Origin of the sequence: uncultured Algibacter sp. (genome assembly GCF_947495925.1) — a bacterium.
In the GTDB taxonomy this organism is placed as follows: Bacteria; Bacteroidota; Bacteroidia; order Flavobacteriales; family Flavobacteriaceae; genus Algibacter_E.
In genome coordinates this window covers 230,686-288,356 of record NZ_CANMAU010000004.1, presented here as the reverse complement: position 1 = coordinate 288,356, position 57,671 = coordinate 230,686, and the positions used below count along the sequence as shown (strand labels likewise).

The 57,671-nt window shown below is 34.8% G+C and carries 48 protein-coding genes (2 of these 48 only partly in view); 32 read left to right on the top strand and 16 right to left on the bottom strand.

Annotated features, from left to right (window positions below):
• The 7 genes from Q0857_RS10305 to Q0857_RS10275 all read right to left on the bottom strand — a co-directional run.
• Window positions 1-102: the 5' end (the start) of a YHYH protein gene (locus Q0857_RS10305; protein ID WP_298534728.1), read on the bottom strand. Its footprint begins 678 nt before the window's first position; only the first 102 of its 780 coding nucleotides appear in the window; its start codon is at window positions 100-102; its stop codon lies beyond the left edge, outside the window.
• Between the two features lie 13 nt (window positions 103-115).
• On the bottom strand, window positions 116-268 hold the full coding sequence (locus Q0857_RS10300) for a hypothetical protein (RefSeq protein ID WP_298534725.1): 153 nt from the start codon (window positions 266-268) through the stop codon (window positions 116-118).
• Window positions 269-387: 119 nt separating this feature from the next.
• Window positions 388-1,830 carry a CotH kinase family protein gene (locus Q0857_RS10295; protein ID WP_298534722.1) on the bottom strand — a complete coding sequence of 481 codons (1,443 nt, stop codon included), beginning with the start codon at window positions 1,828-1,830 and terminating at the stop codon, window positions 388-390.
• Between the two features lie 21 nt (window positions 1,831-1,851).
• A complete protein-coding gene (locus Q0857_RS10290) occupies window positions 1,852-2,136 on the bottom strand; it encodes an EF-hand domain-containing protein (protein ID WP_298534720.1) in 285 nt (94 codons plus the stop codon).
• Between the two features lie 130 nt (window positions 2,137-2,266).
• A complete protein-coding gene (locus Q0857_RS10285; protein ID WP_298534718.1) occupies window positions 2,267-2,800 on the bottom strand; it encodes a hypothetical protein in 534 nt (177 codons plus the stop codon).
• A 2-nt stretch (window positions 2,801-2,802) separates the two neighbouring features.
• Window positions 2,803-3,129, bottom strand: a complete 327-nt coding sequence (locus Q0857_RS10280) for a hypothetical protein (RefSeq protein ID WP_298534715.1) — start codon at window positions 3,127-3,129, stop codon at window positions 2,803-2,805.
• A gap of 38 nt (window positions 3,130-3,167) precedes the next feature.
• Entirely contained in the window at window positions 3,168-3,746 is a 579-nt protein-coding gene (locus tag Q0857_RS10275; RefSeq protein ID WP_298534713.1) for an RNA polymerase sigma factor, read from the bottom strand.
• A 244-nt stretch (window positions 3,747-3,990) separates the two neighbouring features.
• On the opposite strand from Q0857_RS10275, the gene Q0857_RS10270 reads away from it, so the two are divergent.
• From Q0857_RS10270 to purL, 11 genes are all read left to right on the top strand, one after another.
• Window positions 3,991-5,205 carry a methyltransferase domain-containing protein gene (locus tag Q0857_RS10270; RefSeq protein ID WP_298534711.1) on the top strand — a complete coding sequence of 405 codons (1,215 nt, stop codon included), beginning with the start codon at window positions 3,991-3,993 and terminating at the stop codon, window positions 5,203-5,205.
• A 53-nt stretch (window positions 5,206-5,258) separates the two neighbouring features.
• On the top strand, window positions 5,259-5,804 hold the full coding sequence (locus Q0857_RS10265) for a dihydrofolate reductase family protein (RefSeq protein WP_298534709.1): 546 nt from the start codon (window positions 5,259-5,261) through the stop codon (window positions 5,802-5,804).
• A gap of 3 nt (window positions 5,805-5,807) precedes the next feature.
• Window positions 5,808-6,671: a fructosamine kinase family protein gene (locus tag Q0857_RS10260; protein ID WP_298534708.1), complete on the top strand. Its 864-nt coding sequence runs from the start codon at window positions 5,808-5,810 to the stop codon at window positions 6,669-6,671.
• A 94-nt stretch (window positions 6,672-6,765) separates the two neighbouring features.
• The gene (locus Q0857_RS10255) at window positions 6,766-7,602 is read left to right on the top strand and encodes a hypothetical protein (RefSeq protein WP_298534706.1); all 837 of its coding nucleotides are present in this window, start codon (window positions 6,766-6,768) and stop codon (window positions 7,600-7,602) included.
• Between the two features lie 615 nt (window positions 7,603-8,217).
• Window positions 8,218-8,661 carry a MarR family transcriptional regulator gene (locus tag Q0857_RS10250; RefSeq protein ID WP_298534703.1) on the top strand — a complete coding sequence of 148 codons (444 nt, stop codon included), beginning with the start codon at window positions 8,218-8,220 and terminating at the stop codon, window positions 8,659-8,661.
• A gap of 57 nt (window positions 8,662-8,718) precedes the next feature.
• On the top strand, window positions 8,719-9,867 hold the full coding sequence (locus Q0857_RS10245; protein ID WP_298534701.1) for a DUF1214 domain-containing protein: 1,149 nt from the start codon (window positions 8,719-8,721) through the stop codon (window positions 9,865-9,867).
• Window positions 9,868-9,893: 26 nt separating this feature from the next.
• Window positions 9,894-11,402 (top strand): DUF1254 domain-containing protein, encoded by a 1,509-nt coding sequence (locus tag Q0857_RS10240; protein ID WP_298534699.1) that lies wholly within the window; start codon window positions 9,894-9,896, stop codon window positions 11,400-11,402.
• A 7-nt stretch (window positions 11,403-11,409) separates the two neighbouring features.
• Window positions 11,410-13,047 (top strand): arylsulfatase, encoded by a 1,638-nt coding sequence (locus Q0857_RS10235; protein WP_298534697.1) that lies wholly within the window; start codon window positions 11,410-11,412, stop codon window positions 13,045-13,047.
• Between the two features lie 332 nt (window positions 13,048-13,379).
• Entirely contained in the window at window positions 13,380-13,889 is a 510-nt protein-coding gene (locus Q0857_RS10230; protein WP_298534695.1) for a lactoylglutathione lyase family protein, read from the top strand.
• A 130-nt stretch (window positions 13,890-14,019) separates the two neighbouring features.
• On the top strand, window positions 14,020-14,535 hold the full coding sequence (locus tag Q0857_RS10225; protein ID WP_298534693.1) for an FISUMP domain-containing protein: 516 nt from the start codon (window positions 14,020-14,022) through the stop codon (window positions 14,533-14,535).
• Between the two features lie 259 nt (window positions 14,536-14,794).
• Window positions 14,795-18,451, top strand: coding sequence for a phosphoribosylformylglycinamidine synthase (gene purL, locus Q0857_RS10220; RefSeq protein WP_298534690.1), 3,657 nt, complete (start codon window positions 14,795-14,797; stop codon window positions 18,449-18,451).
• 192 nt (window positions 18,452-18,643) lie between these two features.
• On the opposite strand, the gene Q0857_RS10215 is transcribed toward purL, so the two are convergent.
• The 3 genes from Q0857_RS10215 to pflB all read right to left on the bottom strand — a co-directional run bounded on the left by Q0857_RS10215 (window position 18,644) and on the right by pflB (window position 22,994).
• Window positions 18,644-19,903: an OFA family MFS transporter gene (locus Q0857_RS10215; RefSeq protein ID WP_298534688.1), complete on the bottom strand. Its 1,260-nt coding sequence runs from the start codon at window positions 19,901-19,903 to the stop codon at window positions 18,644-18,646.
• Window positions 19,904-19,941: 38 nt separating this feature from the next.
• The gene (gene pflA / locus Q0857_RS10210; RefSeq protein WP_298534685.1) at window positions 19,942-20,664 is read right to left on the bottom strand and encodes a pyruvate formate-lyase-activating protein; all 723 of its coding nucleotides are present in this window, start codon (window positions 20,662-20,664) and stop codon (window positions 19,942-19,944) included.
• 104 nt (window positions 20,665-20,768) lie between these two features.
• The gene (gene pflB, locus Q0857_RS10205; protein ID WP_298534682.1) at window positions 20,769-22,994 is read right to left on the bottom strand and encodes a formate C-acetyltransferase; all 2,226 of its coding nucleotides are present in this window, start codon (window positions 22,992-22,994) and stop codon (window positions 20,769-20,771) included.
• Window positions 22,995-23,435: 441 nt separating this feature from the next.
• Here pflB and Q0857_RS10200 point away from each other — a divergent pair, with 441 nt between their 5' ends.
• The 8 genes from Q0857_RS10200 to Q0857_RS10165 all read left to right on the top strand — a co-directional run bounded on the left by Q0857_RS10200 (window position 23,436) and on the right by Q0857_RS10165 (window position 34,893).
• A complete protein-coding gene (locus Q0857_RS10200; protein ID WP_298534680.1) occupies window positions 23,436-25,205 on the top strand; it encodes a long-chain fatty acid--CoA ligase in 1,770 nt (589 codons plus the stop codon).
• A 119-nt stretch (window positions 25,206-25,324) separates the two neighbouring features.
• Window positions 25,325-25,768, top strand: a complete 444-nt coding sequence (locus Q0857_RS10195; RefSeq protein WP_298534677.1) for a MarR family transcriptional regulator — start codon at window positions 25,325-25,327, stop codon at window positions 25,766-25,768.
• 12 nt (window positions 25,769-25,780) lie between these two features.
• A complete protein-coding gene (locus Q0857_RS10190) occupies window positions 25,781-28,189 on the top strand; it encodes a 3-hydroxyacyl-CoA dehydrogenase/enoyl-CoA hydratase family protein (protein ID WP_298534675.1) in 2,409 nt (802 codons plus the stop codon).
• Between the two features lie 3 nt (window positions 28,190-28,192).
• Entirely contained in the window at window positions 28,193-29,383 is a 1,191-nt protein-coding gene (locus Q0857_RS10185; protein WP_298534672.1) for an acetyl-CoA C-acyltransferase, read from the top strand.
• Between the two features lie 17 nt (window positions 29,384-29,400).
• The gene (locus tag Q0857_RS10180) at window positions 29,401-31,203 is read left to right on the top strand and encodes an acyl-CoA dehydrogenase family protein (protein ID WP_298534669.1); all 1,803 of its coding nucleotides are present in this window, start codon (window positions 29,401-29,403) and stop codon (window positions 31,201-31,203) included.
• Window positions 31,204-31,305: 102 nt separating this feature from the next.
• A complete protein-coding gene (locus Q0857_RS10175) occupies window positions 31,306-32,640 on the top strand; it encodes a M28 family peptidase (protein ID WP_298534667.1) in 1,335 nt (444 codons plus the stop codon).
• Between the two features lie 33 nt (window positions 32,641-32,673).
• On the top strand, window positions 32,674-34,314 hold the full coding sequence (locus Q0857_RS10170; RefSeq protein ID WP_298534664.1) for a M1 family metallopeptidase: 1,641 nt from the start codon (window positions 32,674-32,676) through the stop codon (window positions 34,312-34,314).
• A gap of 3 nt (window positions 34,315-34,317) precedes the next feature.
• Window positions 34,318-34,893 carry a YdeI family protein gene (locus Q0857_RS10165; protein ID WP_298534661.1) on the top strand — a complete coding sequence of 192 codons (576 nt, stop codon included), beginning with the start codon at window positions 34,318-34,320 and terminating at the stop codon, window positions 34,891-34,893.
• Here Q0857_RS10165 and Q0857_RS10160 read toward each other — a convergent pair whose 3' ends face one another.
• Together Q0857_RS10160 and Q0857_RS10155 are read right to left on the bottom strand one after the other, a co-directional pair.
• Window positions 34,894-36,360 (bottom strand): magnesium chelatase, encoded by a 1,467-nt coding sequence (locus Q0857_RS10160; RefSeq protein ID WP_298534659.1) that lies wholly within the window; start codon window positions 36,358-36,360, stop codon window positions 34,894-34,896. It abuts the gene before it with no gap.
• A 2-nt stretch (window positions 36,361-36,362) separates the two neighbouring features.
• Window positions 36,363-37,490 carry a VWA domain-containing protein gene (locus Q0857_RS10155; protein ID WP_298534657.1) on the bottom strand — a complete coding sequence of 376 codons (1,128 nt, stop codon included), beginning with the start codon at window positions 37,488-37,490 and terminating at the stop codon, window positions 36,363-36,365.
• Between the two features lie 106 nt (window positions 37,491-37,596).
• Between Q0857_RS10155 and Q0857_RS10150 the strand changes: the two genes are divergently transcribed.
• Window positions 37,597-40,761: a hypothetical protein gene (locus Q0857_RS10150; protein WP_298534655.1), complete on the top strand. Its 3,165-nt coding sequence runs from the start codon at window positions 37,597-37,599 to the stop codon at window positions 40,759-40,761.
• 30 nt (window positions 40,762-40,791) lie between these two features.
• Here Q0857_RS10150 and Q0857_RS10145 read toward each other — a convergent pair whose 3' ends face one another.
• On the bottom strand, window positions 40,792-41,469 hold the full coding sequence (locus Q0857_RS10145) for a Crp/Fnr family transcriptional regulator (RefSeq protein WP_298534653.1): 678 nt from the start codon (window positions 41,467-41,469) through the stop codon (window positions 40,792-40,794).
• 106 nt (window positions 41,470-41,575) lie between these two features.
• Here Q0857_RS10145 and Q0857_RS10140 point away from each other — a divergent pair, with 106 nt between their 5' ends.
• The 8 genes from Q0857_RS10140 (at window position 41,576) to Q0857_RS10105 (ending at window position 50,461) form a co-directional block, all read left to right on the top strand.
• Window positions 41,576-43,960 carry a heavy metal translocating P-type ATPase metal-binding domain-containing protein gene (locus tag Q0857_RS10140; protein ID WP_298534651.1) on the top strand — a complete coding sequence of 795 codons (2,385 nt, stop codon included), beginning with the start codon at window positions 41,576-41,578 and terminating at the stop codon, window positions 43,958-43,960.
• Between the two features lie 67 nt (window positions 43,961-44,027).
• The gene (gene ccoS, locus Q0857_RS10135) at window positions 44,028-44,219 is read left to right on the top strand and encodes a cbb3-type cytochrome oxidase assembly protein CcoS (protein WP_298534648.1); all 192 of its coding nucleotides are present in this window, start codon (window positions 44,028-44,030) and stop codon (window positions 44,217-44,219) included.
• Between the two features lie 2 nt (window positions 44,220-44,221).
• Window positions 44,222-46,411, top strand: coding sequence for a cytochrome-c oxidase, cbb3-type subunit I (ccoN, locus tag Q0857_RS10130; protein ID WP_298534646.1), 2,190 nt, complete (start codon window positions 44,222-44,224; stop codon window positions 46,409-46,411).
• Between the two features lie 18 nt (window positions 46,412-46,429).
• The gene (locus Q0857_RS10125; RefSeq protein WP_298534642.1) at window positions 46,430-46,618 is read left to right on the top strand and encodes a CcoQ/FixQ family Cbb3-type cytochrome c oxidase assembly chaperone; all 189 of its coding nucleotides are present in this window, start codon (window positions 46,430-46,432) and stop codon (window positions 46,616-46,618) included.
• Window positions 46,615-47,574 carry a cbb3-type cytochrome c oxidase N-terminal domain-containing protein gene (locus Q0857_RS10120; RefSeq protein WP_298534640.1) on the top strand — a complete coding sequence of 320 codons (960 nt, stop codon included), beginning with the start codon at window positions 46,615-46,617 and terminating at the stop codon, window positions 47,572-47,574. Before Q0857_RS10125 ends, Q0857_RS10120 begins: the two co-directional genes overlap by 4 nt.
• Window positions 47,575-47,630: 56 nt before the next feature.
• Window positions 47,631-49,055 (top strand): cytochrome c oxidase accessory protein CcoG, encoded by a 1,425-nt coding sequence (gene ccoG, locus Q0857_RS10115; RefSeq protein ID WP_298534638.1) that lies wholly within the window; start codon window positions 47,631-47,633, stop codon window positions 49,053-49,055.
• Window positions 49,056-49,311: 256 nt separating this feature from the next.
• Window positions 49,312-49,758, top strand: coding sequence for a FixH family protein (locus Q0857_RS10110; protein WP_298535087.1), 447 nt, complete (start codon window positions 49,312-49,314; stop codon window positions 49,756-49,758).
• Between the two features lies 1 nt (window position 49,759).
• Complete coding sequence (locus tag Q0857_RS10105) at window positions 49,760-50,461, top strand: sulfite exporter TauE/SafE family protein (RefSeq protein ID WP_298534635.1); 702 nt, start codon at window positions 49,760-49,762, stop codon at window positions 50,459-50,461.
• A gap of 1 nt (window position 50,462) precedes the next feature.
• Here Q0857_RS10105 and Q0857_RS10100 read toward each other — a convergent pair whose 3' ends face one another.
• Genes Q0857_RS10100 through Q0857_RS10090 form a run of 3 tightly spaced genes read right to left on the bottom strand, consistent with a single transcriptional unit; the run spans window position 50,463 to window position 53,212 of the window.
• The gene (locus Q0857_RS10100) at window positions 50,463-51,326 is read right to left on the bottom strand and encodes an AraC family transcriptional regulator (protein WP_298534633.1); all 864 of its coding nucleotides are present in this window, start codon (window positions 51,324-51,326) and stop codon (window positions 50,463-50,465) included.
• A 36-nt stretch (window positions 51,327-51,362) separates the two neighbouring features.
• The gene (locus Q0857_RS10095; RefSeq protein WP_298534630.1) at window positions 51,363-52,409 is read right to left on the bottom strand and encodes an FAD-dependent oxidoreductase; all 1,047 of its coding nucleotides are present in this window, start codon (window positions 52,407-52,409) and stop codon (window positions 51,363-51,365) included.
• A 53-nt stretch (window positions 52,410-52,462) separates the two neighbouring features.
• On the bottom strand, window positions 52,463-53,212 hold the full coding sequence (locus Q0857_RS10090; protein ID WP_298534627.1) for an SDR family NAD(P)-dependent oxidoreductase: 750 nt from the start codon (window positions 53,210-53,212) through the stop codon (window positions 52,463-52,465).
• Window positions 53,213-53,390: 178 nt separating this feature from the next.
• Here Q0857_RS10090 and Q0857_RS10085 point away from each other — a divergent pair, with 178 nt between their 5' ends.
• The 4 genes in view from Q0857_RS10085 to Q0857_RS10070 are tightly spaced (at most 3 nt apart) and all read left to right on the top strand, a layout consistent with a single transcriptional unit that may run on beyond the window.
• Window positions 53,391-54,065 carry a TetR/AcrR family transcriptional regulator gene (locus Q0857_RS10085; protein ID WP_298534624.1) on the top strand — a complete coding sequence of 225 codons (675 nt, stop codon included), beginning with the start codon at window positions 53,391-53,393 and terminating at the stop codon, window positions 54,063-54,065.
• A 2-nt stretch (window positions 54,066-54,067) separates the two neighbouring features.
• Window positions 54,068-55,732, top strand: a complete 1,665-nt coding sequence (locus Q0857_RS10080; RefSeq protein WP_298534620.1) for a peptidase domain-containing ABC transporter — start codon at window positions 54,068-54,070, stop codon at window positions 55,730-55,732.
• 3 nt (window positions 55,733-55,735) lie between these two features.
• On the top strand, window positions 55,736-57,094 hold the full coding sequence (locus Q0857_RS10075) for an HlyD family secretion protein (protein WP_298534618.1): 1,359 nt from the start codon (window positions 55,736-55,738) through the stop codon (window positions 57,092-57,094).
• Window positions 57,091-57,671, top strand: the 5' end (the start) of a protein-coding gene (locus tag Q0857_RS10070) for a TolC family protein (RefSeq protein WP_298534616.1). It continues 838 nt past the right edge of the window; only the first 581 of its 1,419 coding nucleotides appear in the window; it begins with the start codon at window positions 57,091-57,093; its stop codon lies beyond the right edge, outside the window. Before Q0857_RS10075 ends, Q0857_RS10070 begins: the two co-directional genes overlap by 4 nt.

The following is a 57,671-nucleotide window of genomic DNA, read 5'->3' as shown; positions in this document are numbered from 1 at the left end:
TTCCTCTTGTGCAACTTCTAAAGTATCATCTCCGCTTGAACATGCAACAAAAATGAAAAGCATACATAAAGCCACTATAGCAAAGTCTTTTATTTTTCTCATAGTTAATCTCTGTTTATTTTAGTTTTCTTAGTACTAATTCTGTTGTAGCCTTTTTCTGATCTTCATCAGCACCAAATAAATTAAATATCATATAAATATTTAAAATGAGTAATACTATAATTGAAATAGCTAGTACAATCATGAATTTACTTCGGTTAAATTGCATTATTTTGGGTTTGTTTATTCTTTTAGATGCAGCTTCTAGAAAAAACTTGTGGTTTATTAAAAAAAGCTTCACCATGGTGCGAAGCTCTTTTCAAAAAACTAACAAACCAAACTAACTCTTTATTTATTTAAGTAACTATTCACAGCAGAATTTCGTGATGCTACATGATTTTTTAATTGACTAACAGCCGTTTGAAAATCAGAACTCGAATTCAAAAAGGTGAACCCATCGAGTTCTGATGTTGCATATTGTTCTATTAAAGTGGCATACGAACTGTATAATACTTGCATGTTACTTGTATTAAAAGCCTCGTCTACAACCTCTTGAAGATAGGTTTCATATTTAGCTCGATACATTTCATCTTGATACATATAACCAATTATTGGCCACTCTGAAGTATTCAAATCGGAAAAATCTAATGCCAATGAACCCCCTCTTTTTCCATCCTGGAGTGCTTCATTATTATCCCATGGAATCCAGGTTAATTTACCCATATCTGGATTATTGTAAAGAAAATAATTATGGGTCATACGCCCATAAGTATCCCAATTTTGAACTATGGTATTAACGGCTAAGTATTTTAAAAACACATCGGTATCAAAAACAGCTTCAAGATTTGTTCTCCATGTTGCGGCATCTGTTTCTCTCAAACCATCATTAATTGTAGTCAATAAAGCTTGAACATCCGAAAAATCGGCCTCATCTTCATTAGTTTTCTTAACGTACTCTTCTTCACTAAAAGTTCCAACGGCAAAACTTGCTGCATCGCCATCTGGCTTGTATAAATTTCCATCATCGTCAGAAAACTGCTCATCTATAACCGTATCGTCAACCTCTTCAACTAAAGTATACAATCCAAAGTATTGAGGTCCATCACCATGATCTACATAGAGGGTGTAAAATGCGGTATGAGAACCAACTAAACCAGCATTTCTAAAGATATCGCCAGCAACTTTTTCACGCAACATGGATTTATCATCAAAATTGTTTTTAAGACTTAATTTTTTAAATCCATAGAACCGTTGATTATCAATTTGCGGATATTCATCTTCAAACTCATCAAAATCCAATTTAAATGATAATTTCAAAATCCCATTTCTCCAACTCGACTGTAAACTAGAATTCCCTTTAAACCGAACGCCAACGCGATACCATTGCTTATTATTATAATATACTTCGGCAGGTACGAAAATGGGGTTTTCATCGGTTTCCATTAAACCGCCACCAGTATTTCCTCCACCAAAAGTTCCATAGGCAGCAGTCATATCATCCAACATACTTTGCCATCGAGCTTCTGTAATAACTATATCCAACCTTTTTACTGTGTTGTCTTCAAAAACCTCATCAAAATTTGGATCGACATCCTTGGTATGCGTTTCTGTTGTCCAATCTATGGCTTCAAAATCTGTATCGTCTATTACAGCATCTTCTTGCTGCTCTTCCTCCCCGTCCGCTATCTCCTGAACCGCGTTGTCATCATTACTACACCCAACAAAGCATAACACAAGTAATACAAAAATTGATGTTTGACTTATTGATTTTATTAAATTTATCGTTTTCATAGCTATAGTTTTAAGTTTTTTCTATTCTCTTTCTTTTCTTTTTGGCTTAGGAGCCTTCTTAAATTCCTCTTCTGTTATAAACCCATCTTCATCTTCATCGACTTTATCAAAATGTTCTTTTAATGGCCCCTTAACTTCTTTCTTCGATAATTTTCCATCTTCATTGGCATCCATCTTTTCTAATAATTGCGCAAAAGTTGGACGTTTCTTCCTTTCTCCTCTATTTTCAGATTGCCCAAAAGAACTTGTAGACACAAAAAGTGTAATTCCAAAAACTAAAACACCTGTTCTCAATACATTTTTCATCTTTTAAAATTTTATTGTTATACACCTTTAGATGCGCTCATGTTTTTAAACTTGTGAATCCATCTGTTAAATAAAACATAAAAAAAGACCTTCAATATTTTGAAGGTCTTTAAAATCTTTCAGTAGTCCTTTAATGAAGAGGTGGTGGTCTATTCCCTTCTCTATCTCTAGGTCTTGGCGGTCTGTCATTTGGCCTTACACCTCTTGGCGGCCTTTGATCTCTGCCTCCCCGTTTAAGCGCATCATGAATTATTTTTCTAAACTTCTCTTTCTGTTGCGCTTTACACAATGCCTCTACTTGTTTAAAGTGCCTAAGAACTTCTAAATCTTTTGCGGCTTCATTTTTGCCAATTAAAGTGGCAATAGAATCTGTATCAGCACCACGGGAAGAAGTATCAGACAATCCACTAAACAACTCATCCTTTAACTGTCTAATCTCATCAGAAATACCACGAATGCGTTGCCTATGTTCTCTAGTTAAAACCCTAAACTCGTCTTTTTGTGAATTACTAAAACCTAATTCATCCATTAAAAAAGCTCCGGGAGGTTTTCGTGCCTCTTGTTGCTGCTCCTTATCAGGATTTCCTAAATAATTATAAAGAAAAAAACCATTCACAATAATTAGAAAAAGAAGCAAAATATATAAGAGTAAATTTCTCTTCATAACTAATTATTTAAAATTGAAATATCATTATCATTAGGAGATAACCCATAAGACTCTGCAAACTCCATAACACTTTCTTCGTAAGTGGCAGTTGCTTCTAATCTTGTAAAAGCAATTACATTTAAGACAACTACACAAACTAAAGCTGCTAACTGTAGTTTAGGTGTAAACCACGACCACAGGTCAGCCTGCTGTACTTCCTCCTTTTCAGAAAAAAGTTTATTCATGGTTTTTTCTTTAAAAAATGGAGACACATTAACGGGTTTTATGCTATCCAAAGCATCAAAAGTATCGTTAATTTTATGCTGTATATTTCTCTCTGTATCCATATCAAATATTTAGATGCAATAAATTTTAAAAACTTGCGTTAACTATTATTTTTATAAAAATTACTTAAAAGCTTCTGTAAATTCTTTTTTGCCCGAAACATGAGCGACTCAACAGATGACACACTTTTCTCTGTAATAGCACTAATCTCTTGGTAACTCTTTCCATCTACTTTATGCAATGTAAATATCACCTTCTGCGCATCAGGAAGTTGATTGATAGCATGGAATAAAACTTCGCTGTTCTCTTTATTTTCTAAAATAATCCCCGGGTGGTTCATCTCTGTAAAATAACTGGTTTTATCTATAGGAATATCATTTCCCATAATAGACTGCAAAAAACCAAACCGCTTTTTTGTATTTCGTTTTCTAATAAACTCCAGGCATTTATTAGTAGTTATTCTATAGATCCAAGTCGATAACTTTGAGTTTCCTTTAAACTTTCCAATACTTTTAAAAACCTCAACAAATACTTCTTGAGCAATATCTTCGGCATCCTCTTTGTTGGGAACAAATGATAAACATGTAGCGAACACTTTCTGCTGAAATTGATCCAACAACTTCCCATAGGCATTCGCATTATGGTTTCGTAATTCTGCTATAAATTCGTTTTCAGACAAATAATAGATGTTAAACTTATATATAAGTTTAGATGCTTAAAAAAAATTAAACTTGCGCGATGTAAAAATGTTTTTTGACTACCAGACCAATCTCTAAAAAAGTCTTTAACTCAATCATACTAGCTCAACAAATCAAAGGTAAACCCAAACGCAATTTAAAAGAATAAAACTAAATATCTTAAACAAATACATCATTACTCAATTACACATTTATAACGTACCTTTGCAGGCTCAATAAAACACCATGCGATTACACAGAAATCTTTGCTTCGCCGTGATAGACGGATTAACACTTATATTTAACGAAGGCAAATACGCCGATAAAGTTATCCAACAATTACTTAAGCGCGATAAACGTTGGGGCGCTCGGGATAGAGGCTTTGTAGCCGAAACCGTTTACGACATAGTACGCTGGAAACGCCTATATGCAGAAATTGCAGAAGTAAAAGAACCTTATGACCGTGATAACCTTTGGCGCATGTTTGCCGTTTGGGCAACCTTAAAAGGCATAAAATTACCCGACTGGAAATATTTTGAAAACACACCTTTACGTAAAATTAAAGGACGTTTTGATGAGCTTTCTAAAATCAGAAAATTTAGAGAATCCATTCCAGATTGGATAGATGCCGTTGGTTTAGAAGAATTAGGCGAAGCTAAGTGGACCAAAGAAATAGCCATGCAAAACGAAAAGGCAGACGTTATTTTAAGAACCAATACTTTAAAAACTACTAAAGAAAATTTACAAAACACATTAGCCGATAATGGTATTGAAACCGAATTTATAAAAGGCTACGACTCTGCTTTAATACTAACCGAACGTGCCAATGTATTTGTAACCGATGCCTTTAAAAAAGGTTATTTTGAAGTACAAGATGCATCCTCGCAATTGGTGGCCGATTTTCTAGATGTGGCACCAGGCATGAAGGTGGTAGACACATGTGCAGGTGCGGGAGGAAAAACATTGCACATCGCTTCTTTAATGCAAAACAAAGGGCAAATTATAGCCATGGACATCTATGAAAGCAAACTTAAAAAGCTTAAAATAAGAGCTCGTAGAAACGGTGTACATAACATAGATTTAAAAGTGATTGATTCTACAAAACCAATCAAAAAACTATACAATAAAGCAGACCGTGTTTTAATAGACGCCCCATGTTCCGGGTTAGGCGTTTTAAGAAGAAACCCTGATGCTAAATGGAAACTAGAACCAGAGTTTTTAGACCGCATAAGAGGGGTACAACAAGACGTATTACAGCAATACTCTAAAATGGTAAAAGAAGGCGGTAAATTAGTTTACGCCACTTGTTCCGTTTTGCCTTCTGAAAACCAAAACCAAGTAAATGCCTTTTTAAAATCTGTAGCTGGCGCTAGTTTTAAATTAGTAAAAGACAAAAAACTATTGGCAAGCACCAGTGGTTTTGATGGGTTTTACATGGCATTGTTGGAGCGTAAAGCGTAATTTCCTGATACACTTAGCTTGTTTCAGAATCTGTTCTTGTTTATCTTGGTTGTATGAAAACCAAAAACATAGTATTTCTAGGAAAAAGTATTGACAATTACATTGCTGGAAAAAACGGCGAACTCGATTGGTTAGATACGATTCCAAATCCAGACCAATTAAGTATGGGCTACCATGAATTGATGAAAGAGATTGATGCTATTATCATGGGAAGCACCTCATTTAAAACGGTTTTAAGTTTTGATATAGAGTGGCCTTATAACAAACCAGTTTTTGTATTAAGCAGGTCCTTAAAAACTATTCCAAAAAATCTTGAAGATCAGGTCACTTTAATTCAAGGAGATGAAAAAAGCATTTTAGAGCGTATTCACAACAAAGGCTTTAAGAATTTATACATTGACGGTGGTAATGTAGTCCAAAACTTTTTAAAGCAAGATTTAATTGATGAACTCAGATTAACTACCATTCCTATAGTTTTAGGTGATGGTATTCCTTTATTCGATGTGCTGCCTAGGTCATTGAAATTTGAACATGTTAAAACCGAGGTGTTTTGTAATCAAATTGTGCAGAGTACTTACCTACGTAAAAGGCAAACATAATAGATGACTGGCAACCTAAAAGATTACCTCTCAAATTATCTAAATGATACCATCACTAAGGTTACACCCGTCTCCGGAGGTGATATCTCCACCGCGTATTGTATTACAACCAAAAACAACCTTTACTTTTTAAAAACCAATGGCGCTCCAAACGCAATGGCCATGTTTCAAAAAGAAACTCACGGACTGAAATATATTGCTAAAACAAACACCATAAAAACGCCACAGGTTATAGCTTGTGATAACTTTGAAAAAGAAGCGTTTCTGTTGATGGAATTTATAGAATCTAAACAAGCTATCAGGGAAGATTATAACGCTCTAGGCGAACAGCTAGCACAATTACATAAATGCTCTGCAGAGCATTTTGGTTTAATTGGAAATAATTTTATTGGCAGTTTGCCTCAAAGTAACACTACACACGCCTCTTGGGTTGACTTTTACACACACGAGCGCTTAGTCCCTCAACTACAATTAGCCAAACAAAAGGGTTTGATTCAAGATAGTGAATGCCCGCCTACAGCGCAAATAAAAGAAAAACTAAACCCCTATTTTGCTAACATAAAACCATCACTACTACATGGTGATTTATGGGGTGGTAATTACCTCATTTCAAAAGCTGGCGACCCTTATTTAATTGATCCCGCGGTTTATTTCGGACATCACGAAGTGGACATTGCCATGACAAAATTGTTTGGTGGCTTTAACACGACCTTCTACGAATCGTACCACACCTATTTTCCTTTAGAAGATAATACATCTCACAGAATTAAGATATACCAATTGTACTATTTGTTGGTGCATTTAAATATGTTTGGAAGTTCTTATTATAGCTCTGTGGCTTCTATTTTGAAAAAGTTCTCTGCTTGATTTTGTAAAAATTTTCAACTACCTTCGTTTGATGTTGGATATAGGTCATTAAAACGACTGATATCCCTAAGTTGGCAAACATAAAAAAATAAAAATGAGGATAGCAAAATTAAAAATATTTCTGCTTTTTTATACAATAATATCTATAGTTTCGTGCTCAAAAGATGATTCTAATACCCCTACAAATGTAGAAACAGAAAAATGGGTCATCAGTGCAAAACATAATGACGGAAGCAGGTATGAGTATTCCTATCATAAAAATCTACTAACGAAAGTTACTAACATAAAACAAGATGGTAGTATCGAAGAGTCTATGGTAATCTATAATGCCAATAATACTATTAATAAATATGGAAATAACAACTATGAATATGATAACAATGGAATTCTTATTGGATATAATCAGTATTCAATAGAAGGATACAAAGGCCCATCAATGAGTAGTCGTGTTAGTGTATACGATAAAAACAGCTCCTATGGAGACCCCGTTATGCATTTACGCTTAAATAATTTAGGCAGAGTAGTCTATAAAGAGGTTCCTAATGATCATTATATTAATTATTTTTACGACGAGAGCGGGAACATTATAAAAGAAGAATATTGGCATCGCCAAGACATCCTATTAAATACTATATATTATGAATATTCTGAAACTCAAAATCCTTTTTATGGGCAATTAGAATCTATTTATATACAGCGTTTCATCAGAATGAATTCACCAGTCGTGTTTTTAAATGGGTACGAATTTCCATATCAAAAAAAAAATATCCGCAAAGTAACTTATTTTAGTGAAATCAATGGAGAACCTGAATATTATGAACATATAGATTATTCTTATACATATAACTCAGATTCAGACCCAATTAGTATTGAAGCAGTATACTCCAATAATTCAAATCCATTCAAACTGGATTTGGAATACAATAAATAAAAAAACGTTTGCCAACACTGTGTAAAAATAATTGCTTGGTTACAGCCTACTCGGAAAATCTTGCAGATTTTCCTTTGGGCTCGTTTCATTTTTGCTAAGTTAGTTGCTTAATCACGCAACTATCCTTACACAAGACCGTTAAACGAATCTCCAAATTACTCAAAAACCACACCTTGCTTTTTCCCAATAACTACTTGTTAAAAACCCTGTTAACATCCATCAACCCGAACCTTAAAAAAGGTGTGCTTTTCACTTTCTTTTAACATACTCAAATTAAGGCCTAAAGACTCATTTCTGGAAACTATGGATGACAAAGCTTTGATATTCAAACACCAAAGTTTTTCTACCGAAATTATTTCAAAATAAACATGGTTATTTGGTAACCAGCCTAAAGCCCTTTTGTTTCCATTTTAAAAGATTTTCTAAATTGACCATATATAATTTTCAGTAACTTTAGTTTAACCTTAGAGATAAGTCATTAAAATGGCTGGTATTCTTTAGTTGTGACGCATTCCCTTTAGGCATTAATTAACTCTCTTTTTATATTAATAAATATACTTTCTAAACCATTATTGTTGTCACATATATTATATTTGTAACTACAAATATAACTGAATGAATAAAGACATCAATCCTAAAGAACCAAATAATAATATTGGCTACTTACTTTGGCAAACCACCATGTTATGGCAAAGACAAATGAACAATGTATTAAGCAAAGTAGAACTCACTCATACCCAATTTGTGATACTGGCATCATTAGGATGGCTATTAAAAAAATCTAATAATGTTACTCAAAAAGAGATTGCCCATTTTAGTAAGACAGACAGAATGATGGTTTCAAAAATACTGCGAACCCTTCAAAAGAATGAGTTGATTGACAGAAAGGAACACGAAACAGATACAAGAGCAAAATGTGTTTTCTTAACCGAAAAAGGTAAAAACACTTTACAAAAAGCTTTTAAAGTAAAAGTTCATGCAAATAATGAGTTTTTTAGCAACCTACCTGACCAAGAACGATTCATGAATGACTTAAAACATATTTTGACACAGCAATAACAAAAAACTAGTACAGAATTATAAACGATTAATAATTACATCACTTAAAAAAAACCAATGAAAACAAACCTAATTTTAGTAATCGTATTGATCTTTTTGTCTTCATCATGCAAAAATACAACGGACAAAAGAAAAGAATTGAGCTTTGATGATAAAGTCAATGATTACATCCAGAAATTCCCCTATCAGGACACCTACAATTATATGGTTGCCTACACTGGAGGTGACCCAAGTAAATTAAATAAACCGACCGAAGGACAGCCTGAGCTAACAAAGGCAGGGGAAGACAAAATTGTCCGCATGAATAATGACACCTATTACACCGGTGGGTTTGTTTATTTAATAAACGGCCCTGTAAAATTAAGTGCTTCATATAGCGACCCAACTCGTTTTTATTCCTTTCAATTGGTTGATGATAAGAATTGTAATTTTCAGAATATCATAAACCCAGAAGGGGATTATTATTTATACTATGACGAAAAACCCAAAGGGGTAAAAGAAGAACAACTCATAAAATCACCTTCTTTAATTGCTGGGGTAATAACACGTGTTGAAGTTAAGGATAAAGACAATGCTCAAGATGTTGAAACAGCAAAGCAAGTTTTTAATGGGGTAAGTATTTCGGGGCCTGAAATAAAAAAATTTCCTAAACTTGATTTATTAAGCGGTTTTGAAGATTCTGTAGCTAATAGAGCTAATCAATTAATGGATTCCGTTTTTGCTAATGTTCCTTTTAAAGCTTTAGTTGCTTCACCAGAACAGGTTCCAAACGAAGTTTCATATCTAAATTTGGCGGCAGGTACAAAAGGAGGCTGGGGAGGTCCTCTAGCGTCACATAGTTCTTACCACATGATGTTTTTTGACAATTTGGGTAATAAACTTGATGGCAATAAAGGAACGTATACCATTACTACTGAAGAACCTAATGTTGATGCTTTTTGGTCTGTCACTGCATATGATACCGAACGTGGTGGCTTCTTTCATCCCAACAAAAACGACCTTTACCACATCAACAATACTACTGCCATACGCAATTCGGATGGAACCATCACTTTTACTTTTAAATCTAATTGTGAAGTTGGAGACCTGAATTGCTTGGAAGTCCCTTCCGGAAAATTTGATTTAGCAGTACGTTATTATTTACCTCAAGAAGATTTAATTTCTGGTAAATGGACTATGCCACTACCTGTTTTGAAAAACAAATGAATTCCTCAACAAACAAAATAAATAATATGAAACTAAAATATTCCTTTACATTCATCTTCGCGTGCTTCTTTTTTCAATTTTCATTTGCTCAAAAGGACGACACTGCCAAATACGCAGCTGATGTTCCAACTTCTTTATTAACTCCAGATAAAGTAGAAACAGATTTATTAGGTACACTAGAATTTATTGATGGTTTACCCAATGAAGGTACTGTAAATAAAACATACGACTTTTTAACGGTATCTAGAGGGGTACAAGCTTTCTTAAACGGTATGCCAGCGGCATCCGTTTATGCTATGTTGGAAGGATTAAAAGGTGCGGGAGTAAAGCCTGGAGATATCGCAACCTTTGAAAATTTAATGGATGCGCGTACTTTGTTTTTAACTGCAAACTCTAGCACCCCCTATATACTTGGTGAAATAGATTTAAAAAATGGACCAGTTGTCGTTGAAATTGCACAACCTGTTTTAGGCTTTGTTAACGATGCTTTTTTTCATCATGTTGCTGACCTAGGCATTACTGGAAAAGATAAAGGTGCTGGTGGAAAATACTTGTTTATTGGTCCCGACTATGAAGGTAAAATACCAACCGGTTATATTACTGTAAGATCTAGAACTTACAGACACTGGATGCTTTTACGATTGGTTTCTAAACCAGAAGAAGCTAAAGTGGTCATGAACAAATTCAAAGAAACATTTAATTGCTACCCGTTATCTGAAGCCATAAATAAACCGAAACAAAAATTTATTGATTTATCAGGTCAGCAAATAAACACTATCCATGCGAATAATTATGAATTTTATAATGAACTCAATGCAGTTATTCAATATGAGCCCGCCAATGCCTTTAATGAAGAGTTAGTAGGTGTTTTCGCCTCTATTGGTATTAAAAAAGGAAATCCATTTGCGCCAGATCAACATACAAAGTCACTACTACAAGAAGCTGTTGCTATAGGTAATGCTTCTGCTAGGTCTTTATGCTATAGACCAAGAGATAAATCCGCCTATTTTTATGAAGATAGACAGTGGTATTCATCGTTTGCCGGTGGCGTACATGATTTCATTAATAATGGAGAAATGGTATTAGATGATCGTATCATGTTTCATTATATGGCAACAGGAATTACACCAGCAATGGCCGCTCCAGCGGTAGGTACAGGTTCGGTTTACGCATTTACGGCTCACGATTCCAAGGCAAACTATTTAGATGGTAGTACAACCTACAAGGTTACCCTTCCTGCTCCTATTCCAGCTAAAGATTTTTGGTCCTTTATTGTTTATTCCAACCAGCATCGTTCTATGTTGGAAACAGATCAAAAATTGGCGGGTATAGATAATTTGAATCCCGATGTTAAAGCCAACAAAGATGGCTCTTATACAATTTGGTTTGGCCCAAAAGCACCAAAAGGCCATGAAAACAATTGGGTACAGACTTTACCAGGTAAAGGATACAGTGTTTTGTTGCGGTTATATGGACCATTGGAAGCTTGGTTTGATAAAAGTTGGAGACCTGGAGATTTTGAAATGGTAAAATAATTCAAGGATGAAAAATTTCACCTATTTACTCATCCTTGGGGTTATATTGACTTCCTGTACATCTAAAACTTCAAATTTATCGGATAACAACCCTAAAAGTCCAAACATTTTATTGGTAATGGTTGACGATATGGGTTGGACTGATATCGGACCTTATGGCGGAGAAATTAACACGCCAACAATAGATAGGTTAACGAAGAATGGCACCCAGTTTACTGACTTTCATACCTCAGTAAGTTGTTCACCTACCCGATCGATGCTCTTAAGTAGTGTTGACAATCATATGGCTGGCCTAGGGAATATGGGAGAATTATTATCTCCGAACCAAATTGGCAAGCCTGGGTACGAAGGGTATTTAAACCAAAATGTTGCAAGTTTAGCAGAGGTTTTAAAAGAAGTAGGTTATCATACCTACATGGGAGGCAAATGGCACTTAGGACATGATAAAAACAGCATTCCGAGTGCACGAGGCTTTGAAAAAACATTCTGCATACTTAATGGTGGTGCAAGTCATTTTCATGACATGACAGCAATTATGGAAGCTGACTCGGTAGAATACGCGCTAAATGGAAAAAAGTTAGATAAGCTACCTAAAGACTTTTATTCATCAAAAAGCTACACTGATTTTCTCATAAATAATATTCGAGAACAAGAAGATGATCAACCGTTTTTTGCTTATCTGGCACTTACCGCTCCACATGACCCGCTTCACGTACCAGAACCATGGTTGAGTAAATACAAAGGGATGTATGATGAAGGTTATGAAATATTACGAGCCAATAGAATAAAACAAGTTAAGGACTTAGGCTTAATAAATGAGGTAGCAAAAACCCCAAAAATGAATCAATTGGTTAAACCATGGCAATCTTTGTCAAAAAGTAAAAAAGCCATTGAATCTAAAAACATGGAAGTCTATGCCGGCATGATTGAAAACCTCGATTACCATATGGGGAGAATGCTTAACTTCCTATCGGATATAAGTGAACTTGAAAACACAATTGTACTGTTTTTATCAGATAATGGTTCAAATCCGTGGAGCAATACTGATTATCCAGGAAATGGAGATGGAGTTTATTTAAGTCAATTTGATAATAGTATTAATAATATTGGTAATCCTACCTCGCATATGGCCTATGGTATTGGCTGGGCTTCCGCAAGTTCAGGACCTTTTGATTATTTCAAAATGACTTCTGGAGAAGGAGGAATTCGAACGCCTCTAATTATGAGTGGACCAGGAGTTTCAAAAAACACTATAAATAAAGAGCTAGTTTATGTTACAGATATTATGCCAACCCTATTAGATATGATTGGTATAGAGCTTATTGATTCTTATAGAGGAAAAAAGGTATTGCCATTGATGGGTAAATCTTTTTCAAAAATGCTAAATGGAGAAAATTCTACACATTATAGTGATAAAGAATATATAGCAGGTGAAATGCAAAATGGTAAATGGATTCGAAAAGGAGATTTTAAAGCTGTATTTATAACAAAACCCTATGGCTCGGACAAATGGGAGCTGTATAATTTAGCTGTAGATCCAGGTGAAACGACTAATTTGGCAGCGCTTGAAAAAGAATTGTTAAAGGATCTAGTGCAGGAATGGGAAAAATATGCGGAAGAAGTTGGAGTTGTTGAATTTGAATAAACATGACAGATACCTGAACCATCAGACGAATCGTCAAAACACTCAAAAATCACACCTTTCTTTTAACATACTCAAAATCAATGACTAAAGACTCATTTTTAAAAACTATGGATAACAAAGCTCTGATATTCAAACACCAAAGTTTTTTCTACCGAAATCATTCCAAAATAAACATGGTTATTTGGTAACCAGCCTAAAACCCTTTTTTTTCTATTTTGAAAGATTCTCAAACTTGACCATATAGTTTTTTTCGGCTACCTTCGTTTAACTTTGGAGATAAGCCATTAAAACGACTGGTATTCTTAAATTGTGTACAATTAAAACCTATAATTATGAAAGAAATAAAATACCCGAAATCCTTTTCACATATTGGAATAACAGTACCCGATATCAACAAGGCTGTAGAATTTTATGAAAGCGTTATGGGATGGTACGTAATAATGTCTCCTGCAACGGTTAAAAAAGAAACAGAAACTGCCATAGGGCAAATGTGTATTGATGTATTTGGAGAGCATTGGGAGGAGTTCGAAATTGCACATATGTCAACTTCTGATGGGATTGGAATTGAATTGTTTTCTTTTCCACACGGCATTAAAGAAGCGCCTGAATTCAATCCATTTAATACAGGGCTTTTCCATTTTTGCGTTCAAGATCCAGATATTGAGAATCTAACCAAAAAAATAGTTGAGGCTGGCGGAAAACAGAGAATGCCAATAAGAGAATATTATCCAAATGAAAAACCTTATAAAATGGTATATGTACAAGACCCATTTGGAATCGTATTTGAAATTTACACTCACAGCTACGAATTAACGTATTCATCAGGAGCATATCAAGAATAAAAAGACCTTAAATATTTACTCATGGTCATAGCCGCTATATTTAATTTGTAAACCTCACAAGTGCATAAGACTATATATTGGAATACTTCTGTTATTATGGGTTACCAGTTGTAAAACTAGTAATGAAACGTTGGTAGACGTTGATGGTAACACCTACAAAACAATAAAAATTCATAATACCTTATGGATGGCCGAAAACTTAAGAGTTGAACATGACACCTCTGGAGAAAAATTGGATTATTTCTTTCCAAATGAAGATTCAACTAATATTAAATCTTATGGCTTATTATATGATTTTGAAAATGCATGCAAATCATGTCCAAAAGGTTGGAGAATTCCTAACAATAAAGAGTGGGAAGCGTTATTTGATTTTACAAAAAACAATATTGCGAGTAACTATAAAGACAATTCGTTTTGGAATGATGAAAGTAATTCTAATAGCACTAAGTTTTCAGCACGCCCTGCTGGTATAGGAAATAGTCAAGAGCACCCTAATAATTTTAATGAAAAGATTTTGTTTTGGTCGAATTCCAAAGAAGAAGAACATTTTATTTGGGCATATATTTTTGAAAAAGGAAAAAACAAAATTAGAAAAGCTTCACAACACCCAACCTATGCTTTTTCAGTAAGATGCATTAAAAACTAAACACAACAACACACATAATTACTTTCATATTTGCCACTTGCAAACCCCTTCAGATTTTCACTAACTGCCTGAATTTTTGTATTTAAACGTGTTAAACATATTGCCAAAACACCCAAAACTGGCCCCCTCCTTTTTATCCAATAACCCCTTGTTAAAAACCCTGTTAACATCCACCTCGCCTTTCCTTAAAAAAGCCATACTAAATCATGAAAAAAGTGTATTTTTGCACTTTCTTTTAACATACACAAATTAAGACCTAATGATTCATTTCTTTGGAAACGTAAATAGCAAAGTTTTTGCTGTTCAAACAACAAAAGAATTATCTACTGAAACCATTTCAAAATTAACATGGTTATTTGGCAACCAGCCTAAAATAGAGCAAGCATCATTAGATGCTTTTTTTGTTGGTCCGCGTGCTGCGATGATTACACCTTGGAGTACAAATGCGGTGGAAATCACCCAAAATATGGGGATTAGCGATATTATTAGAATTGAGGAGTTTGAGGCAGTTGCGGAAGATTTTAAGGAGTTTGACCCGATGATTTCGGAGAAGTTCGATGGCTTGAATCAACAGAGTTTTACTATTAATATTAAGCCTGAACCGATTTTAAATATTGAGGATATTGCAGCTTATAATGTGCAGGAAGGTTTATCGTTAAGTGATGAGGAAGTTGAGTATTTAAAAGGTGTTGCAAAGAAAATAGGAAGACCGCTGACCGACTCGGAAGTATTTGGGTTTTCTCAGGTGAATTCGGAACACTGTCGCCACAAGATTTTTAACGGTACGTTTGTTATCGATGGTGAAGAAAAACCGACCTCCTTATTCAAATTAATCAAAGAAACATCGAAACAACACCCTAACGATATTGTTTCGGCTTATAAGGATAATGTGGCTTTTATTAAAGGCCCAAAAGTGGAACAGTTTGCACCAAAACGTGCCGATGTGCCTGATTATTACACGACTGAAGATTTTAATTCTGTAATTTCTTTGAAAGCAGAAACACATAATTTCCCTACTACTGTTGAGCCTTTTAACGGTGCTGCAACAGGTTCGGGTGGTGAAATTAGAGATAGACTTGCTGGTGGAAAAGGCTCTTTACCTTTAGCGGGAACTGCGGTGTATATGACTTCGTATTCTCGTTTAGAAGAAAACCGCCCTTGGGAACATGGTGTTGCAGAACGTGATTGGTTGTACCAAACGCCAATGGATATTTTGATAAAAGCCTCTAACGGTGCATCGGACTTTGGTAATAAATTTGGGCAACCTTTAATTTGTGGCTCAGTTTTAACTTTTGAACATGAAGAAGATGCTAGAAAACTAGGTTTCGATAAAGTGATTATGCAAGCCGGCGGTATTGGCTACGGAAAAGCAGATCAAGCTTTAAAAGACACACCAAAAACAGGTGATAAAATAGTGATTTTAGGTGGTGAAAATTACCGCATTGGTATGGGTGGTGCTGCAGTATCATCTGCAGATACAGGTGCTTTTGCCTCTGGTATTGAATTAAATGCTGTACAGCGCTCTAACCCTGAAATGCAAAAACGAGCGGCCAATGCGGTACGTGGTATGGTAGAAAGTGATGAAAATTTCATTGTTTCCATTCATGATCATGGTGCTGGTGGGCATTTAAATTGTTTATCTGAATTAGTAGAAGATACTGGTGGCAAAATTGATTTAGATGCGCTTCCTGTTGGTGACCCTACCCTTTCTGATAAAGAAATTATTGGTAACGAATCTCAAGAACGTATGGGGTTGGTTATTGGTGAAGACCATATAGAGACGCTTAATAAAATAGCAGACCGCGAACGTTCACCAATATACACTGTTGGTGATGTAACTGGAGATGATAGATTCACATTTCAGTCTAAAACCAAAGGCAACAAACCTATGGATTTAGCTATGGAAGATATGTTTGGAAGTTCGCCTAAAACGGTAATGACTGACAATACGGTAAAAAGAAACTACGCAGATGTTGCTTATAATTCTGATGAGTTTCATAACTACTTAGATCAGGTATTACAACTTGAAGCTGTAGCTTGTAAAGACTGGTTAACAAATAAAGTAGACCGTTGTGTTGGTGGAAAAGTAGCCAAGCAACAATGTGTTGGGCCATTACAAATTCCTTTGAACAATGTGGGTGTAATGGCATTGGATTATAAAGGGAAAGAAGGTATTGCTACGTCTATTGGACACTCCCCTATTTCTGGATTGATTAATCCTGTGTCTGGAAGTAGAAATTCAATTACTGAATCACTAACCAATATTATTTGGGCCCCTTTAAAAGATGGATTGCACTCTGTTTCTCTTTCTGCAAACTGGATGTGGCCTTGTAAAAATGAAGGTGAAGATGCTCGTTTGTATGAGGCAGTTAAAGGCATTTCAGAATTCTCAATTGATTTAGGTATTAATGTACCTACAGGAAAGGATTCGCTATCCATGAAGCAGAAATATCCTAATGAGGATGTAATTTCTCCTGGTACAGTTATTATTTCGGCAGCAGCCAATTGTAATGATATTTCTAAAGTTGTAGAGCCTGTTTTTAATAAAAACGCTGGAGCTATTTATTATATAAACATCTCACAAGATAATTTTAAATTAGGTGGTAGCTCTTTTGCTCAAGTGCTAAATAAAATTGGAAACGATGCTCCAAGTGTTAAAAATGCATCTTATGTTAAAACGGTTTTCAATACCATTCAAGATTTAATTAGAAATGAACAAATAGTTGCAGGACATGATGTGGCTTCAGGTGGTTTAATAACTACTCTTTTAGAACTATGTTTTGCAGACACTAATTTAGGTGCTGAATTAGACCTCTCTGCTTTAAATGAAAAAGATTCCCTGAAACTATTATTTGCAGAAAATGCAGGTATTGTGATTCAAGCAAAAGACGCTTCGATTGAGAAAGCTTTAACTAATGCCAATATCGATTTCCATAATATTGGTAAAGTAACTGTAAGTGATACGCTAAGTGTAATTAACAACGCTGAAGTATTTACCTTAACGGTTTCAAGATTACGTGATGTTTGGTATAAAACCTCTTTCTTATTAGACCAAAAGCAAACAGCTAATGGTTTAGCAAAAGATAGATTTGAGAATTATAAAAAGCAACCACTTAAATATACATTTCCAAAACATTTTACTGGAAAATTACCTGCCATTGGAAACACTAGACCAAAGGCTGCCATTCTACGTGAAAAAGGATCTAACTCGGAGCGTGAAATGGCAAACGCTATGTATTTAGCTGGTTTTGATGTGAAAGATGTTCACATGACCGATTTAATTTCTGGTCGTGAAACTTTAGAAGATATTCAGTTTTTAGGTGCCGTTGGAGGTTTTTCTAACTCTGATGTTTTGGGTTCGGCTAAAGGTTGGGCAGGTGCTATTAAATACAACGAAAAAGCTAATAAATCGATTAAAAACTTCTTTGATAGAGAAGACACTTTATCTGTTGGTATTTGTAATGGATGTCAATTATTCATGGAATTAGAGGAAATTAATCCAGACCATGAAATTCATGGAAAAATGCATCATAATGAATCTCATAAACATGAGAGCTCATTTACTTCTGTGAAAATTCAAGAGAATAATTCGGTCATGCTTTCTACACTTGCAGGCACAACCTTAGGCGTTTGGATTTCGCATGGTGAGGGTAAATTTAACTTACCATATAGTGAAGATAAATATCATATTGTTGCGAAATACGGTTATGAAGGCTATCCTCATAATCCAAATGGTTCTGATTTTAATACGGCTATGATGAGTGATAAAACAGGACGTCATTTAGTAACTATGCCACATATAGAGCGTTCTATATTCCAATGGAATTGGGCGAATTACCCTTATGGTCGTAAAGATGACGTGTCGCCTTGGCTGGAGGCTTTTGAGAATGCTAGAGTTTGGATTGAGAAACACTAGTAAAAAAACTATTATTAAAAAAAGCCTTTACGCTTGTAAAGGCTTTTTTTATTCTACGATTCGAAACCAATAACGCAAAAGTCACTAAAATTTCTAGCTTAAAACATGTAAAATTTGTTATTCGAAAAACAAAAAAGGTACCCTACAACTCTCTCATCTGTAAAGCACCTTAATTGACTAACCAACGAAGTTTTAGGCGAACTCCAAACCTTTTCCATTTAATATTTTATATGCTCTATTTACAGAGCGTTTCATAAGCAAAGAAATTATGAATGCGATTATAAATAGCCCTGCAAAAACTGTTAAAGTAGCATCTAAAGAACCAGTGGCATTTTTCACCACATCATAAATTGTTGGTCCCACAACACCAGCGAGTCCCCATGCAGCTAGAACCATACCGTGTATAGCTCCTAATTGTTTGGTTCCGAACAAGTCTCCCAAGAATGCTGGCAAAGTCGCAAAACCTCCTCCATACATGGTTATTACAGTGAATAGAACAATTAAGAAACTTAACTCCATAGTCATTTTCGGTAAGAAATAGAACGCCAAAATCTGGAATGCAAAAAATATGATATAAGTATTTGCACGCCCTAAATAATCTGATAAACTAGACCACATAATTCTACCCAAACCATTAAATACCCCAATAAAACCAACTATAGCCGCAGCTTCCATGGGTGTGTAATTAAGCTTTTCCTGCATCATTGGACTTGCAGCCGATATAATAGCAATCCCACATGCAATATTGATAAACATCATAATCCAGATATAATAAAAACGTGGTGTTTTTAAAGCTGCATTAGCATCGATATTAGCCATATCCTTTTTAATAGTCTTCCCTTCTCCTGGTTTAAAGCCATCAGGCAAATACCCCTCTGGTGGTCTTTCAATATAGCGAGCAGAAGATAAAATTAGAATCATATAAATAATCCCTAATACATAGAAGGCGTTAGATACTCCTACGGAGTCAAATAAAGACTGCATAACAGGACCAAATATTAAGGCCGCGAAACCAAATCCCATTATAGCCATTCCAGTAGCTAATCCACGCCTGTCGGGAAACCACTTCACTAAAGTACTTACAGGGGTTATATAGCCTAACCCTAGACCTATACCTCCAATAACACCATAGCATAAATAAAACAACCATAAAGATTCTAACTGAACTGCTAAACCTGATCCTAAAATACCAACACCATAAAATATCCCAGCTGTTGTTCCACTAATTTTTGGGCCTACTTTTTCAACCCAACGTCCTAAAAATGCTGCTGATAATCCGAGTAGTAAAATAGCTATTTTAAAAGCCCATTTTATAACACTACCATCAACATCAAATATATCTTTTACAGGATTAGTCATTACCGAATAGGCATAAACCGACCCAATTGAAATATGGATTCCAACCGCCGAGGCAGCTATCAACCATCTATTCTTAAGTTTTTGTGTTTTCATAATACATAAAGTTCGAGTGTGCTTAATAGCAACATCTCTTAGTTAGTTTTTACTTCCTTGAAATATTTTTCGAGTATAGTTACTGCCGATTTTATTTCATCTGGCGTATTTTCTCGAGCATCTTCCAACTCATATTTCCATCCTAAAGATTTCCATTTATGAACTCCAAGTTTATGGTAAGGTTGCAGTTCAATTTTCTCAATGGTTTTATAATCCTTAAAATATTCACCCAAAGCATGTAATAACTCTGGAGTATTCGTTATTCCAGGTATTAAAACATACCTCAACCACATTTTTTTGCCTGAAGCTTCTCTATGCTTTGCAAAATTAAAAGTGGTTTCCTTATTTTTTTGACCTGTGATATACTCGTAACCGGCTTCCGTCATATGCTTAATATCTAGCATAACCAAGTCGGCATATTCATCTAACAGTTCTTCTGTAAAATGGTTAAGCAGTCTACCGTTTGTATCGATATTCGTATGAATATTAGCCGCTTTAAGCTTTTTAAAAAAAGGGATCAAGGCCTTCGATTGCAATAAAGGTTCGCCACCAGAAACAGTTACTCCACCCTTTTTACCAAAATAAGGTTTCATTTTCGCCGCCATTTCAGCAAGCTCATTAATATGATATGCTTTTCCTCCATGTGTATCAATGGTATCTGGATTATGGCAATACAGACATTTTAATTTGCAACCTTGCAAAAAAACAACCATTCTAACACCTGGTCCGTCATGGGTACCGAACGACTCAATAGAGTGCACGTTTAATATGTTATCTTGAGTTTTGATAAGGCAATCTTTTTAAACAAGCATCCGAAAAAGAAGTATTTCACTCCTTTTTCAGATGCGTCAAAATATTAATAAAACTACATGGATTCGTGGAAAGAACGTGTAATCACCTCCATTTGCTGTTCTTTTGTCAATCTCACAAAATTCACAGCGTAACCTGATACACGAATGGTTAATTGAGGATATTCTTCAGGGTGTTCCATAGCATCAAGAAGCATCTCTCTATCAAGCACATTTACATTTAAATGTTGTGCATTATTAATAAAATATCCATCAATAATAGTTGTTAAATTTTCAATTCTTTCAGCGTTTTCAGCACCTAAAGATTTTGGAACAATCGAAAAGGTGTTCGAAATACCATCTAGTGAATCTTTATACGCAATTTTAGCCACCGAATTTAAAGATGAAATAGCACCATTACAATCGCGACCATGCATTGGGTTTGCACCAGGTGCGAAAGGAATTCCTTTAGCTCTACCATCTGGAGTAGCACCTGTTTTTTTACCGTAGGACACGTTTGACGTAATAGTTAATACAGACATGGTAGGTTCTGCATCTTTATACACAGGTAACTTTTTCAACTCATTATTAAAATCTGCTACGGCATTCGCAGCTAAAACATCCACGCGATCATCATCATTACCATAACAAGGGAATTCACCTTCTACTTTAAAATCGACAGTTAAGCCTTCCTCATTTCTTACTGGTCTTACTTTTGCATACTTAATAGCCGATAACGAGTCTGCAACTATAGATAAACCTGCAATACCATATGCAATATTAATACTTGGATTCGTATCAATCAATGCCATTTGAGCTTTTTCATAATAGTACTTATCATGCATATAGTGAATAATATTCATGGAGTCATTATACACACGAGCGACCTCTTTCATTGCAATTTTGAAATTAGCCATTACTTTATCAAAGTCAAGAACCTCACAATCACATTGTTTAATTCCTTCAACCATAAGTTTACCCGTATTCTCACAACGTCCGCCGTTAACAGCCAATAGCAATGTTTTAGCTAAATTAGTACGAGCTCCAAAGAATTGAATAGATTTACCTAAATCTTGATAAGACACACAACAAGCAATTCCATAATCATCAGAACCACGTTCAGCTCTCATTAAATTATCATTTTCGAATTGAATAGAAGAAGTATCAATTGCAACTTTTGAACAGTAATTTTTAAAATTTTCTGGCAGGTCTTTAGACCATAGCACAGTCATATTAGGCTCTGGCGATGCACCTAAATTGTATAAGGTATTCAAGAAACGAAAAGATGTTTTTGTAACTTTCGTTCTGCCGTCTGCAAACATACCGCCTATGGCTTCAGTTACCCAAGTAGGATCTCCTGCAAATATTTCGTCATAAGCACTCATTCTTAAATGGCGTACCATTCTTAACTTCATCACAAACTGATCAATATACTCTTGTGCTTCCTGCTCTGTAATAAGACCTGATTCTAAATCTTTTTGAATATAAATATCTAAAAATGTCGATGTATTACCTAAGGACATTGCAGCACCATCTTGTTCTTTAACAGCCGCTAAGTACGCCATATAAGTCCATTGTACCGCCTCCTTAGCCGTTTCAGCCGGACGTGTTAAATCTAAATTATAATTCGTACCTAAAGTGATGATATCTTTCAAAGCTCTAATTTGCTCTGAAACTTCCTCACGTAAACGTATAACAGCCTCGGTCATTGGGCCTTCAATATTTGCTAAATCTTTTTGTTTCTCTTCTATTAAGAAATCAATCCCATAAAGTGCTACACGACGGTAATCACCAATAATTCTTCCTCTAGCATAATTATCAGGTAAACCCGTCAAAAACCCTAATGAACGGAACTTTCTAATTTCTGCATTATAAACATCAAAAACGCCATCATTATGTGTTTTCACATATTTTGAAAACAGTTCTGTTAAAGTATCATTAGGTTTCACCCCTTGTTCTGCCAATGCTTTTTGAACAACTTTAAAACCTCCAAAAGGCTTCATAGCTCTTTTCAATAATTCGTCGGTTTGTAAACCTACTATAACTTCATTGTCCTTATCAATATACCCAGCAGCAAATGCGCTAACTGTTGAAATGGTTTCCGTATCTACTGAACGTACACCATTATTTTTTCTTTCCTCTTGGGTGGCTTGCTTACAAACTTCCCATAATTTTTCAGTTTTGTCACTTGGTCCAACTAAAAACTCATGTGTTCCATGGTAAGGCGTAATGTTATTAATTACAAAATCTCTAACATTGACTTCCTTAGTCCAAATTCCGTTTTTAAATTCTTTTACTTCCATTTTACTAAGTATTAATATTTTGAAAAATCCAGTTTGATTTACATATCAAAGATAGATACCGCATGAAATAATAAAGATGATAAATGTCAGTTAAGACCATAAATCATGTCGCCTTTTGATTAAAAAACGTGCGAAAACGTTTGCGTTATAATATTTTGAAAATGAATTATTTAAGCTTTGACCTTATTCTATTAATAAATCTTAGGTTTTGCTTAATTCTTTAGATAATTATGAAACAAAAACTGAAATTCATTTGAAGGATTCATAAAAATCAATAGAAACCACTACCAGTTTTTAATAAATTCTCAGCTATTTGTTCAGCTACAAATAATTCTATAAATTAAAAATCAACACACTATATTCAACTCTTACTTGAGCAATCAATTTGAAAAGACTATTTATTTTCATACTTTGCAGTATCACATGCTATAAAAAGAACTCATGACTAACATAACTAGACTTTTTGATTTTCCTTATCATCAACTAAACACGCACCCTTTAGAAGCTTGTTTGGTGACTAAATATAATGGGCAATGGAAAAAAACTTCAACCCAAGATTATATCAATAAAGCTAATGCGATTAGTAGAGCTCTTTTAAAACTTGGTGTTGAAAAGCACGATAAAATTGCTGTTATTTCTTCTACCAATAGAACAGAATGGAATATTATAGATATTGGTGTGCTTCAAGTAGGCGCGCAAAATATTCCAATATATCCTACCATAAGTGCCGAAGATTATGAATACATCCTTAATCATAGTGAATCTATTTATTGTTTCGTTTCAGATGAAGAGGTTTTAGAAAAACTTAATAAAGTAAAGTCTAAAACTAACCTGAAAGAAGTTTATTCATTTGATAAGATTAAAGGTTGTAAACACTATTCTGAGTTATTAGAATTAGGTAAATCGGATGAAAATCAAAAAGACGTAGAAGATAGAAAAACCAATGTAAAACCTGAAGAATTAGCAACTATAATATATACATCAGGTACTACAGGAAAACCAAAAGGTGTTATGCTATCTCATAATAATATAGTTTCAAATGTATTGGCTGCTGCTAAACGATTTCCGCTACCCCATGGAGACCGCGCCTTAAGTTTTTTACCCATATGTCATATTTTTGAGCGTGTATTTACCTATCTATACCAGTACGCCAGTATTGAAACCTATTTTGCAGAAGCTTTAGACAAGATTGGAGACAATGCTAAAGAAATTAAACCTTCAACTATGACCGTAGTTCCAAGGCTTATTGAAAAAGTTTATGATAAAATTATGGATAAAGGAGCCGACTTAACTGGCTTAAAAAGAAAGTTATTCTTTTGGGCCGTAGATGTGGGTGCCAACTTTAAACCATATAACAAAAATGGAGGATTTTATGAATTTAAACTGTCTATTGCTAGAAAGCTCATATTTAGCAAATGGCAAGAGGCCTTAGGCGGTAATATTGTATTTATGGCTTCGGGGAGCGCTGCCTTACAACCAAGACTGGGTAAAATTTTCGGAGCTGCTAATATGCCGATTATGGAATGTTATGGTCTTACCGAAACCTCTCCAGGTATATCTGCGAGTGACAGACGAAATGGAGGTTGGAAAATTGGACATGTAGGGCGAGTTATTGATGGAGTTGAAGTTAAAATTGCCGAAGACGGTGAAATTTTATGTAAGGGCCCTAATATAATGATGGGCTATTATAAAGATCCTGAAAAAACAGCTAGTGTTATGACTGGCGATTATTTTCATACAGGCGATAAAGGAGCAATTGATAATGATGGGTTTTTAAAAATTACGGGACGTAAAAAAGAAATGTTTAAAACCTCTGGTGGAAAATATATCATTCCAACACTCTTAGAAAATGAATTAAAACAGTCTCGTTTTATTGAACAAATAATGGTTATTGGAGAAGGCGAAAAAATGCCAGCTGCTTTAATTCAACCCAATTTTGAATTTGTACATGAATGGGTTGAACGCAAACACCATCCTATTGAAAACTCTTGTGAAGCCATTGCTAACTCAGAGATTGTTCAGAAAAGAATCCAAAAGGAGATTGATAAGTGCAATAAGAAATTTGGCAAATGGGAACAAATCAAAATTTTTAAATTAACTCCAGAAGTTTGGGCTATTGACTCTGGACACCTTACACCCACCATGAAAATGAAACGGTCTGTTATTAAAGAAAAGTACCATCTACTCGTTGAAAACATCTACAGACCTTAATATTTATTAATGCATTAATTACACTTGTTTTAATAAAATTTCTTAATTCAATTTTTGTCTATTTTATTATGCATGCATAATAAAATTTTCATATATTTGGGCAAACCATCCTAAAGTATATGAAAGACAAAACCATTGATTACGTTTTAAGAACAACATGGTTAACCGTTCAAAAAATGTATAATGAAGAAGCAGGCAAATTTGGAAGTACCATGGCCACAGGGTTTACTTTGTTGAGTATTGATCCTGAAAAAGGCACCCCCTCAACAGCATTAGGCCCAAAAATGGGAATGGAAGCTACTAGCTTATCTAGGATTTTAAAAACCATGGAAACTAAAGGGTTAATTGTACGGAAACCAAACCCAAACGATGGCAGAGGTGTAATCATTTGTTTAACTGAATTTGGTATTGAGAATAGGGACTATTCTAAAGAAAAAGTATTGCTATTTAATGAAGCCATTAGAAAGCATGTTTCTGAAGAACAACTAGATAATTTTTATGAAACCGCTGAAGTCATAAATGATTTAGTTTGTAATAAAAAAATATACAATCAAAACGATTAGTGCGATAAAAATATGAGCAAGAGAAGAATTAAAAAAGTAGCCATTATTGGTTCTGGAATTATGGGAAGCGGCATTGCTTGTCATTTTGCCAATATTGGTGTAGATGTTTTGCTTCTAGATATTATTCCTCGAGAAGTTAACGACAAAGAAAAAGCCAAGGGCTTAACTTTAGAAGACAAAGTAGTAAGAAACAGATTAGTAAACAATGCTTTAACAACGTCATTAAAATCTAAACCTGCTCCTATTTATCATCAAAAATTTGCAAGTAGAATAACAACTGGGAACCTTGAAGATGACATATCAAAAGTGGCAGATGTAGATTGGATTATGGAGGTAGTCGTTGAGCGCCTAGACATTAAAACTCAGGTTTTCGAGAAACTAGAAAAATACAGAACTCCTGGAACACTTATCACATCGAACACCTCAGGTATTCCTATTAAATTTATGAGTGAAGGCAGAAGTGAGGATTTCCAGAAACACTTCTGCGGGACACACTTTTTTAACCCAGCTCGATATTTAAAGCTATTTGAAATAATTCCTGGTCCAAAAACGGATGCTTCTGTTTTGGATTTTTTAAACGGCTATGGTGAACAATTTTTAGGTAAAACTTCCGTAATTGCTAAAGACACACCAGCTTTTATTGGCAATCGGGTAGGTATTTTTAGTATTATGAGTCTTTTCCATACCGTTAAAGACATGGGACTGACCATTGAACAAGTTGATAAGCTAACTGGCCCTGTAATAGGGAGACCAAAATCGGCAACTTTCAGAACCGTTGATGTTGTTGGCTTAGATACTTTAGTACACGTTGCAAATGGTATTGCAGATAATTGTAAAAATGATGAGCGCCTAGAATTATTCAAACTTCCCAGCTTTATTGGAACCATGGTCGAAAATAAATGGTTAGGAAGCAAAACAGGACAAGGTTTTTATAAAAAGCAAGTTTCAACTGAAGGTAAAAAAGAAATTCTTTCCCTAGATTTAAATACTCTAGAGTATAGGGCTTCAATGAAAGCCAAATTTGCCACATTAGAGCTTACTAAGACCATCGATAGAGTTATCGATCGTTTTAAGGTTCTAATTTCAGGTAAGGATAAGGCTGGAGATTTTTACAGAAAAACTTTTGCTGCTTTATTCGCCTATGTTAGTCATAGAATTCCTGAAATATCAGATGAGCTTTATAAAATAGATGATGCCATGAAAGCAGGCTTTGGTTGGGAACATGGCCCTTTTCAAATTTGGGATGCTATCGGTTTAGAAAAAGGATTAGAACTAGTAAAAACTGAAAACCTAGAAGTGGCTTCATGGGTTAATGATATGATGGATTCAGGGAACTTGTCGTTCTACACTGTTAAAGATGGGGCATCCTATTTCTACGATATAACATCTAAATCACAAAAAAAGATACCTGGTCAAGATGCCTTTATTATTTTAGATAACATTCGAAAATCTAATGAAGTATTTAAAAATTCAGGTGTGGTTATTGAAGACTTAGGAGATGGGATTCTTAATTGCGAATTCCAATCTAAAATGAATACCATTGGAGGTGATGTTTTAGCCGGTATAAATAAAGCTATTGATTTAGCCGAACAAAATTTCGAGGGGTTAGTTGTTGGTAACCAAGGCGCCAATTTCTCAGTTGGCGCCAATATAGGCATGATTTTCATGATGGCTGTTGAACAAGAATATGATGAGCTTAATGCAGCCATTAAGTATTTTCAAGATACCATGATGCGCATGCGCTATTCCTCTATTCCAACGGTTTCTGCACCTCATGGTATGTCTCTCGGTGGTGCTTGCGAACTTTCTATGCACGCGGATAAAGTAGTTGCTGCAGCCGAAACTTACATGGGCCTCGTGGAATTTGGTGTAGGTGTTATTCCCGGTGGTGCCGGATCTAAAGAAATGGCATTAAGAGCTTCAGATACTTTTAGAAAAGGGGATGTTGAATTGAATACTTTACAGGAATATTTCCTAACTATTGGAATGGCAAAAGTATCTACTTCTGGTTATGAAGCTTTTGATTTAGGAGTACTTCAAAAAGGAAAAGATATTATCGTTGTTAATAAGGACAGACAAATAGCCGTTACAAAACACCATGCTAAATTAATGGCAGACATGGGGTACACTCAACCTGTAAAACGATCAGATATAAAAGTACTTGGTAAACAAGCCTTAGGTATGTTTTTAGTTGGCACAGATGCAATGGAAGATAGTAATTACATAAGTGCTCACGATAAAAAAATTGCTAATAAGCTAGCTTATGTTATGGCAGGTGGAGATTTATCTGAACCTACCTTAGTAAGTGAGCAATATTTATTAGATCTAGAACGTGAAGCCTTTTTAAGCCTCTGTACGGAGCGTAAAACTTTAGAACGTATTCAACATATGTTGAAAACTGGAAAACCTTTAAGAAATTAAGCAATGAAACAAGCATATATAGTAAAAGCATATAGAACCGCTGTGGGAAAAGCACCAAAAGGTGTATTTCGATTTAAAAGAGCCGATGAATTAGGTGCTGAAACCATTCAACACATGATGAAAGAGTTGCCTAATCTTGATGTAAGTAGAATTGACGATGTTATTGTTGGTAATGCCATGCCTGAAGGTTCTCAAGGCCTGAACATGGCTCGGTTTATATCATTAATTGGATTAAATAGTATTGAAGTTCCGGGGGTTACTGTAAATAGGTTTTGTTCTTCAGGAATTGAAACTATTGGAATTGCAGCAGCTAAAATCCAAGCAGGAATGGCGAATTGCATTATTGCTGGGGGTGCCGAAAGCATGAGTTCTGTCCCAATGACTGGTTATAAGCCAGAGTTAAATTATGACACAGTGAGTGCAGGGCATGAAGATTACTATTGGGGCATGGGAAATACAGCCGAAGCGGTTGCAAATCAGTTTAAAGTTTCTCGAGAAGATCAAGATGAATTCGCATATAATTCTCATATGAAGGCTTTAAAAGCGCAAGCTGAAAATCGTTTTCAAGATCAAATTGTGCCCATTGAAGTTGAACAAACCTATATTGATTCTAACGAAAAAAAAGCGACAAAGTCTTATACTGTGAGTAAAGATGAAGGCCCAAGAGCAGGAACTAGTTTAGCAGCATTGGCTAAATTAAGAGCTGTATTTGCGCAAGGCGGAAGTGTAACTGCGGGTAACTCTTCTCAAATGAGTGATGGCGCAGCCTTTGTTATGGTTATGAGTGAAGACATGGTAAAAGAACTTAACCTTGAACCTATAGCTAGATTGGTAAGTTATGCCGCTGCAGGCGTAGAACCAAGAATTATGGGTATTGGTCCAGTAAAAGCTATTCCTAAAGCGTTAAATCAAGCTGGTTTAAAACAAAACGACCTAGAATTAATAGAACTTAATGAAGCCTTTGCATCGCAATCTATTGCCGTAATTAGAGAATTAGATCTAAATCCTGATTTAATTAATGTGAACGGTGGGGCTATTGCTCTAGGGCATCCACTGGGTTGTACAGGTGCAAAACTTTCTGTTCAACTCTTTGATGAAATGCGCAAAAGAGACATGAAAGGCAAGTATGGCGCAGTGACCATGTGTGTTGGAACCGGGCAGGGAGCTTGCGGTATCTTCGAATTTTTAAACTAAAAAACAAAAAATAAGTAATGGAAAAAGACATTTTACGTGGCGGTCAATTCTTAGTAAAAGAAATTGAATGTGAAGATATTTTCACTCCAGAAGACTTTAATGAAGATCAGCTTATGATGAAAGAAGCTGTAACAGAATTTATAGATAGAGAAGTTTGGTCTAAAAAAGCTCAATTTGAAAAAAAAGATTATGCGCTAACTGAATCTTGTATGAGGCAAGCCGGAGACCTTGGTTTTCTAAGTATTTCTGTTCCTGAAGAATATGGAGGTATGGGAATGGGTTTTGTAGATACCGTTCTTGTTTGCGATTTTATCTCTGGCGCAACAGGGTCGTTTAGTACAGCTTTTGGAGCTCATACAGGAATTGGAACTATGCCAATTACACTATATGGTAATGAAGAACAAAAGCAAAAATATGTACCTAAATTAGCCTCTGGAGAATGGTTCGGTTCTTATTGTCTAACTGAGCCTAGTGCGGGTAGTGACGCCAATTCGGGAAAAACAAAAGCTGTTCTTTCTGAAGATGGAAAAACATATAAAATTACCGGCCAGAAAATGTGGATTTCAAATGCTGGTTTTTGTAGGTTGATGATTGTATTTGCGCGTATCGAAAATGATAAAAACATTACTGGTTTTATCGTTGAATATGATCCTGAAAACCCTAATGGGATTACCATGGGTGAAGAGGAACATAAATTAGGAATCCGTGCATCTTCGACAAGACAAGTATTCTTTAATGATACGGTAGTTCCCATTGAAAACATGCTTTCTACTAGAGGTAATGGTTTTAAAATAGCTATGAACGCCTTAAATGTTGGGAGAATAAAACTTGCTGCTGCATGCCTTGATGCCCAAAGGCGAACTATTACAGAGTCTGTTAAATATGCAAACGAACGTATTCAATTTAAAGTTCCAATCTCTAATTTTGGAGCTATTCGCCAAAAAATTGCTGAAATGGCTACAAACTGCTGGGTAGGTGAAGCAGCAACCTATAGAGCGTCTAAAAATATTGAAGATAGAATTGAACTGAGAAAAAATAATGGTAAAGATTCGCATCAAGAAGCTGAACTTAAAGGTGTTGAAGAATACGCTATTGAGTGTTCCATACTTAAAGTAGCCATTTCGGAGTTTATTCAAAAATGTACAGACGAAGGTATTCAAATTTATGGAGGGATGGGTTTCTCTGAAGAAACACCTATAGAATCTGCCTGGAGAGATGCAAGAATATCAAGAATATATGAAGGCACCAATGAAATTAACAGAATGCTTTCTATTGGTATGCTCATTAAAAAAGCCATGAAAGGTCATGTAGATGTTTTAACACCTGCCATGGCGGTAAAAGACGAATTGGTAGGAATCCCTTCTTTTGATGTTCCTGATTATTCAGCGTTGTTTTCAGAAGAGAAAAATATCATAAAAAACTTAAAGAAATTATTCTTAATGGTTGCTGGAGCAGCCTTACAGAAGTATGGGGAAAAAATTGAACAGCAACAACAACTCATGCTTGCAGCTTCAGATATACTCATTCAAATTTATTTAGCTGAATCAGCTATACTTAGAGCGGAAAAAATGGCTAAAAAAGAAGGAGAAAACCAAGTAAAAGAACAAATAGCCATGGCAAAATTAAACTTATTCCATGCCATTGATGTTATAGAAACTGCTGGTAAACATTCCATAATCTCATTCTCGACTGGAGATGAACAACGTATGATGCTTATGGGCTTAAAGCGCTATATCAAATATGTTAACATGCCCAACATCATAGAACTTAGACATATTATTGCTGAAAATGTGATTAAAGAAAATAAATATTGTTTCTAATACTATTTGTATTAAAACAGAATAGTGACTAACTCAAATTTAAAAAGCGCGTCAAAATTGTTTTTGAAGCGCTTTTATTTTCAGTATTTTTAAAGAAAAAACATGAAACCATTCCTTTTTATTTTTGCTTTCTGCCTGTTACATGTTTGTCACGGCCAATCTTCATTAAAAGTATACGATATAATTAATAGTATTTCAGCAGAGAGAATAGAAAGCGACATTCAAACGCTAGTAAATTTTGGCACTAGAAATACCTTTAGTGATACTATTTCGAATACCAGAGGTATTGGTGCCGCTCGCCGCTGGATAAAGTCTGAATTTGAAGCCATTTCTAAATCATGCAATAATTGTATTGATGTTTTCTACCAAAAGGATTTTGTAACTAAAGAAGCGAACGGCAGAGTCCCTCATGATGCATGGGTTGTAAATGTTGTAGCCATTCAGAAAGGAACTAAATACCCAAACAGATATGTTATTATGAGTGGTGACATTGATTCCAGAGGAAGCGACACCATGGACTTCACTACCGACGCCCCTGGCGCAAATGATAATGCTTCTGGAATGGCTGGAACCATAGAAACTGCAAGAGTTTTAAGCCAGTATAAATTTGAAAGTAGTATTGTTTATGTTGGTCTTTCTGGAGAAGAACAAGGTTTATTTGGTGGTGCAGGATTAGCCAGGTTTGCTAAAGAAAAGAACTGGGACATTATTGGCATTTTAAATAATGATATGATTGGGAATATTTCTGGTGTTGATGGTATTATTGACAACCGTACCTTCAGAATTTTTTCTGAACCAACTCCGCCTAATGAGACTGAGCGCCAGCGTACTCTTAGACGTTTTTATGGAGGGGAAGTAGATGGTATTTCAAGACAGTTAGCGCGCTATGTTCATAAAACCACTAAATCGTACATGCCAGAAATGAGCCCAATGATGGTTTACAGACTGGATCGTTTTGGACGCGGTGGTCATCACCGACCTTTTAATGATTTAGGATATGCAGGTATTCGGATTATGGAAGCGCATGAAAATTACACACAACAACATCAAGACATCAGAGAAGAGGATGGTATAAAATATGGGGATGTTATAGACCATGTAAATTTTGAATATGCAAAAAAACTGACTGCCGTTAATGCTATAAACTTAGCAAGCCTAGCATGGGCTCCACCTAAACCTAAAAACATTGCTATTGGTGGTATAGTAGAACCTGCTGCTAAGTTTAAATGGGATAAAGTTGATGGTGCTATTGGCTATAAAATTTATTGGAGAGATACAACCTCCCCTACTTGGGATAATAGCCGTTATGTAGGAGATATTAGTGAATTCTTATTAGAAGGTATAGTTATTGATAATCACTTTTTTGGTATTTCTTCTATAGGGAAAAATGGATTTGAAAGCGTAGTTACATTTCCAAATCAAATATTAAGAGATTAGAAGACGCATCTATTTATAATAAAGAACATACGCATGAAACAACGTCTATTAGCAATCATTCTAGTACTGCTATCCACACAAATTACAAACGCACAATTGCTTAGTGAAACCTCTGAATTCACAAGACAAGATACACTCAGAGGTAGTATTACACCTCAGCGTGAATGGTGGGATCTTACTTATTATCATTTAGATATAAAAGTTGATCCTGATAACAAATTCATCTCTGGTAAAAACGCCATTCAGTATAGAGTACTTAAACAGGATTCTATCTTACAAATTGATCTTCAACCACCTTTAAAACTAACTAAAGCCATTCAAAACAATAAAGACTTACTAATTAAGCATGACGGTAATGCTCATTTCATCACATTAGAAAACATACAACATATTGATTCTATAATGAGTATTGATGTTTATTATGAAGGCCATCCAAGAGAAGCTGTAAATGCACCTTGGGATGGTGGGATTTCATGGAAAAAAGATAACAACGGAAATCACTTTATTGCATCTTCATGCCAAGGTTTAGGCGCTAGCGTTTGGTGGCCTTGTAAAGACCATATGTATGACGAAGTTGACAGTATGCAAATAAGTGTAAACGTTCCTGCAAAGTTAATGAATGTCTCAAACGGAAGACTTAGAAGTGTTGAACGCATTGAAGATACCAAAACCTATACATGGGTTGTAAAAAGTCCAATAAACAATTATGGGGTTAACATTAATATTGCTGACTACACACATTTCTCTGAAGTTTATAATGGGATGGCAGGAAATCTAGACATGGATTACTACGTCTTGAAAGATAACTTAGAAAAAGCAAAGGAACATTTTAAGGACGCCCCTAAAATGATGAAAGCCTTCGAATATTGGTTTGGCCAGTATCCATTTTATAGAGATGGGTACAAACTCGTAGAAGTTCCTTATTTAGGTATGGAACACCAAAGTTCTGTCACTTATGGTAATCAATATAAAAATGGCTATTTAGGCAAAGATTGGTCGGGAACTGGTTGGGGGTTGAAATTTGATTTCATCATTATTCACGAATCTGGTCATGAGTGGTTTGCAAATAATATCACGAATAAAGACATCGCGGATATGTGGATACATGAAAGCTTTACAGCTTATTCTGAGAGTTTGTTTCTAGACTATTATTATGGCAAAGAGGCTGCTTCTGAATACGTTATAGGAACGCGTAAAAACATTGCTAACGATAAACCCATAATAGGGAATTATAATGTGAATAGCGAAGGCTCGTCAGACATGTACTTTAAAGGCTCTAATATGTTACACACCATAAGGCAACTTGTGGAAGACGATAAAAAATGGCGGGATATATTGCAAGGCTTAAACACTACATTTTACCATCAAACCGTGACTACAGAACAAATAGAAAATTATGTAAGCAAACATTCTGAAATTGATTTATCAGCATTTTTTAATCAGTATTTAAGAACAATACAAATCCCAACCTTAGAATATGAGCTGAGTAAAAAAGGGCTTAAGTATCGTTGGACTAGCATAGTAGACGGCTTTGACATGCCTATTAAAATAAAAATCAATGAAGATGAACAATGGCTGTATCCTAAAAAAGAATGGAATATACTTAAAACTGAATCTAAAATAGTTTCTTTCGAAGTTAACCCTAACTTTTATATTGAATCTAAAAAAATTTAAGTTTTGACAAATTTACTTGAACTGCATTTTGATCGTGACACAGATTGGTACGACTGGTTATTGAACAATCATTCCAAAGAAAAAGCGGTATATCTTATTTTTTATAAACTGGAACTAAATGTACCTACCATGCGCTGGGAAGAAGCTGTTAAAGTAGCACTTTGTTTTGGTTGGATAGATTCTACAGTAAAAAGTTTGGGCAACGGAAAGAGGCGTCAATACTTTTGTCCAAGAAACCCAAAAAGTACATGGAGCGCCTTAAACAAAAAATACATTGATGAATTAAATAAAGCAGGGTTAATTCATCAATCTGGGTATGATATGATCGAGCTAGCTAAAGAAACGGGTACGTGGACAGCAATGGATGATGTTGAAAATGGCGTTATTCCTGATAATTTAAAAGCTGCCTTTGACAAAAACCCTCATGCTTTTGAAAACTATCAAAACTTTTCAAAGGGATATAAAAAAGGCTATTTATCGTGGCTGCACAGTGCGAAACGCGAAGAGACCAAAAAAAAGCGCATAAAACTAATCATTGAATTATGCGCAAATAATATAAAAAGCAGAGATAACTGGTAATTAAATTCCATTTATAAAACTGCCGTAAGGGTCTTTAAACTGAATACCTTCCGTAAATCTTTTTTTGCTCAATTGTTTAAATTCAACTAACGCCCAAAGCACAAACTCTTTAACGAAGTAACTATCTTGTTTTGATAAATTAGGTTGATATTCATCAAGTAAGTCATCCAAAGGTGATATTGAACTTAAAAGGTCTTTATATTCTTTATCATGTAAATCATCCATAAGCTCAATACCATCTTTTAAATTAAAAAACCAAGAGACAATATCATCATAAGGACTGTTTTCGTCTTGCTTTTTGAGTTTTTCAATACCTGGAAAAAATTCTGGAAATAAACTCTTAACTGCCTCCCCTATTAAATTATAAGCCACAATAGCAGCCCCCTCTTGTTCACCTTCATAAACCAATTCAACTTTACCAGTAATGGATGGAATAATACCAACAAAATCGGATAAACGCAAACAGGTTTGACCATCTCCAGCAATTAAAGCACGTCTTTCTGCAGTACTTAAAAGATTCTCCAGAGCGGTAATACTTAATCGAGCACTTACACCACTTTTAGCATCTATAAACTCGGATTCTCTGGCCTCAAAAACAATTTGCTCTAACAAATCTCTAGCTAAGTCGGGAACGATTACCGTGCTGTTTTGACTTTCTACAATACTAGCTTCCTGCTGCGTAATCATTCTAGCTGTCTCTATATCTTCAGGGTAGTGCGTTAAAATCTGAGAACCTATTCTATCCTTTAGAGGCGTTACAATACTTCCTCTGTTGGTATAATCTTCTGGATTTGCAGTAAATAAAAATTGAATATCAAGAGGTAACCTTAGCTTAAACCCTCTTATTTGAATATCGCCTTCTTGTAAAATATTAAACAATGCCACTTGAATTCTAGCCTGTAGATCAGGGAGTTCGTTAATTACAAAAATGCAACGGTTTGCTCTAGGTATCATACCATAATGAATTACACGATCATCTGCGTAACTCAACTTTAAATTCGCCGCTTTTATAGGATCTACATCTCCAATAATATCAGCGACTGTAACATCAGGTGTTGCTAATTTTTCGGCAAATCGATCACTTCTATGTAGCCATGAAATGGGTGTGTAATCACCTTCTCGTTTAATAAGTTCTATCGCGAATCTGCTAATTGGTTTAAATGGGTCGTCATTAATTTCAGAACCCTGAACATACGGTATATACTCGTCCAATAAGTTTAGCATTAAACGCGCTAATCGCGTTTTTGCCTGACCTCGCAATCCCAAAAGGTTTATATTATGTCTTGATAAAATAGCTCTTTCTAGTTCTGGAATCACTGTGTTTTGGTAACCATGTACCCCTTCAAAAGTGGTTTCTTTGTTCTTTATTTTATGAATTAAATTATCTCTTAATTCATCTTTTATAGATTTACTCGCGTACCCAAATTCTTTTAAGGCTCCTAAAGTTTTAATATTTTCTATTTTCATATTTATCCTCTAATTCTTTTTTTTCTATTTGTTTCGTAATCCTCAAAAATCATTTCACCAAGCCCTTTAAGGCCTGTGTAAAATGCTTTCCCTTGATTGGCATAAGTAAACTCTCTAACAAATTGCATGAGGTAATTATCCTGAGCAATCATAAATGTGGTTATAGGAATGTGTAACCTTCGTGCTTGTTGCGCCATGGCATAACATTTATTTACAATATGAGTATCTAAACCCATGCTGTTTTTATAATAGTCTCCATCCGGAAGCCTCAGGCAACTTGGTTTACCATCTGTAATCATAAAAATTTGTTTATTCGTATTACGTTTTCGTCTAAGCAAATCCATGGCCAATTGTAAACCGGCAACGGTATTCGTATGATATGGTCCAACTTTTAAATAAGGTAAATCTTTAATTTCAATTTGCCATGCATCATTTCCAAATACTAAGATATCTAAGGTGTCTTTAGGATAACGTGTTGTTATGAGTTCCGCCAATGCCATAGCCACTTTTTTAGCAGGAGTAATTCTATCTTCTCCATATAAAATCATACTATGACTAATATCAATCATGAGTACTGTACTCATTTGCGATTTATGCATGGTTTCCTCAACAACTAAATCATCTTCAGACATTGTAAAATCTCCAATACCATGACTTATTTGAGCATTCTTTAAACTCTCTGTCATAGAAACCTTATCCAAAGCATCACCAAATTGATATCCTCTATAATCACCTGTATGCTCATCTCCCAAACCAGGGCTTTTGCTTTTATGGTTTCCTTGCCCACTTCGTTTTATTTTCCCAAAGATTTGATCAAGTGCTTGCTGCCTAATAGCACGCTCAGTTTTTGCTGTAATAGCGATTTCACCGTTTCCATCAGGATCTATTTCCTCTCGAATAAAACCTTTCTTTTTTAAATCTTCAATAAAATCTTCAATAGTATACTCAGCAGTAGTTAAGTTATACTCCTTATCTAATTCTCTTAACCAATTAATAGCTTCATCAAAATCACCTGAAGTGTGCGTAATAAGTTCTTTGAAAATTTCAAAAAGCTTATCAAAAGGAGAAATATTGGGCGCTTCGTATTTTTTAAACACAAAACCCCTTCTAGGTAATTCTTTTTTCTTCATAGCAGTATAAAAATACTATAAAAAAAAGAGACATATAAAGCATTAACATTTATTTAAATAATGCTATGATAAGTTTTCACTATTTTCGAAAGTAAAATTAGCCACAATGAAAAATACCTTCTTTTTAATAATTTGTGCTCTGTCTTTCGCTGCATTTGGCCAAGAATTGGCCATGGATTTATTAGCAAACATGAAACCTAGGAATATTGGACCGGCAGGCATGTCTGGTAGAGTTACCTCTATTGATGTCGTGCTGAGCAATCCCGACATAATATATGCGGGCACAGCTTCTGGAGGTTTGTGGAAGTCAAGCTCTGGAGGCATTAAATGGGAACCTATTTTTGAAAATGAGGTGACGGCATCAATAGGAGCTGTAGCGATTCAGCAGTCTAACCCTAGCGTTATATGGGTAGGCACTGGCGAAGGTAATCCGAGAAATAGTTTGAATGGAGGTTATGGTATATATCGATCTTTAGATGCTGGTAAAACCTGGAAGTTAATGGGTTTAGAAAAAACACGTCATATTCATAGAGTTATTATTGACCCTACAAATCCAAACGTCGTATATGTAGCGGCAATTGGTTCTCCTTGGGGTGAACATATGGAGCGTGGTGTTTATAAAACAACTGACGGAGGCCAAACATGGGTAAAAACCTTGTTTAGTAATGAGAAAACTGGTGCTGCAGATTTAGTTATGGACCCAACGAACCCAAACAAACTTATTGCAGCAATGTGGGAACATAAAAGAGAGCCTTGGTTTTTTAAATCTGGTGGTAAAGGCTCCGGTTTACATATAACTTATGATGGTGGTGAGAACTGGAAAAAGGTCACCGAAAAGGATGGTTTCCCCAAAGGAGATCTGGGGCGAATTGGTATTGCCATAGCTAAGAATAAACCCGACGTAATTTATGCTTTGGTTGAAGCCAAAAAAAATGCCCTTTACAAAAGTGAAGATGGGGGATTCAAATGGAAAAAAATAAATGATAAAAAAGATAAAGGGGATAGACCATTTTATTATTCTGAAATATACGTAGATCCTCAAAACGAAAACCGAGTTTACTCCATTTTCACTTATGTTAACGTGAGTGAAGATGGAGGAAAAAACTTTACAAAACTTATGCCTGCATACAACACCAATAGAGGTGTTCACGCCGATCATCACGCTTGGTGGATTCACCCGAACAATGGTAATTTTATGATTGACGGTAATGACGGTGGGCTTAACATAACTAAAGATGGTGGCAAGTCCTGGCGATTTATAGGCAATTTACCGGTAGCCCAGTTTTACCATATTAATATTGACAATGATATTCCTTATAATGTTTATGGAGGTATGCAAGATAACGGATCTCATAAAGGACCTGCTTATGTTTGGAAATATCAAGGCATACGAAATTCGTATTGGCAAGAAATTAGTTTTGGCGATGGTTTTGATGTTATTCCAGATAAAGCCAATAGCAGATTTGGATGGTCTATGAGCCAACAAGGATCAGTTTATTACTACGACTCTAAGACTGGAAACAATTTTAAAGTAAAGCCAACACACCCTAACCCCAATGTTCTTTTAAGATTTAATTGGAACGCTGCTATCAACATAGATCCGTTTAGTAATAACACTTTATATTTTGGAAGTCAATTTGTTCATAAATCAACAGACAAAGGTCTTACTTGGAAAATAATTTCGGATGATTTAACAACGAATGCCCCTAACAAATTAAATCAGGCTAATAGCGGAGGACTCACTATTGATGCCACTGGTGCTGAAAACCATTGTACAATACTAGTTATTGAACCTTCTCCTTTAGAAAAAGATATGCTCTGGGTGAGCACGGATGATGGCAAAGTACATATCACTCAAAATGGAGGTGAATCTTGGAAGGATATCTCAGGAAATATTAAGGGTTTGCCTAAGGGTTCTTGGATTCCTCAAATTAAAGCATCAAACAAAAATAAAGGAGAAGCATTATTGATAGCCAATGACTATAGACGTTTTAATTATGAACCCTATGCTTACAAAACGACTGATTATGGAAAAACATGGAAGCGTATTGTTGACGCATCTGATGTTAAAAGTTACACCTTATCAATTATTGAAGATAGAGAAAATTCTAACCTTTTATTCTTAGGTACTGATGATGGATTATATGTCTCAGTTAATGCCGGTGATGCCTGGAAAAAATGGACTGAAGGTTTTCCAACAGTATCAGTAAAAGATTTAATAATTCATCCTAGAGAGGATGATTTAATAATCGGAACATTCGGTAGGTCCGCATGGATATTGGATGATATTAGACCGTTAAGAGCCATAGCTAAAAATGCTTCAATCCTCAATGATAGTCTTACTCTTTTTGAACCTCCAGTGGCTTATCTCGCTGCTTATCAAAGACCTTATAGTCGTTTTGGAGCAGACGCCACTTATAATGGCGAAAACAGAGAACGATATGCCCGTATTTCGTATTATTTAAATATCCAAGAACATAAGCCAGAGAGTGATTCTACTAATAGTACGATTAAAGATTCACTGACTTTAAAAATTTATGATGGTAGTCGTTTGATTAGAACACTTAAAACAGAAACACCAAAAAAATCAGGAATTCATAAATTGAATTGGGATTTAACTGAAAAAGGACCTGATAAAACGTCTAGAAAAGAAAGCTTTAGCAATAAAGAAAACTCAGGAATAAAGGTAAAACCAGGTATTTATCAATTGGTTATTAACTATGGAACAATCCAATCAAAGAACAATATCACAGTAAAAAGTGACCCTAGAATTGAGAATTCAACCCAAGTCATTGATAAAACTTTTGCAGAACTAAAAGAGCTTGAAAACATGGAGCAACTTATGGCTGATGCCGTTATGCAACTAAATGAGAGTAAATCAATTGCTCAGAACTATAAAACAAAACTAACGCAATTGAATAAAGAAAAATATGACCTTGCTATCAAATCTTCTGAAGAAATAGTTAATAGTATTAATCAAATAATAGATATGTTTTTAGGTAAAGAAGATAAACGGCAAGGGATTGTAAGAAGTTCTATTCCAAATGTAAAAACTAGACTCAGCCTAGCGAAAACCTATATAGAATCAAGACCTAAAGGTTCAACGACTACAGAAAAAACACTAACTTCACAAGGAAAAGCAGCTTTAAAAGATGCTCTAAACAAAACCAATATTTTTTTTGAAAACAACTGGAAAACATATAAAAAAGATATGGAGTTTATATCACTCTCTCCATTTAAAGAAACGAGGCGTTTCATAATCGGTCAGTAAAAAAAGCTCTGATCTAAATCAGAGCTTTTTTTATTCTATACGTTTTAAACCAGCGCTATTTTCTATTTTAATATATTTTCCAACAGTAGAAATTAACCCCTCCTTTTTGAATTGAGAAAGGACTCTTATGGCTGATTCAGTAGCCGTACCAACAATATTTGCGTAATCCTCGCGAGATAATAACACACTTAAAGTCCCATCTGGATTAGTGCCAAAACTATCACTTATATACACTAAGGTTTCTGCCAATCTCTGCCTTACCGACTTTTGGGCCATATTAACTATAATATCATCTGAATCTCTTAAATCATGAGCCATATCCTTAAGAACTTCCATAGAAAACTTTGAATTCTTTTGTAAATCAGCAAATATCTCACTCTTAGGGATATAGCAAACTTCCATATCATTTAACGCCGTTGCTTGTAAGTTGGAAGCTTCTTCACTAATCAAGGAACGTTGTCCTAAAAGCTGGCCTTTAACAACCATCTTTACAATTTGATCTTTACCATTCTCACTTAACTTAGAGAGCTTGCAAATACCATCTTTCACGCAATAAACTCCATTTAACGTTTCTCCTTCTTCAAAAATAACCTCGCCTTTTTTAATTGTCCTTGACGTTTTACAACCAGAAATACGCACAAGCTCATCTTTTGTAAGAGCCTTCAAAGAGTTAAACTGCTTAATTATACATTGTTCACATTTGCCCATAACTAAATATTAGAGTAGTGTAAAAATAAATAAAACATGACAGATATCATATTAAATTATTCACTAACTTTTCATTTTTGTATCAGGTATAATTGAGCAAATTTTTATGGAACATCAATCATGTTTCCACTGCGGATTGGATTCATCTGAATCTGAAATTGTCTATGATGACAAATCTTTTTGTTGTAATGGTTGTAAAACTGTTTACGAGATATTTTCTGCAAACGATTTAACTTGTTATTACGATTTACAGAACGCACCTGGAGCCTCACCAAAAGAGGTAGAGGGTAAATACAACTTTTTGGATAATCAAAAAATTGTTGATACGTTATTAGAGTTTAGTGACGATAAAACTCAGATTGTTACGCTTTATATTCCACATATTCACTGCAGTTCCTGCATATGGATTTTAGAAAATTTGAATAAACTAAATCCAGCTGTTTCTGCTTCCATTGTAAATTTTGGCAAAAAAAATGTTAGGATCACTTACCATAGTGAAAATCTTAGTTTGAAAAACCTGGTAAAACTCCTAAGTAAAATTGGTTATGAACCATTTATAAGTTTAGATGATTATAGTGTTGGCAAAAAAAATGTAGACCGGTCTTTGATATACAAATTAGGTATTGCTGGTTTTGCCTTTGGTAACATCATGTTTTTATCATTCCCGGAGTATTTCCAAGTTAACGGGTTTTGGATAGAACAATATGCACCTGTTTTTAGGTGGCTTATGTTTAGCTTTTCTTTACCTGTTATTTTTTATTGCGCACAAGACTATTTTATTTCAGCCTACAAAGGATTAAAATCTGGTATCTTAAATATTGATGTACCCATAGCATTGGGGGCATCTGTCCTTTTTATTAGAAGTACTGCCGAAATAGTATTCAACTTAGGGACAGGCTTTTTTGATAGTTTATCTGGATTAATATTCTTCCTCTTAGTTGGTAAGTTCTTTCAGCAGAAAACCTATAGTTATTTATCGTTTGAAAGAGATTATAAATCATATTTCCCTATCGGGATAACTAAAATTTCTGAACAAGGCAAAGAAGAATCTATTCAAGTGTATGATATTAAAAAAGGAGACAGATTATTGATTAGAAATGAAGAGCTTATCCCCGTAGATTGTATTTTAATTAATGGTAATGCTCAGATCGATTATAGTTTTGTTACCGGCGAATCTGAAGCTGTGTCAAAAACATCTGGAGACAAACTATTTGCCGGAGGTAAGCAATTATATGGTAGCATTGAAGTAGATGTCTTAAAAACAGTAGAACAAAGTTACTTAACACAACTCTGGAGTAACGATGTATTTAATAAAAACAAGGAAGATGGATTTACCAATATCACTAACGCTATTAGCAAACGATTCACTATAACCCTACTTACCATAGCTCTAATCGCTACATCCTATTGGCTATATGTTGATAGCTCTAAAGCGCTTAATGTTTTCACTGCTGTTTTAATTATAGCCTGCCCTTGCGCCATTGCATTAGCGGCCCCCTTTACTTTTGGGAATTTATTACGCATTTTTGGAAAAGAAAAACTATATGCAAAAAATGCATTAGTTATTGAGCAGTTAGCAGCCATTAATACTATTATTTTTGATAAAACAGGTACAATTACAGCCAATAAAGAAACATCCATTACTTATGAGGGTTCCAACCTTTCTATTGATGAAGAAATTTTATTAAAAAGCACTTTAAGGAACTCAAACCACCCTTTAAGCAGATCTCTTTATAATCTCTTAGACGAACATGATATCATCACCTTAGATAATTACCAAGAACATATAGGTAAAGGCATTGAATCTAATAAAAACCATGATTCTATCAAGATAGGTTCGGCATCTTATGTAGGATTAGCGTCTGAAACTACTGCTTTAAATACAGCTGTTCATGTGTGTGCAAATAACACTTACAAAGGAAAATTTACATTTTACAATCAATATAGAAAAGGGCTTTCTAAACTTTTTAATCAATTAAAAAAAGATTATGATTTAGCTATTATTTCTGGTGATAACGCTGGAGAGCAAGAAAATCTCATCAAATTACTTCCTTCTAAAACTAAGATTTTCTTTAATCAGAAGCCAGAAGATAAATTAGAGTACATAAAACATCATCAAAATTCGGGAGCAAAAGTATTAATGATTGGTGACGGATTAAATGATGCGGGAGCACTTGCGCAGAGTAATGTAGGCTTTGCAATTTCTGAAGATGTGAATGTGTTTTCACCTGCATGTGATGCTATTTTAGATGCGTCTCAATTTAATAACTTATTTAAGTTTATTAAAATCTCTAAATCTGCTATCAAAATTATCAAATGGAGTTTCGTTTTATCCATCATATACAATTCTATCGGATTATATTTTGCCGTTACGGGACAATTAGCTCCCGTGATTGCCGCAATACTAATGCCTTTAAGTTCAATAAGCATTGTAATTTTCACCACAATAGCTACAAATTTAGTAGGAAAAAAACTTAAAGAAGCTTGTTAAAACATGATAAAAATCATATTTTACAAATGCGTATAAAATTACTTTTGAACCATAACTTCAATTAGGTATGAGTGTTATATATATTTTGCTAGCAATAAGCATTATCGTTGCTATTGGCTTTTTTATAGCTTTTGTTTTGGCTGTAAAAAGTGGTCAGTACGATGACAGCTACACCCCTTCAGTTCGCATGTTATTTGAAGACGAACTCATAAAAGATAAACCACGAAAAACAGTACTAACCAAAAAGACTAATAATTAATTATGGAAATGCAACAGTTTCATTACGATAACAAAATCGTTACTAAATTCCTTTATGCCACAATAATTTTTGGTGTTGTAGGAATGGCGGTAGGTTTACTACTCGCATTTATGTTTCTATTCCCAAATCTTACCGATGGTATTTCATGGTTAAGTTTTGGTAGATTAAGACCATTACACACCAATGCTGTCATTTTTGCTTTTGTTGGAAACGCCATGTTTGCTGGTGTTTATTATTCGCTTCAGCGTTTACTCAAAACACGTATGGCAAGCGACTTATTAAGTAACATCAACTTTTGGGGGTGGCAACTTATTATAGTTGCAGCAGCCATATCACTCCCTTTAGGATATACTACGTCAAAGGAGTATGCAGAACTTGAATGGCCTATTGATATTGCTATTGCTCTTATCTGGGTTGTTTTTGGTGTTAATATGATTTGGACTATTTTAAAACGTAGACAGCGTCACTTATATGTAGCTATCTGGTTTTACTTGGCGACATTCGTTACCGTTGCTGTACTTCATATTTTCAATAGTTTAGAGTTACCTGTGAGTGCTATGAAAAGTTACTCGGTTTATGCGGGTGTACAAGATGCCTTAGTACAATGGTGGTACGGTCATAATGCTGTGGCATTCTTTTTAACCACACCATTTTTAGGGTTAATGTATTATTTTGTACCGAAAGCAGCTAACAGACCCGTATACTCATACAGGCTTTCTATAGTTCACTTTTGGTCTTTAATTTTTATTTATATCTGGGCAGGACCTCATCATTTATTATATACAGCTTTACCCGAATGGGCACAAAATTTAGGTGTTGCCTTCTCAGTTATGCTTCTTATGCCTTCTTGGGGTGGTATGATAAACGGTCTTTTAACCTTGCGTGGTGCTTGGGATAAAGTTCGAGTGGACCCTGTATTAAAATTTATGGTTGTAGCAATAACCGGATATGGCATGGCTACATTTGAAGGACCAACCTTATCTTTAAAAAATGTAAATGCCGTAGCACACTTTACCGATTGGATTATCGCCCACGTACACGTTGGTGCTTTAGCATGGAATGGCTTTATGGCTTTTGGTATTATTTACTATTTAATTCCGCGTTTATTTAAAACAAAATTATACTCATTAGCATTAGCTAACTTACATTTCTGGTTAGGAACTTTGGGTATTATTATCTATGCTCTTCCTATGTATGTTGCTGGATTTACGCAGTACTCCATGTGGCAACAGTTTAATCCAGATGGTACGTTAGTATACGGTAACTTCTTAGAAACTGTTACCGAAATAATACCAATGTATTGGATGCGTGCTATTGGAGGCACCATGTACATATTGGGTATGCTTATCCTAGTTTATAACATTATAGTTACGATTAAGCGAGGAAGTAAAGTTGAAGATGAATTGGCTGAAGCAGCAGCCTTAGAAAAAGTAACCAACAAACGTACTTCTAATGAGGGGTGGCATACTTGGTTAGAAAGAAGACCGATTCAATTAACCATTTTAGCAACAGTGGCTATTTTAATTGGTGGTATAATTCAAATTGTTCCAACCATTATGGTGAAATCTAATATACCAACTATTGCTAGCGTACAACCATATACACCATTGGAATTGGAAGGGCGTGATATTTATATTAGAGAAGGCTGTGTGGGCTGTCATTCACAGATGATTCGTCCGTTTAGACATGAGGTGGAACGTTATGGCGAATACTCAAAAGCCGGGGAATATGTTTACGATCACCCATTTCTTTGGGGAAGTAAACGTACCGGGCCAGATTTACATCGTATCGGTGCTAAGTATTCCGACAACTGGCATTTCAATCATATGTATGATCCGCAGAGTACCTCATCGGGTTCTATCATGCCACGTTACCCTTGGTTGATCACGGGTAGTAGTAGTGAGCTAGATAAATCTCAAACTGAAGCCAAAATGGAAACTATGGTAAGTTTAGGCGTACCTTATACAGGTGAAGACATTGCCAATGCACAAAAAAGTATGGATGAGCAAGGCGCTCAAATTGAGCAGAATTTATATGCCGACCCTGATTTTGTAACCGCTTACGAAGCTGATAAAAAGTCGGCTGCCGAAGACGGGGAGGATTTCATTGAGATGAAAAACAGAGAAATTGTTGCTCTTATAGCTTACCTACAGCGCTTAGGGACTGACATTAAAGTAGATTCTCATCAATAACCCACAAAACAGAGCATCATGTTAAAATATATAAAAAATCATATGGAGACTATAGCGGGTATAGAGATATACCCTATAATCTCCTTACTTATCTTTTTTATCTTTTTTGTAGCACTCTTTTGGTGGGTATTTACCGCTAAAAAAGACTATATAAAAACAGTAAGTCATATTCCATTAGATAACCACCAAAACAACGATATATCATGAGAAATTTAGTTCCATCTTGGATTCGTGTTCCAATAGTATTCTTTATCATTTTTGGAGCTGTTGAATTCTTTATAGACTCTGGAGACAAACCAGCATTTGTAGAATATCCGGTAGTCATGCTTTTTTTACTTCTAGTATTACTCATACTTATAGCTATAGAAGCTATTGTTGGAGCACTAGAAAATGTTATGCTTCATAAACTTGACGAAGAAGCTAAAGCGCGCTTCTTAGCTGAAAAAGAAAGTTCAGTAAAATTCACATGGTTAAAAGAAACGTATAATAAACTTCTTGGTCAGAAACCTATTGAAGAAGAAGGTGAAATTATTTTAGACCATAATTATGATGGTATTAAAGAATTAGATAACGACTTACCACCATGGTGGCTTTATGGTTTTTATATTTCCATTGTTTTTGCCGCTGTATACCTTTTAAGATATCATGTATTTAATGGTCCGTCACAAATTGATGAATTAGAAACAGAATTAGTTGAAGCTCGAACAGCTATTGAAGCATATAAAAAAACAGCAAAAGGATTGGTTGATGTAAATACAGTTACACAGCTTACTGAGGCTGCCGATTTATCTGCTGGAAAAAAGACATTTGAAACCAATTGTGTGGCTTGTCACATGGCCGATGGTGGTGGTGGTATTGGGCCAAACTTAACAGATAAACACTGGATTTTAGGTGGAGATATTAAAAGTATATTTAAAACAGTGTCTGAAGGTGGACGTTCAGGAAAAGGTATGATTGCCTGGAAAACACAATTAAAACCTTTAGAAATAGCTCAAGTAGCTAGTTATGTTCTAACGTTCCAAGGAACTACACCTGCCAACCCAAAAGATCCAGAAGGTGATCTCATGGTTGATGATAGTTCTGAGACAACTTCGGACGAAAGCATAGAAGAAACAGCAATTGAAACTGTTGTTGATTCTACACAAGTAACTCTAGCAAACTAAACAATGATGGACCTTAGAACGTTTAATAGCTTTCTAAGGTCTTAAATCACTACGCTTTGGAAACCCCAGAAAACGAAATATTCAGAGACTCCATTGGAACCATTAATGAAGATGGTAAACGGGCTTGGGTATTCCCAAAAAAACCTTCTGGGAGGTTCTATAAATACAGAAAGTTAATTAGTTACTTTTTACTAGCCTTCCTTTTACTTTCTCCGTTTATTAAAATTAATGGAAACCAGTTTTTAATGTTCAATGTATTGGAACGTCGTTTCAATATTTTTGGGTTCCCGTTTTGGCCTCAAGATTTCCATTTGTTTGTTATTTCTATGCTTATTGGGGTGATTTTTATCACCTTGTTTACAGTCGCTTTTGGTAGAATTTTTTGTGGTTGGATTTGTCCTCAAACTATTTTTATGGAAATGGTTTTCCGAAGAATTGAATATTGGATTGAAGGAGATAGAAACAAACAGCGTAAACTTGCCAGACAAAAATGGGATGCTGAAAAAATAAAAAAGAAAGGACTAAAATTTATCATATTCGCCATGATATCATTCATTATAGCGAATGTATTTTTAGCCTATTTAATTGGAAGCGATGAGCTCATCAGATATATTACCGATGGTCCTACTACACATTTAAACACCTTAGTTTCATTAACCATTTTTACGGCTGTTTTTTATTTTGTCTTTGCATGGTTTAGAGAACAGGTTTGTGTTATTGCTTGTCCTTACGGAAGATTACAAGGCGTTCTTTTAGATACCAAATCCATAGTTGTTGCCTACGACCATAAACGTGGTGAGGGCGAAAATGGAAGAAAAAAATTCAGAAAAAATGAAGACCGAAACTCCTTAGGACATGGGGATTGTATTGATTGCTTGCAATGTGTACATGTATGCCCCACAGGAATTGATATTAGAAATGGGACACAATTAGAATGTGTGAATTGCACGGCATGTATTGATGAATGCGACCATATTATGGAAAGTATTAATCTTCCAAAAGGATTAATACGTTATGCTAGCGAAGAAAACATAGAAAAGAAAACGCCTTTTAAACTCACAGCTAGAATGAAAGGTTATATTGCCGTTTTAGCTATTATGATTGGTTTACTTATAGGTATGTTATTTTTAAGAAATGATGTCGAGGCTAATGTATTAAGATTACCAGGGCAATTATATGAGCACAAAGAGAATAACATAATAAGCAATGTATTTACTTATAAATTGGTGAATAAAACATCCAATGATATTGAAAATGTGACTTTAAAATTAATGTCTCATAAGGGCGAACTAAAACTGGTTGCTACTCGTAATGATTTTGTTGTACCTAGTCAAGGACTTGCTGAAGGCACATTGTTTATTGAGATTAATAATTCGGCCTTAACTGGTGATAGAAATAAAATAAAAATTGGTGTTTATCAAGGTGATAAATTAATAGAAACGACAACAGCCAACTTTTTAGGCCCACGGAGTTTTAAATAATGATCAACAATAAACAATAAAGACCAACTTTAGTAATTAAGTGCATTAAGGATTGTAATGACATCCTTTTTTGTAACAGTAGATAAGTTTAATTATGAATATAAATTAATATTTAAGCTTTAACTTGAAGAGATACTGAAACAAGTTCTGTACATGAAAGATATAACGAAAAGCCTGACCCGAGGTAACGAGGGAAATGCCAGAATAAAAGAAATGAGATCCTGAAACAAGTTCAGGATAACTAAAACAAATAATGATGAAGTTTAATTGGGGTACCGGAATTGTATTGGCGTTTATAGGGTTTATTTCGTTTATCCTATACTTTATTATTACTATGAATGTGAGCGAGGATTTTGAGCACGAATTGGTTACTGAAGATTATTATGCCGAAGAATTGGCTTACCAGAATGATATTGACAAGCTGAATAACGCTAAAACGCTTGAAGAAAACATAAGTTATGAAAAGAGCGATGCAGGATTACGTGTAAAATTTCCAGAATCATTCAACTATAAAAATATTACAGGAAAAGTGTTCCTATATAGACCATCTAACAAACAACTAGACTTTGAAACTGCTATTTCATTGTCTAATTCTTATTTGCTCATACCTGACAATCGTTTGGTAGATGGTCGTTGGAACATTAAAATAGATTGGCAATATAAGGGAAAATCTTATTTATTTAAAAAGTCTATAATTTATTAGCATGCTAGTTTCGGCATTTTTATTGGGGCTATTAGGAAGTTTTCACTGTGTGGGCATGTGTGGCCCGATTGCTTTTATGCTTCCTGTTGACCGTACAAACCACGTAAAAAAAGTATCGCAAATAGCCATTTACCATATTGGCAGACTACTCACTTACAGCCTAATAGGGCTTGTTTTTGGCTTAATTGGAAGGAGTCTTTATCTTTTTGGTTTTCAGCAGCAGCTATCTATTGCTATTGGCATAATAATGATTTTGATGGTTTTGATTCCTCAGAAAACTTTTAACAAATATAATTTTTCAAAACCTATTTACGGTGGCATATCCAAAGTTAAATATTGGTTAGGTAGTGCCATGAAAAAAAAATCGTTAGACACCTTTTTAACGATTGGCTTTTTAAATGGTTTTCTGCCATGCGGTCTTGTTTATATGGCCGTTTTTGCAGCTATTGCAGGCGGAAACGCTTTAAACGGGAGCTTGTATATGGTGGTTTTTGGAATGGGAACCATCCCTTTAATGACTACCGCAATTTATTTGAGTAACTTTTTAAAAGGTAATGCCAGACAGCGTATTCAACAAATAATACCTGTTTTCGTAGTTATTATTGGTGCCCTTTTTATTTTAAGAGGTTTAGGTTTAGGAATTCCTTACTTGTCCCCCGCTCCAATACATGAGGCTATTTCTAGTGGTATAGAGTGCCATTGATTTATAAGCGCATCTCGCGGTATACTTTTGGAGATTTTTTTAAATGCCTTTTAAAATACTTTATAAAATACGACGCATCTTCAAATCCCAAGCGATAGGCTATCTCATTTACTTGCAAGCTTGTAAACGCTAATAATCGTTCCGCTTCTAGAATAAGGCGTTCCGAAATTAAAACCGATGGTGTTTTATTACTTATTTCTTTGGTAAGAACAGAAAGTGTTTTAGAGGACATATTCAGAACTCGAGCATAATCTTTAACCGAATAATGCTCTTGATAATGCATTTCTATAAGTTCTTTAAATCTCAAAAACATTAGTTTATACTGACTATTATGAGCTTCTGATATTTTTTCAACATCAGTATGAGCCCGCTCAAAAACAATGAGTAATGATTTTAATAAATACCTAATAACCTCTTGATATCCAAAAGCATTATGTTTACTAAACTCATCTTTTATTAAATCGTGATAAGTAGTTGCCAATTCAATTGTATTTTGATTCAAATACTGAAATGGTCTGCTTATATTATTAAAAACATTATATTTTAAAAAAATGTCGATATCAGATTGGCTCAAAAAGCTTTCATTAAAATGAATAATTACACCCTCATGAGAAGCTTCCTTATCAAAATAGTGTATTTGATTTTTTGAAACAAAAAGTACCGTTTGATTTTCTACTTTAAAAGCATCAAAATCAACGTAATGAACTCCGCCTTGGTTATAAATCCAAATAATTTGATAAAAGCTATGTGAATGTGGCTTTTGAGCGTGTACGCCACTTTCTTTTAAATACGATTCTAAATCATAGATTTGAAATTGTAATTTCTCAGGATGTTCTTTATGTAAATGATATTGCTCTATTTTCATAAATTAATAAGATCCCAAACTAAGGGTAATTTTAGATTATGAATTTACAACATATTTCGCAGCTCTAATACCACTATAAATAGCTCCTTCTAGGTACCCTCCATAAACCGGGGATGTTTCTGTTCCAGAAAAAAGTAATTTATCATTCATATAAAACGCATCAAACATCTGGTTACCATATTGCGGCAACATATAAGTTGATTTTATAGTTTGACAATTAGTAAACTTATCTTGAGACCAGTCTTTCTCAACGTATCCAATGTAGTTTCTAATTTCGTTTCCTAAATATTTTTGAAGATATAATAAAATAGTTTCTTTTCTATCCTCATGAGAAACATCACGTAAACCTTCATTAACGAAACCCATTAAACTAAAAACCGTTTGATTTGAATTTGTATGATCGTATAACTCTGTTACCGGTCCAATTTGCCCAATAATAGTTCCTGATAAATCATGAGCTCTCCAAAACGGCGTATTAAAACTTATACATACTTTAATAGCATTACTCATCCAAGTATGCGTTTTATCCATTACCTCTGTAAGCTCTTTTGGTAACCTAGGAGAATACTCTAATTGAACAGCTAATTTAGGTGGTAATGTAACGATAACGTTTTTAGATAAAAACTCTTGTTTGCCAGCTACTATTTTCACATGGTTAGGCTGTTCAATAATGCTAGAAACTGTTGTATCTAAAACAATTTTATCTTTAATAGAATTTGCTAATGCTTTTATGAGCAGATTTGAACCACCAGCCATTCGAAATGCAGATGATTGAGTTTGATCTGTTTCAAAATAATGTGCCGGAGCCATAGAGTTATAAACCAAAATATTTCGGCCTTCAGAATACTGATTAAACTTTTGAATGTTTAATTCTTTCATAAATCGAATTAGGTTTTCATGGTATCCTTGAAACCATGTCGCTCCTAAATCAATATCGTTTTCTGTAAATATACGTCCGCCTATGCGATGACGCCCTTCCAAAACTAAAAAGTCCGTTTCCCCTTGTTGTAATAATTGATAAGCAGACGTTAAACCTGAAACGCCTGCTCCAATAATAATATGTTTAAACGCTCTTTTTATCATTTATATTTGGGATAACCTACAATATTTTGTTTTAAATATCAATAATTGTAGTCTTAATTTCTTCCCGCCATTACGCCGCCATCAGTATCCCAAATAACTCCAGTTATCCATGATGCCTTATCTGATAATAAATATGAAATTGTATCCGCAACATCCTGCGCTTTACCATTTCTTCCAACTGGGTGAAAACCATGAAAGTTTTGCAAGGCTTCATGTGCTTCAACCTTCCCTCCAAAAACACTTTCGTAAACTGGTGTTTCAACTACAGCAGGAGAGACAGCATTCACTCTAATTTTATGATCAGCAAGTTCCATAGCCAGATGTTGGGTTAAACTGTGTAATCCTGCCTTTTGCATAGAATATGCTGATGAAGGTGTTGCTTTTACAGCTTGCTTAGCCCACATTGAACCCACATTTACAATTGCTCCTCCTTGGGTTTCCGACATTTTTTTTGATGCGGCTTGCGTTATAAAAAAGAACCCTCTATTTAAGTCTAAATAAGAATCATAATCTGCCTTTGTATGCTCCAAAAATGATTTAGGTCCAAAAATCCCTGAAGCATTTACTAAATAATCAAGATTATCAAAATCACCAATTATGCCGTTTAAACGATCTACACTAGTCGAATCTGTGATATCAATCTTGTGAATTATCAGATTATCTGGGCGCTCCTTTTTAAAGGCTTCCAATTTTAATGAATTAGTCCCAACGATGTGCACTTCAACATGATCTGCAAGTAAATTATTTGCAGTTGCTTTCCCTATACCACTGCTTCCGCCAATTATTAATGCTCTTTTTTTCATAGTATTTTTTGTTTTAATTATAGGTTCAAAATTAAGATGAGATAAGAATAAAATAGATGTCATAAACGGAGAATAAATGGTAAAATCGAGAAGTTCTATAGAGCAATCTATAAAAGCAATAGCTTTGTTTTCAAAAATAATAGTAATACTATTATTTTTGCAATTAAATAATTTAATTATGCATAATTTACTTTCAAATTTGAAGATTGCGGTACCAGAGAAAATCTTTGTAAAAGACCCTGAGTCTTCTGCGCTAGGTAAACGCATTATAGAACATAGTATCTTGTTAATTAATGAGATTGGTTTTGACAGTTTTACCTTTAAAAAGCTAGGGATTATTATTGGTTCTAACGAAAGCTCTATTTATCGTTATTTTGAGAGTAAACACAAGTTATTACTTTACTTATCTTCTTGGTATTGGGCCTGGATTGAATATCAATTGGTGTTTGAAACACATAGCATTAATAATGCCACCGAAAAACTAAAAAAGGCCATTGATATTGTATGTAGAACAACTAAAGAGGACAGTAATTTTTCACATATCAATGAGATTGTTTTAAATAGAATAATTATTAACGAAAATTCAAAATCCTTCCTAACCAAAGAAGTTGACCAAGAAAATAAAGACGGATATTTTGTTATCTATAAACGTGTTATTCACAGGTTGAGAGACATTATAACTCAAACCGTTCCTAATTACCAATACGCATCATCTTTAGCAAGTACTATTATTGAAGGTAGCCTACACCAGCACTTTTTAAGAGACCATTTTTCATCCATGACAGATTGCAAAGACGGTGTTACTCCTTCTGATTTCTATATCAACTTAACCTTAAACGCCCTAAAATTATAAATATGGTTCAACCATCAATGACCCCATGGCAAAGATTGCTAGGATTATTACAGCTTGAAAGAAAAGACATTTTGCAAATATTTTACTATGCCATCTTTTCTGGTGTTATTTCGCTGTCTTTACCCCTAGGAATTCAAGCTATTATAAATCTAATTCAAGGCGCACAGGTATCCACTTCTTGGATCGTTTTAGTGACTCTTGTAACCTTAGGCGTTGCGTTTGCAGGAGCTTTACAACTTATGCAATTACGCATTATTGAAACGATTCAGCAACGTATTTTTACACGATCATCATTCGAGTTAAGTTATAGGTTTCCTAAAATTAAAATGTCTGAACTGCGTAACTATTATCCACCAGAATTGGCAAATCGTTTTTTTGATACCTTAACGATACAGAAAAGTCTATCTAAAATACTAATCGACGTACCAACAGCAGTTTTGCAAATTCTTTTTGCACTTATCCTCCTGTCATTTTACCATCCCTTCTTTATAATATTTGGCTTACTTCTTTTAGTACTCATTTTTGTAGTATTTAAGTTTACAGCAAAAAAAGGACTCGATACTAGTTTAAAAGAATCAAAAAACAAATACAAAGTTGCCCATTGGATACAAGAGATTGCGCGTTCCGTAATTAGTTTCAAATTATCTGGAAGCACGAGTCTAGGAATAAGTAAAAATGATGATTTGGTAAACGATTACCTTAAAGCCAGAGAAAGTCATTTTAAGGTATTGATTCTTCAATATATTCAAATGATTAGTTTCAAAGTTATTGTAACCGCTAGCCTACTTTTAATTGGAGGTGCATTAGTATTGAATCAAGAAATGAATATTGGCCAATTCGTTGCAGCCGAAATCATTATACTTCTTGTGATTGCTTCTGTGGAAAAGCTTATTCTAGGTTTGGAATCTTTCTACGATACGTTAACCTCACTTGAAAAAATAGGACAAATCGTAGATAAAAAGATGGAAAGTCAAGATGGTGAAGCACCCCAGTTTAATAAGGGTATTCATATTGAATTGGATCATGTGACATATGAAGTTTCTAACCGAGACAAGCATATTTTAAAAGATATCCAATTAAAGATTGAACCGAATAGCAGAATTCTAGTGAAAGGAGAAAGCGGATCTGGGAAATCGACTCTACTTCGCTTAATTTCAGGAGTTGTTCAGCCTACTAGCGGTAACCTTTACGTCAATGACATGTCTATTAATAGTTTACATTTAAACTTTTACCGATCGCAACTGGGATTATCGCTATCGGACGAGACACCATTTGAAGGTACAATTAAAGATAATTTGACTTTTGGAAACCCAACTATTTCTGATGAAGACATTCATGACGTACTTAATAAAGTTGGGCTAAAAAACTTCATTAAAGAACAACCTAACGGACTAAAGACTATACTTTATCCTGATGGAAGACAAATGTCTTTTACACTTGCCAAAAAAATTGTTTTAGCCAGAGCCATCTTAAAAAAACCTAAAGTTTTAATTCTTGAAGATGCCTTGGACCGTTTTAACAAAGGAGAAACCAGCGCTATTATTGATTACTTAACGCACAAAGACCAACCATGGGCATTAGTTGTAGTAAGTAGCAGTGATGGTTGGGCAAATAAGTGTAGCGAAGTTATCACTTTAGAAAAAGGAATAGTTAAAACTAAAAAATAAATAATGCTCAATATATCTCATAATCAATTAAATAAAAGGATAGACCTTTCTAAATTTAAGTCAGGCCAGAATTTAATGGAAAAGGTTTACTATAAATACTTTAACCGTTTTCTTCTTGCCGCGGCTATCATTTTGTTTATCGTTTTATTCTTACCATGGACTCAAAATATAACAGGCCAAGGCGTAGTAACCACCTTAAAACCCAATCAGCGCCCACAGCATATACAATCTCAAATACCGGGTCGTATTGAGGAATGGTTTGTTCAGGAAGGTGATTTTGTTAAACAGGGAGACACTATTCTAAGAATTTCCGAAATAAAAAGTGACTACTTTGATGATAAATTAGTAGAAAGAACGAACGATCAAATTCAAGCCAAAACCTCTTCTGTTACTGCATATGAAGGCAAAGTGGATGCCTTAAACAGGCAAATTGATGCTCTAAAATACGAGCAAAAACTAAAACTTGAACAGACTCAGAATAAGTTGATGCAATCACGATTAAAAGTAAAAAGTGACAGTATCGACCTAGAAGCCGCTAAAACAAATTTAAAAATTGCAGAAACTCAATTCAATCGAATTCAAACCTTACAGCAAGAAGGCTTAAAAGCTGTAAGGGATGTTGAAGAAAAACGATTAAAACTTCAAGAAAGTCAAGCCAAATTTATTTCTCAAGAAAACAAATATCTGACTAGCCAAAACGAAGTTATTAATTCTAGATTAGAATTATCAAGAACCAATGCTGTTTTTGCCGATAAAATATCGAAGGCGCAAAGCGATATGTTTACTGCTCAATCCAGTGGTTATGACACCCAAGCGCAGGTTACTAAACTTGAAAATGCTTATAGTAATTACAAAAAGCGAAACAGTTTACTTTACGTTACAGCTCCTCAAGATGGGTTTATCAACAAAGCCATGACAGGAGGTATAGGTGTAACTTTTAAAGAAGGTGCAGAATTAGTAGGCATTATGCCAGCCAATTATGATATGGCTGTTGAAACTTTTGTGAGACCCATAGATTTACCATTACTTCATATAGGAGAGGAAGTACGTGTCCAGTTTGACGGATGGCCTGCCATTGTATTTAGCGGATGGCCCAATGTGTCTTATGGAACTTATGGAGCAAAAGTCGTGGCTATTGAGCGTTTTATAAGTCCTAATGGAAAATACAGAGTTTTATTAGCTCCAGACGAAAAGGACCATGAATGGCCCGAAGCTGTTAGAGTAGGTTCTGGAGCAAAAACTATTGCGCTTTTAGAAGATGTTCCTATTTGGTTTGAGCTTTGGCGTCAAATAAACAGTTTCCCTCCAAATTATTACCAACCTGAAGGAAGTAAAACAGCCTCAAAAAAAGACAAAAAATGAGATTACTCATACTAAACATATTACTTCTCTTGAGTTCAACACTTTGGGCTCAAGATAGCTTTCCTGTTTTTGGTAAAGACAGCACATCGGTTATTAGCCTATCAGAATATTTAGGTTATGTCAAAGCATTTCATCCCATAGTCAAACAGGCTAACCTAATAATTACTGAAAGTGAAGCTAAACTAATGAAATCGAGAGGCGCTTTCGACCCCAAATTAGAAGTAGATTACGACAGGAAGAAGTTTAAAAATACTGAATACTATGACAAGCTGAACGCTGCATTTAAAATACCTACCTGGTATGGTATTGAGCTAAAAGGAAACTTTGAAGAAAACACCGGTGTCTTTTTAAATCCTGAATCTAGCGTTCCTGCAGATGGTTTATATAGTGTTGGTGTATCTGTATCTGTAGCAAAAGGACTATTGACTAATAGAAGAATGGCCATGTTAAAACAGGCTAAAATGTTTGTCAATCAAGCCAAAGCAGACCGCCAGTTATTAGTGAATAACATTCTTTTTGATGCCACTGTTTCTTATTTTAATTGGCTAAAAACATACAACGAAAAGCGCGTTTTTGA

What these genes read in the sequence shown, in the direction of transcription:
- Q0857_RS10255 (WP_298534706.1), top strand. Translation starts at nt 6,766, where the DNA reads ATGAGGATAGCAAAATTAAAAATATTTCTGCTTTTTTATACAATAATA.
- Q0857_RS10095 (WP_298534630.1), bottom strand. Translation starts at nt 52,409, where the DNA reads ATGATAAAAAGAGCGTTTAAACATATTATTATTGGAGCAGGCGTTTCA.
- Q0857_RS10075 (WP_298534618.1), top strand. Translation starts at nt 55,736, where the DNA reads ATGCTCAATATATCTCATAATCAATTAAATAAAAGGATAGACCTTTCT.
- purL (WP_298534690.1), top strand. Translation starts at nt 14,795, where the DNA reads ATGATTCATTTCTTTGGAAACGTAAATAGCAAAGTTTTTGCTGTTCAA.
- Q0857_RS10175 (WP_298534667.1), top strand. Translation starts at nt 31,306, where the DNA reads ATGAAACCATTCCTTTTTATTTTTGCTTTCTGCCTGTTACATGTTTGT.
- Q0857_RS10265 (WP_298534709.1), top strand. Translation starts at nt 5,259, where the DNA reads ATGAAAACCAAAAACATAGTATTTCTAGGAAAAAGTATTGACAATTAC.
- Q0857_RS10105 (WP_298534635.1), top strand. Translation starts at nt 49,760, where the DNA reads ATGCTAGTTTCGGCATTTTTATTGGGGCTATTAGGAAGTTTTCACTGT.
- Q0857_RS10280 (WP_298534715.1), bottom strand. Translation starts at nt 3,129, where the DNA reads ATGGATACAGAGAGAAATATACAGCATAAAATTAACGATACTTTTGAT.
- Q0857_RS10290 (WP_298534720.1), bottom strand. Translation starts at nt 2,136, where the DNA reads ATGAAAAATGTATTGAGAACAGGTGTTTTAGTTTTTGGAATTACACTT.
- Q0857_RS10150 (WP_298534655.1), top strand. Translation starts at nt 37,597, where the DNA reads ATGAAAAATACCTTCTTTTTAATAATTTGTGCTCTGTCTTTCGCTGCA.
- Q0857_RS10235 (WP_298534697.1), top strand. Translation starts at nt 11,410, where the DNA reads ATGAAAAATTTCACCTATTTACTCATCCTTGGGGTTATATTGACTTCC.
- Q0857_RS10240 (WP_298534699.1), top strand. Translation starts at nt 9,894, where the DNA reads ATGAAACTAAAATATTCCTTTACATTCATCTTCGCGTGCTTCTTTTTT.
- Q0857_RS10215 (WP_298534688.1), bottom strand. Translation starts at nt 19,903, where the DNA reads ATGAAAACACAAAAACTTAAGAATAGATGGTTGATAGCTGCCTCGGCG.
- pflB (WP_298534682.1), bottom strand. Translation starts at nt 22,994, where the DNA reads ATGGAAGTAAAAGAATTTAAAAACGGAATTTGGACTAAGGAAGTCAAT.
- Q0857_RS10170 (WP_298534664.1), top strand. Translation starts at nt 32,674, where the DNA reads ATGAAACAACGTCTATTAGCAATCATTCTAGTACTGCTATCCACACAA.
- Q0857_RS10090 (WP_298534627.1), bottom strand. Translation starts at nt 53,212, where the DNA reads ATGAAAAAAAGAGCATTAATAATTGGCGGAAGCAGTGGTATAGGGAAA.
- Q0857_RS10120 (WP_298534640.1), top strand. Translation starts at nt 46,615, where the DNA reads ATGAGAAATTTAGTTCCATCTTGGATTCGTGTTCCAATAGTATTCTTT.
- Q0857_RS10260 (WP_298534708.1), top strand. Translation starts at nt 5,808, where the DNA reads ATGACTGGCAACCTAAAAGATTACCTCTCAAATTATCTAAATGATACC.
- ccoN (WP_298534646.1), top strand. Translation starts at nt 44,222, where the DNA reads ATGGAAATGCAACAGTTTCATTACGATAACAAAATCGTTACTAAATTC.
- Q0857_RS10155 (WP_298534657.1), bottom strand. Translation starts at nt 37,490, where the DNA reads ATGAAGAAAAAAGAATTACCTAGAAGGGGTTTTGTGTTTAAAAAATAC.
- Q0857_RS10195 (WP_298534677.1), top strand. Translation starts at nt 25,325, where the DNA reads ATGAAAGACAAAACCATTGATTACGTTTTAAGAACAACATGGTTAACC.
- Q0857_RS10300 (WP_298534725.1), bottom strand. Translation starts at nt 268, where the DNA reads ATGCAATTTAACCGAAGTAAATTCATGATTGTACTAGCTATTTCAATT.
- Q0857_RS10270 (WP_298534711.1), top strand. Translation starts at nt 3,991, where the DNA reads ATGCGATTACACAGAAATCTTTGCTTCGCCGTGATAGACGGATTAACA.
- Q0857_RS10160 (WP_298534659.1), bottom strand. Translation starts at nt 36,360, where the DNA reads ATGAAAATAGAAAATATTAAAACTTTAGGAGCCTTAAAAGAATTTGGG.
- Q0857_RS10295 (WP_298534722.1), bottom strand. Translation starts at nt 1,830, where the DNA reads ATGAAAACGATAAATTTAATAAAATCAATAAGTCAAACATCAATTTTT.
- Q0857_RS10285 (WP_298534718.1), bottom strand. Translation starts at nt 2,800, where the DNA reads ATGAAGAGAAATTTACTCTTATATATTTTGCTTCTTTTTCTAATTATT.
- Q0857_RS10080 (WP_298534620.1), top strand. Translation starts at nt 54,068, where the DNA reads ATGGTTCAACCATCAATGACCCCATGGCAAAGATTGCTAGGATTATTA.
- ccoS (WP_298534648.1), top strand. Translation starts at nt 44,028, where the DNA reads ATGAGTGTTATATATATTTTGCTAGCAATAAGCATTATCGTTGCTATT.
- Q0857_RS10085 (WP_298534624.1), top strand. Translation starts at nt 53,391, where the DNA reads ATGCATAATTTACTTTCAAATTTGAAGATTGCGGTACCAGAGAAAATC.
- Q0857_RS10180 (WP_298534669.1), top strand. Translation starts at nt 29,401, where the DNA reads ATGGAAAAAGACATTTTACGTGGCGGTCAATTCTTAGTAAAAGAAATT.
- Q0857_RS10145 (WP_298534653.1), bottom strand. Translation starts at nt 41,469, where the DNA reads ATGGGCAAATGTGAACAATGTATAATTAAGCAGTTTAACTCTTTGAAG.
- Q0857_RS10190 (WP_298534675.1), top strand. Translation starts at nt 25,781, where the DNA reads ATGAGCAAGAGAAGAATTAAAAAAGTAGCCATTATTGGTTCTGGAATT.
- Q0857_RS10185 (WP_298534672.1), top strand. Translation starts at nt 28,193, where the DNA reads ATGAAACAAGCATATATAGTAAAAGCATATAGAACCGCTGTGGGAAAA.
- Q0857_RS10140 (WP_298534651.1), top strand. Translation starts at nt 41,576, where the DNA reads ATGGAACATCAATCATGTTTCCACTGCGGATTGGATTCATCTGAATCT.
- Q0857_RS10200 (WP_298534680.1), top strand. Translation starts at nt 23,436, where the DNA reads ATGACTAACATAACTAGACTTTTTGATTTTCCTTATCATCAACTAAAC.
- Q0857_RS10110 (WP_298535087.1), top strand. Translation starts at nt 49,312, where the DNA reads ATGAAGTTTAATTGGGGTACCGGAATTGTATTGGCGTTTATAGGGTTT.
- Q0857_RS10125 (WP_298534642.1), top strand. Translation starts at nt 46,430, where the DNA reads ATGTTAAAATATATAAAAAATCATATGGAGACTATAGCGGGTATAGAG.
- Q0857_RS10245 (WP_298534701.1), top strand. Translation starts at nt 8,719, where the DNA reads ATGAAAACAAACCTAATTTTAGTAATCGTATTGATCTTTTTGTCTTCA.
- Q0857_RS10100 (WP_298534633.1), bottom strand. Translation starts at nt 51,326, where the DNA reads ATGAAAATAGAGCAATATCATTTACATAAAGAACATCCTGAGAAATTA.
- Q0857_RS10250 (WP_298534703.1), top strand. Translation starts at nt 8,218, where the DNA reads ATGAATAAAGACATCAATCCTAAAGAACCAAATAATAATATTGGCTAC.
- Q0857_RS10230 (WP_298534695.1), top strand. Translation starts at nt 13,380, where the DNA reads ATGAAAGAAATAAAATACCCGAAATCCTTTTCACATATTGGAATAACA.